The 56,805-nt window shown below is 72.4% G+C and carries 49 protein-coding genes and 1 pseudogene (1 of these 50 only partly in view); 10 read left to right on the top strand and 40 right to left on the bottom strand.

All coding sequences use genetic code 11. The annotated features are described in order from the left end of the window. The 9 genes from IE273_RS35900 to IE273_RS35860 form a co-directional block, all read right to left on the bottom strand. Window positions 1-78, bottom strand: the start of a protein-coding gene (locus tag IE273_RS35900) for a VOC family protein (protein WP_189819313.1). It extends 348 nt beyond the left edge of the window; only the first 78 of its 426 coding nucleotides appear in the window; the start codon lies at window positions 76-78; its stop codon lies off the left edge, out of view. Window positions 79-91: 13 nt separating this feature from the next. Then, the gene (cimA, locus tag IE273_RS35895; protein ID WP_189819312.1) at window positions 92-1,702 is read right to left on the bottom strand and encodes a citramalate synthase; all 1,611 of its coding nucleotides are present in this window, start codon (window positions 1,700-1,702) and stop codon (window positions 92-94) included. 284 nt (window positions 1,703-1,986) lie between these two features. After that, window positions 1,987-3,288: an MFS transporter gene (locus IE273_RS35890; RefSeq protein WP_189819311.1), complete on the bottom strand. Its 1,302-nt coding sequence runs from the start codon at window positions 3,286-3,288 to the stop codon at window positions 1,987-1,989. A gap of 60 nt (window positions 3,289-3,348) precedes the next feature. Further along, window positions 3,349-3,957, bottom strand: a complete 609-nt coding sequence (locus IE273_RS35885) for a TetR/AcrR family transcriptional regulator (protein WP_189819310.1) — start codon at window positions 3,955-3,957, stop codon at window positions 3,349-3,351. 18 nt (window positions 3,958-3,975) lie between these two features. Next, on the bottom strand, window positions 3,976-5,016 hold the full coding sequence (locus IE273_RS35880; RefSeq protein WP_189819309.1) for an agmatine deiminase family protein: 1,041 nt from the start codon (window positions 5,014-5,016) through the stop codon (window positions 3,976-3,978). 11 nt (window positions 5,017-5,027) lie between these two features. Further along, complete coding sequence (locus IE273_RS35875; RefSeq protein WP_189819308.1) at window positions 5,028-6,770, bottom strand: urease subunit alpha; 1,743 nt, start codon at window positions 6,768-6,770, stop codon at window positions 5,028-5,030. After that, window positions 6,767-7,489 (bottom strand): urease subunit gamma, encoded by a 723-nt coding sequence (ureA, locus tag IE273_RS35870; RefSeq protein WP_189819307.1) that lies wholly within the window; start codon window positions 7,487-7,489, stop codon window positions 6,767-6,769. The genes IE273_RS35875 and ureA overlap by 4 nt, the downstream gene beginning before the upstream one ends. 217 nt (window positions 7,490-7,706) lie before the next feature. Further along, window positions 7,707-8,795 carry a branched-chain amino acid aminotransferase gene (locus IE273_RS35865; RefSeq protein ID WP_189819306.1) on the bottom strand — a complete coding sequence of 363 codons (1,089 nt, stop codon included), beginning with the start codon at window positions 8,793-8,795 and terminating at the stop codon, window positions 7,707-7,709. 241 nt (window positions 8,796-9,036) lie between these two features. Beyond that, window positions 9,037-10,080: a 3-isopropylmalate dehydrogenase gene (locus IE273_RS35860; protein ID WP_189819305.1), complete on the bottom strand. Its 1,044-nt coding sequence runs from the start codon at window positions 10,078-10,080 to the stop codon at window positions 9,037-9,039. A 143-nt stretch (window positions 10,081-10,223) separates the two neighbouring features. Between IE273_RS35860 and IE273_RS35855 the strand changes: the two genes are divergently transcribed. Next, window positions 10,224-11,771, top strand: a complete 1,548-nt coding sequence (locus tag IE273_RS35855; RefSeq protein ID WP_189819304.1) for a purple acid phosphatase family protein — start codon at window positions 10,224-10,226, stop codon at window positions 11,769-11,771. A gap of 49 nt (window positions 11,772-11,820) precedes the next feature. Here IE273_RS35855 and IE273_RS44795 read toward each other — a convergent pair whose 3' ends face one another. The 4 genes from IE273_RS44795 to IE273_RS35840 all read right to left on the bottom strand — a co-directional run bounded on the left by IE273_RS44795 (window position 11,821) and on the right by IE273_RS35840 (window position 15,500). Beyond that, window positions 11,821-11,952, bottom strand: coding sequence for a hypothetical protein (locus IE273_RS44795; RefSeq protein WP_015493350.1), 132 nt, complete (start codon window positions 11,950-11,952; stop codon window positions 11,821-11,823). A 305-nt stretch (window positions 11,953-12,257) separates the two neighbouring features. Further along, window positions 12,258-12,779 (bottom strand): GNAT family N-acetyltransferase, encoded by a 522-nt coding sequence (locus IE273_RS35850; protein ID WP_189819303.1) that lies wholly within the window; start codon window positions 12,777-12,779, stop codon window positions 12,258-12,260. 114 nt (window positions 12,780-12,893) lie between these two features. Beyond that, window positions 12,894-14,534 carry an L-glutamate gamma-semialdehyde dehydrogenase gene (pruA, locus tag IE273_RS35845; protein WP_189819302.1) on the bottom strand — a complete coding sequence of 547 codons (1,641 nt, stop codon included), beginning with the start codon at window positions 14,532-14,534 and terminating at the stop codon, window positions 12,894-12,896. A 39-nt stretch (window positions 14,535-14,573) separates the two neighbouring features. Further along, the gene (locus IE273_RS35840) at window positions 14,574-15,500 is read right to left on the bottom strand and encodes a proline dehydrogenase family protein (RefSeq protein ID WP_189819301.1); all 927 of its coding nucleotides are present in this window, start codon (window positions 15,498-15,500) and stop codon (window positions 14,574-14,576) included. 165 nt (window positions 15,501-15,665) lie between these two features. Between IE273_RS35840 and IE273_RS35835 the strand changes: the two genes are divergently transcribed. Beyond that, entirely contained in the window at window positions 15,666-16,955 is a 1,290-nt protein-coding gene (locus tag IE273_RS35835) for a PucR family transcriptional regulator (RefSeq protein ID WP_373309447.1), read from the top strand. Between the two features lie 13 nt (window positions 16,956-16,968). On the opposite strand, the gene IE273_RS35830 is transcribed toward IE273_RS35835, so the two are convergent. Next, window positions 16,969-17,553, bottom strand: a complete 585-nt coding sequence (locus IE273_RS35830; protein ID WP_189819299.1) for a TetR/AcrR family transcriptional regulator — start codon at window positions 17,551-17,553, stop codon at window positions 16,969-16,971. Window positions 17,554-17,650: 97 nt separating this feature from the next. Here IE273_RS35830 and IE273_RS35825 point away from each other — a divergent pair, with 97 nt between their 5' ends. Beyond that, on the top strand, window positions 17,651-19,186 hold the full coding sequence (locus IE273_RS35825) for an MFS transporter (protein ID WP_189819298.1): 1,536 nt from the start codon (window positions 17,651-17,653) through the stop codon (window positions 19,184-19,186). 66 nt (window positions 19,187-19,252) lie between these two features. Here IE273_RS35825 and serA read toward each other — a convergent pair whose 3' ends face one another. The 6 genes from serA to IE273_RS35795 form a co-directional block, all read right to left on the bottom strand. After that, complete coding sequence (gene serA, locus IE273_RS35820; protein ID WP_189819297.1) at window positions 19,253-20,842, bottom strand: phosphoglycerate dehydrogenase; 1,590 nt, start codon at window positions 20,840-20,842, stop codon at window positions 19,253-19,255. A 225-nt stretch (window positions 20,843-21,067) separates the two neighbouring features. Next, window positions 21,068-22,066 (bottom strand): ketol-acid reductoisomerase, encoded by a 999-nt coding sequence (gene ilvC / locus IE273_RS35815; RefSeq protein WP_189819296.1) that lies wholly within the window; start codon window positions 22,064-22,066, stop codon window positions 21,068-21,070. A 118-nt stretch (window positions 22,067-22,184) separates the two neighbouring features. Further along, a complete protein-coding gene (gene ilvN / locus IE273_RS35810; protein ID WP_014675169.1) occupies window positions 22,185-22,709 on the bottom strand; it encodes an acetolactate synthase small subunit in 525 nt (174 codons plus the stop codon). Window positions 22,710-22,729: 20 nt separating this feature from the next. Further along, entirely contained in the window at window positions 22,730-24,580 is a 1,851-nt protein-coding gene (locus tag IE273_RS35805; RefSeq protein WP_189819295.1) for an acetolactate synthase large subunit, read from the bottom strand. A 243-nt stretch (window positions 24,581-24,823) separates the two neighbouring features. Beyond that, window positions 24,824-27,841, bottom strand: a complete 3,018-nt coding sequence (locus tag IE273_RS35800) for a putative bifunctional diguanylate cyclase/phosphodiesterase (RefSeq protein ID WP_189819294.1) — start codon at window positions 27,839-27,841, stop codon at window positions 24,824-24,826. A gap of 386 nt (window positions 27,842-28,227) precedes the next feature. Then, entirely contained in the window at window positions 28,228-29,205 is a 978-nt protein-coding gene (locus IE273_RS35795) for a 2-hydroxyacid dehydrogenase (protein ID WP_229887874.1), read from the bottom strand. Window positions 29,206-29,280: 75 nt separating this feature from the next. Between IE273_RS35795 and IE273_RS35790 the strand changes: the two genes are divergently transcribed. Both IE273_RS35790 and IE273_RS35785 read left to right on the top strand, forming a co-directional pair. Next, on the top strand, window positions 29,281-30,279 hold the full coding sequence (locus IE273_RS35790; protein ID WP_189819293.1) for an aldo/keto reductase: 999 nt from the start codon (window positions 29,281-29,283) through the stop codon (window positions 30,277-30,279). A gap of 175 nt (window positions 30,280-30,454) precedes the next feature. Beyond that, window positions 30,455-31,621 carry a PQQ-dependent sugar dehydrogenase gene (locus IE273_RS35785; RefSeq protein WP_229887872.1) on the top strand — a complete coding sequence of 389 codons (1,167 nt, stop codon included), beginning with the start codon at window positions 30,455-30,457 and terminating at the stop codon, window positions 31,619-31,621. A gap of 30 nt (window positions 31,622-31,651) precedes the next feature. Here IE273_RS35785 and IE273_RS35780 read toward each other — a convergent pair whose 3' ends face one another. The 7 genes from IE273_RS35780 to IE273_RS35750 form a co-directional block, all read right to left on the bottom strand. Further along, entirely contained in the window at window positions 31,652-31,858 is a 207-nt protein-coding gene (locus tag IE273_RS35780; RefSeq protein WP_189819292.1) for a DUF6191 domain-containing protein, read from the bottom strand. 37 nt (window positions 31,859-31,895) lie between these two features. Further along, window positions 31,896-34,934, bottom strand: coding sequence for a helix-turn-helix transcriptional regulator (locus IE273_RS35775; protein WP_189819326.1), 3,039 nt, complete (start codon window positions 34,932-34,934; stop codon window positions 31,896-31,898). 95 nt (window positions 34,935-35,029) lie between these two features. Next, on the bottom strand, window positions 35,030-35,221 hold the full coding sequence (locus IE273_RS35770) for a hypothetical protein (RefSeq protein WP_189819291.1): 192 nt from the start codon (window positions 35,219-35,221) through the stop codon (window positions 35,030-35,032). Window positions 35,222-35,427: 206 nt separating this feature from the next. Next, window positions 35,428-36,027: a hypothetical protein gene (locus IE273_RS35765; protein ID WP_189819290.1), complete on the bottom strand. Its 600-nt coding sequence runs from the start codon at window positions 36,025-36,027 to the stop codon at window positions 35,428-35,430. 35 nt (window positions 36,028-36,062) lie between these two features. Beyond that, the gene (locus tag IE273_RS35760) at window positions 36,063-36,635 is read right to left on the bottom strand and encodes a GNAT family N-acetyltransferase (protein ID WP_189819289.1); all 573 of its coding nucleotides are present in this window, start codon (window positions 36,633-36,635) and stop codon (window positions 36,063-36,065) included. Continuing rightward, entirely contained in the window at window positions 36,613-38,844 is a 2,232-nt protein-coding gene (locus IE273_RS35755; protein ID WP_189819288.1) for an MMPL family transporter, read from the bottom strand. Before IE273_RS35755 ends, IE273_RS35760 begins: the two co-directional genes overlap by 23 nt. 108 nt (window positions 38,845-38,952) lie before the next feature. After that, entirely contained in the window at window positions 38,953-39,270 is a 318-nt protein-coding gene (locus IE273_RS35750) for a hypothetical protein (protein WP_189819287.1), read from the bottom strand. Between IE273_RS35750 and IE273_RS35745 the strand changes: the two are divergent. Beyond that, window positions 39,269-39,726 (top strand): annotated as a pseudogene (locus IE273_RS35745) (SAM-dependent methyltransferase); the annotation flags it as partial. The gene IE273_RS35750 and the pseudogene IE273_RS35745 sit on opposite strands and share 2 nt — an antisense overlap. A gap of 61 nt (window positions 39,727-39,787) precedes the next feature. Here IE273_RS35745 and gatB read toward each other — a convergent pair. The 6 genes from gatB to IE273_RS35715 form a co-directional block, all read right to left on the bottom strand. Beyond that, window positions 39,788-41,302, bottom strand: coding sequence for an Asp-tRNA(Asn)/Glu-tRNA(Gln) amidotransferase subunit GatB (gatB, locus tag IE273_RS35740; protein ID WP_189819286.1), 1,515 nt, complete (start codon window positions 41,300-41,302; stop codon window positions 39,788-39,790). 16 nt (window positions 41,303-41,318) lie between these two features. Next, on the bottom strand, window positions 41,319-41,558 hold the full coding sequence (locus tag IE273_RS35735) for a hypothetical protein (RefSeq protein WP_014675152.1): 240 nt from the start codon (window positions 41,556-41,558) through the stop codon (window positions 41,319-41,321). Continuing rightward, window positions 41,555-43,057: an Asp-tRNA(Asn)/Glu-tRNA(Gln) amidotransferase subunit GatA gene (gene gatA, locus IE273_RS35730; RefSeq protein ID WP_189819285.1), complete on the bottom strand. Its 1,503-nt coding sequence runs from the start codon at window positions 43,055-43,057 to the stop codon at window positions 41,555-41,557. The genes IE273_RS35735 and gatA overlap by 4 nt, the downstream gene beginning before the upstream one ends. A 5-nt stretch (window positions 43,058-43,062) precedes the next feature. Then, complete coding sequence (gatC, locus tag IE273_RS35725; RefSeq protein ID WP_004925108.1) at window positions 43,063-43,359, bottom strand: Asp-tRNA(Asn)/Glu-tRNA(Gln) amidotransferase subunit GatC; 297 nt, start codon at window positions 43,357-43,359, stop codon at window positions 43,063-43,065. A 93-nt stretch (window positions 43,360-43,452) separates the two neighbouring features. Next, on the bottom strand, window positions 43,453-43,947 hold the full coding sequence (locus tag IE273_RS35720) for a cupin domain-containing protein (protein ID WP_189819284.1): 495 nt from the start codon (window positions 43,945-43,947) through the stop codon (window positions 43,453-43,455). A gap of 91 nt (window positions 43,948-44,038) precedes the next feature. Then, on the bottom strand, window positions 44,039-44,410 hold the full coding sequence (locus IE273_RS35715; protein ID WP_014675149.1) for a DUF4267 domain-containing protein: 372 nt from the start codon (window positions 44,408-44,410) through the stop codon (window positions 44,039-44,041). A gap of 96 nt (window positions 44,411-44,506) precedes the next feature. Here IE273_RS35715 and IE273_RS35710 point away from each other — a divergent pair, with 96 nt between their 5' ends. Then, entirely contained in the window at window positions 44,507-45,085 is a 579-nt protein-coding gene (locus tag IE273_RS35710) for a TetR/AcrR family transcriptional regulator (protein WP_189819283.1), read from the top strand. Window positions 45,086-45,108: 23 nt separating this feature from the next. Here IE273_RS35710 and IE273_RS35705 read toward each other — a convergent pair whose 3' ends face one another. From IE273_RS35705 to IE273_RS35685, 5 genes are all read right to left on the bottom strand, one after another. Further along, window positions 45,109-47,331, bottom strand: a complete 2,223-nt coding sequence (locus tag IE273_RS35705; RefSeq protein ID WP_189819282.1) for a putative bifunctional diguanylate cyclase/phosphodiesterase — start codon at window positions 47,329-47,331, stop codon at window positions 45,109-45,111. 259 nt (window positions 47,332-47,590) lie between these two features. After that, window positions 47,591-49,786 (bottom strand): NAD-dependent DNA ligase LigA, encoded by a 2,196-nt coding sequence (gene ligA / locus IE273_RS35700; protein WP_189819281.1) that lies wholly within the window; start codon window positions 49,784-49,786, stop codon window positions 47,591-47,593. A 15-nt stretch (window positions 49,787-49,801) separates the two neighbouring features. After that, window positions 49,802-50,809, bottom strand: a complete 1,008-nt coding sequence (locus IE273_RS35695) for a methionine synthase (protein ID WP_189819280.1) — start codon at window positions 50,807-50,809, stop codon at window positions 49,802-49,804. Between the two features lie 31 nt (window positions 50,810-50,840). Beyond that, window positions 50,841-51,539 carry an SDR family oxidoreductase gene (locus IE273_RS35690; protein WP_189819279.1) on the bottom strand — a complete coding sequence of 233 codons (699 nt, stop codon included), beginning with the start codon at window positions 51,537-51,539 and terminating at the stop codon, window positions 50,841-50,843. Between the two features lie 40 nt (window positions 51,540-51,579). Continuing rightward, a complete protein-coding gene (locus tag IE273_RS35685; RefSeq protein WP_189819278.1) occupies window positions 51,580-52,110 on the bottom strand; it encodes an LOG family protein in 531 nt (176 codons plus the stop codon). 66 nt (window positions 52,111-52,176) lie between these two features. Between IE273_RS35685 and IE273_RS35680 the strand changes: the two genes are divergently transcribed. Next, entirely contained in the window at window positions 52,177-52,500 is a 324-nt protein-coding gene (locus IE273_RS35680; protein ID WP_189819277.1) for a DUF427 domain-containing protein, read from the top strand. 63 nt (window positions 52,501-52,563) lie between these two features. Continuing rightward, the gene (locus IE273_RS35675) at window positions 52,564-53,346 is read left to right on the top strand and encodes an alpha/beta fold hydrolase (RefSeq protein WP_189819276.1); all 783 of its coding nucleotides are present in this window, start codon (window positions 52,564-52,566) and stop codon (window positions 53,344-53,346) included. Window positions 53,347-53,372: 26 nt separating this feature from the next. On the opposite strand, the gene mnmA is transcribed toward IE273_RS35675, so the two are convergent. Further along, the gene (mnmA, locus tag IE273_RS35670) at window positions 53,373-54,503 is read right to left on the bottom strand and encodes a tRNA 2-thiouridine(34) synthase MnmA (RefSeq protein WP_189819275.1); all 1,131 of its coding nucleotides are present in this window, start codon (window positions 54,501-54,503) and stop codon (window positions 53,373-53,375) included. A gap of 106 nt (window positions 54,504-54,609) precedes the next feature. On the opposite strand from mnmA, the gene IE273_RS35665 reads away from it, so the two are divergent. Continuing rightward, window positions 54,610-55,296: an N-acetylmuramoyl-L-alanine amidase gene (locus IE273_RS35665; protein ID WP_189819274.1), complete on the top strand. Its 687-nt coding sequence runs from the start codon at window positions 54,610-54,612 to the stop codon at window positions 55,294-55,296. Here IE273_RS35665 and IE273_RS35660 read toward each other — a convergent pair. Continuing rightward, complete coding sequence (locus IE273_RS35660) at window positions 55,289-56,458, bottom strand: cysteine desulfurase family protein (protein ID WP_189819273.1); 1,170 nt, start codon at window positions 56,456-56,458, stop codon at window positions 55,289-55,291. The two genes, IE273_RS35665 and IE273_RS35660, sit on opposite strands and share 8 nt — an antisense overlap. Window positions 56,459-56,805 lie beyond the last annotated feature (347 nt).

Raw genomic sequence — 56,805 nt, 5'->3', positions numbered from 1 at the left:
GGCCCGGTCCAGGTCCCGGGCGGGCAGCCGGGTCGCGACCCGGGCCCGGGACAGCACGTCGTGGGTGTCTGAGGTCATGCCTCCACTGTGGCTACTCCGCCGGTTCCACGCCCGCGCGGAGGAGGCCGTACGTGTACGCGTCCTCCAGGGCCTGCCAGGAGGCGGCGATGACGTTCTCGGCCACGCCGACCGTGGCCCACTCGCCGGAGCCGTCCGAGGTGGAGATCAGCACGCGGGTGGTGGACTGGGTGCCGTGCTTGCCCTCCAGGATGCGGACCTTGTAGTCGACCAGGTCCAGCTTGGCGAGCTGCGGGTAGATCTTCTCCAGGGCCACGCGCAGGGCGCGGTCCAGGGCGTTGACCGGGCCGTTGCCCTCGGCGGTGGCGACGATCCGCTCGCTCTTGGCCCACAGCTTGACCGTGGCCTCGTTGGCGTGGGTGCCGTCGGGCCGGTCCTCGACGATGGCCCGCCAGGACTCGACGTCGAAGTACTTCAGCGGCCTGCCCTCGGCCTCGGCGCGCAGCAGCAGCTCGAACGAGGCGTCCGCCGCCTCGTACGTGTAGCCCTTGAGCTCCCGCTCCTTCACCCGCTCGACCACCCGGCCGACCAGCTCGCGGTCGCCGCTCAGGTCGATGCCCAGCTCCTTGCCCTTCAGCTCGACCGAGGCGCGGCCCGCCATGTCGGAGACGAGCATGCGCATGGTGTTGCCGACCCGCTCGGGGTCGATGTGCTGGTACAGGTCCGGGTCGACCTTGATGGCGGAGGCGTGCAGGCCGGCCTTGTGCGCGAAGGCGGAGACGCCCACGTACGGCTGGTGGGTCGACGGCGTCAGGTTGACGACCTCGGCGATGGCGTGGGAGATGCGGGTCATCTCGCGCAGCCGGCCCTCGGGCAGCACCTTCTTGCCGTACTTCAGTTCCAGGGCGGCGGCCACCGGGAACAGGTTGGCGTTGCCGACGCGCTCGCCGTAGCCGTTGGCCGTGCACTGCACGTGGGTGGCGCCCGCGTCGACGGCGGCCAGGGTGTTGGCGACCGCGCAGCCGGTGTCGTCCTGGGCGTGGATGCCGAGCCGGGCGCCGGTGTCGGCGAGGACGGTGGAGACGACCGCGTGGACCTGGGCGGGGAGCATGCCGCCGTTGGTGTCGCAGAGGACGACGACGTCGGCGCCGGCCTGGGAGGCGGTGCGCACGACCGCCTTGGCGTACTCCGGGTTGGCGCGGTAGCCGTCGAAGAAGTGCTCGCAGTCCACGAAGACCCGGCGGCCCTGCTCGCGCAGGTACGACACGGTGTCGCGGACCATCTCCAGGTTCTCCTCCAGGGTGGTGCGCAGCGCCAGCTCCACGTGCCGGTCGTGCGACTTGGCGACCAGGGTGATCACCGGGGCGCCCGAGCTCAGCAGAGCCTTGACCTGCGGGTCCTCGGCGGCTGTGGTGCCGGCGCGGCGGGTGGCGCCGAAGGCGACGAGCTGGGCGTGCTGGAAGTCGATCTCCGCTTGCGCGCGGGCGAAGAACTCCGTGTCGCGGGGGTTCGCACCGGGCCAGCCGCCCTCGATGAAGCCCACGCCGAAGTCGTCCAGGTGCCGGGCGATGGCGAGCTTGTCCGCGACGGTGAGGTTGATGCCCTCGCGCTGCGCGCCGTCGCGCAGCGTGGTGTCGAAGACGTGGAACGAGTCGTCGAGCTCGCTGGTTGCCGTCTCGGTCATGTCTCAAGGCTCCTGTGGGAAATCTTCGGTCTTTACCGGAATGACCGGCTCCACCGTTCCTCCATGGTCCCTCGCGCTCCGTCACCGGCTGAAGGTGGGCCGGAAAACGAAAAAACCCCTCGCGGGTGCGAGAGGTCTGCGCGCGGGTCGAGGACGACGGTGGCCACCCGCACCTGGTCGTACGAGGTGGTCACTGCGGACCGGCGCGCCTGCTGCCGATAATCATGGCGAACGAGAGCACGGGGGCAGTCTGGCACAGCCCGGCCCCCGACTCACCGACCGTCTCAGGATGCGGGCGTCAGCGTGGAATCCTCGCCGGCCCGCACCCGGGTCAGATCCAGGTCCTTGGTCTCCCGCATGGTGACGTACACCACGAGGGACACGGCGGCGCAGCCGGCCACGTACCAGTAGAAGCCGGACTCGATGCCGCCCTTCTTGAACCACAGGGCGACGTACTCGGCGGTGCCGCCGAAGAGGGCGTTGGCGATGGCGTACGGCAGGGCGACGCCGAGCGCGCGGACGCCGGTCGGGAAGAGCTCGGCCTTCACACAGGCGTTGATGGAGGTGTAGCCGGTGACCACGACCAGCGCGAGCAGGGCGAGGCCGAGGGCGGGCCAGTAGCCGTCCGCGTGCCCCAGCAGCGTCATGATCGGAACCGTGAGGAAGGTGGAGCCGACGGCGAACGTGATCAGCAGCGGGCGGCGGCCGATGCGGTCGGAGAGGGCGCCCGCGAGCGGCTGGAGGCAGGCGAAGACGATCAGCGCGGTGAACGAGACGAGCGTGGCGGTCTGCTTGGACAGCCCCGCGGAGTTGGACAGGTACTTCGTCAGGTAGGTGGTGTACGTGTAGTACGCCACCGTGCCGCCCATGGTGAGGGCGATCACCAGGAACGCCTCCCGCTTGTGCCGCCCCAGCGCGCGCAGGGTGCCGCGCTCCTCGGAGTGCGAGGTGTCCTCCTCGTACACCTCGGTCTCCAGCATGTTCCGGCGCAGGTAGAAGACGACGGCCGCGCCCAGCGCGCCGACGACGAACGGGATGCGCCAGCCGTAGCTGTGCAGGGCGGCGTCGGACATGGTGCGCTGGAGGACGATCTGGAGGCCGAGGCCGACGATCTGTCCGGCGGTCATGGACACGTACTGGAAGCTGGACGCGAAGCCGCGCCTCCTGGGATCGGAGGCCTCGGTCAGATAGGTGGCGCTGGCCGCGTACTCGCCGCCCACCGACAGGCCCTGGAGCAGGCGGGCGACGAGCAGCACGAGGGCTCCGCCGTAGCCGGCGACCCCGTAGGTGGGGGCGACGGCGATGAGGATCGCCGAGGCCGACATGAGCGTGACGGTCAGGGTCAGCGCCGCCTTGCGGCCCTTGCGGTCACCGACCCTGCCCAGCAGCCAGCCGCCGACGGGGCGCATGAAGAAGCCGACGGCGAAGATGCCGGCGGTGTTCATCAGCTGGGCGGTGGGGTTGCCGCTCGGGAAGAACGCGCCGGCGAAGTAGGTGGCGAAGCTCGCGTAGACGAACCAGTCGAACCACTCGACCATGTTGCCCGCCGAGCCGACCCAGATCTTCTTCCAGTGTTGTCGTCCCATGGGCCGTTACCTGCCCGGTGGCAAAGGAAACGATTCCGATGCGGCGTCGGAGTTGCGCCGCTAGGGGGTTAGGGCGAGCCCCTCCTCGACGAACTCCCCCACGTGCGTGAGGACTTGCTCCCGGTCGGTGCCCCGCAGCCCGATGGCGACGTGGATCGAGAACCCGTCCAGCAGCGCGCGCAGCCTCGTCGCGAAGCGGTCCGCGTCCACCCGCCGGAACTCCCCCCGCGAGATCCCCTCGGCGATCAGCGCGACCAGGTCGCGGTGCCACGCGCCCTCGATCGCCGCCTGCCGGGACCGCGCGTCCTCGTCGGCGTTCTGCGACCGGTTCCAGACCTCCAGCCACAGCGTCCAGTGCGGGTCGCGGTGGCCGTCGGGCACGTACAGGTCGACGTACGCGGACAGCCGCTCCCGGGCGCTCCCGGGACGGGCCAGCAGACGGCCCCGCTCCGCGCCGAGCCGGCCCTCGCTCCACTCCAGCGTCCGCAGCAGCAGCTCGTCCTTGGAGCGGAAGTAGTACAGCAGGTGGCCGCTGCTCATGCCGACCTCGCGGCCCAGCCCCGCCATGGTGAGCTTCTCCAGACCGCGCTCGGCGATCATGTCCATCGCGGCGGCGAGGACCTCCTCGCGCGGCGGCGCGTTCCTGCGCGCCCGGCCCGCACCGGTCATCTCCTGCTCCCGTGTGTGTCAGACCTTCGGCTGCTGTTGCGTGATGCAGTGGATACCGCCCCCGCCCGCGAAGATCGTACGCGCGTCCACCAGCGTCACCGTCCGCTCCGGGAACAGGCGCCGGAAGATCCCGGCGGCGATCTCGTCGCGCGGGTCGTCGAACCCGCACAGCACCACGCCGCCGTTGCAGAGGTAGTGGTTGATGTAGGAGTAGTCGGCCCAGTGCCCGTCGGCCTCCAGGGCGGTCGGCGCGGGCACCTCCACGACCTCCAGGCGGCGGCCCCGGGCGTCGGTCGCCGACTTCAGCAGGCCGATGACCTCCTGGGTGACCTCGTGGTCGGGGTGTGCCGGGTCCGGCTGGTGGTGGGCGACCACGACACCCGGCCGGGCGAACGCGGCGACGATGTCGACATGGCCGAGGGTGCCGAAGCCGTGAGGAGGGTAGTCGCCGGTCAGGCCGCGCGGCAGCCATATCGCCTTGCTGGTGCCGAGGTGGGCGTGGACCTCCGCCTCGACCTCCTCCTTGGTCCAGTGCGGGTTGCGCTCGGGACCGAGCTGCACGGTCTCGGTGAGCAGCACGGTGCCCTCGCCGTCGACGTGGATCGCGCCGCCCTCGTTGACCAGCTTCGAGGCGTACGTCTTGGCGCCCGCGAGGTCGGACACGTACGCGCCGATCCGCGAGTCGTGCTCCCAGCGGGCCCAGTCCTGGGCGCCCCAGCCGTTGAACGTCCAGTCCACGGCGGCCAGTCGGCCCCGGCCGTCGGTGAGGAAGGTGGGGCCGATGTCCCGCATCCACGCGTCGTCCAGGTCCCGCTCGACCGTGTCGACACCGGGGCCGAGCAGCGTCCGGGCCTCCTGAGACTGCCCGGGGCCGCACACGACCGTCACCGGTTCGAAGCGGCGGACGGCGCGGGCCACGGACGCCCAGGCGGTCCGGGCGGCGGCCAGCTCGTCCGGGTCGTCGAAGGTCGGGTTGGGGCTCGGCCAGGCCATCCAGGTGCGCTCGTGGGGGGACCACTCGGCGGGCATGCGGAAGCCGTCGGCGGCGGGGGTGCTCATGGCGCGGGTCCTTAGAGGAAGTAGAGGCGGTTGAGGGAGACGGAGTCGGCCGGTTCCGAGCGGATCGGGTCGCCGTCGAGGGTGACCAGGCCGGTGCGCCGGTCGACGTCCACCGCTCCGGTACGGGAGTTCAGGCGCAGGTCGGCGGGGCCGATGCCCCGGGTGCCGCGCACCGCGACCCTTCTGCGCCGGGTCGGCATCCGGTCGTTGCCCTGGTCGACGGCGGCGCGGGCGACGAACGCCACCGAGAGGTCGGCGGCCGTGGCGCCGTACGCCCCGAACTGCGGGCCCAGGACGAGGGGTTCGCAGGTGTCGGTGGCCGCGTTGGGGTCGCCGACCACGCCGTACGCCGGGAAGCCGGCCTTGAGGACGAGCTGCGGTTTGGCCCCGAAGTACTCCGGGCGCCACAGCACGATGTCGGCGAGCTTGCCCACCTCGATCGAGCCGACCTCGTGGGAGAGCCCGTGCGCGATGGCCGGGTTGATGGTCAGCTTGGCCAGGTAGCGCAGGACGCGCGCGTTGTCGTCGCCTTCGCGGTCGCCGGCCTCCCCGTCATGGGGAAGCAGGGGCCCCAGCTCGGCCTTCATCTTGCCGGCCATGGCGAAGGTGCGGCGGACCGTCTCACCGGCCCGGCCCATGCCCTGGGCGTCGGAGGAGGTGATGCCGATCGCGCCCAGGTCGTGGAGCACGTCCTCGGCGCCCATCGTGCCGGCCCGGATCCGGTCGCGGGCCATGGCCGCGTCGCCGGGCAGGTCGGTCTTCAGGTCGTGGACGGAGACGATCATGCCGTAGTGCTCGGCGACCGCGTCCCGGCCGAAGGGCAGGGTGGGGTTGGTGGAGGAGCCGATGACGTTCGGGACGCCGGCCATCTTCAGCACGTTGGGTACGTGTCCGCCGCCGCAGCCCTCGATGTGGAAGGCGTGGATCGTGCGGCCCTCCAGCACCCGCAGGGTGTCCTCGACCGACAGGCACTCGTTCAACCCGTCGCTGTGCAGGGCGACTTGGACGTCGTGCTCCTCGGCGACCCGGAGCGCGGTGTCCAGGGCGCGGGTGTGGGCGCCCATGTCCTCGTGCACCTTGAAGCCGCTCGCCCCTCCTTCGGCCAGGGCCTCGACGAGCGGCGCCGCGTGGGAGGACGAACCCCGGCCCAGGAAGCCGATGTTGACCGGCCAGGCGTCGAAGGCGCTGAAGGCGTGCCGCAGTGCCCAGGGCGAGTTGACGCCGACGCCCCACACTGGGCCGAACTCCTGCCCGATGATCGTGGTGACGCCGGAGGCGAGGGACGCCTCCATGATGCGCGGCGACAGCAGGTGCACATGGGTGTCGACGGCGCCGGCGGTGGCGATCAGCCCCTCTCCGGAGACGATCGAGGTGCCGGTGCCGACGACGACGTCCACACCGTCCAGGGTGTCCGGGTTGCCGGCCCGGCCGATGGCGCGGATACGGCCCTCGCGGATGCCGATGGACACCTTCCTGATCCCCTGCACCGCGTCGATCACGACGACGTTGCTGATCACGACGTCACAGGTGTCCCGGACGGCGGCGGCCTTCAGGTGCAGTCCGTCGCGGGCGGTCTTGCCGAAGCCGGCCAGGAACTCGTCGCCGTACCGCTGGGAGTCGGACTCGACGCGGACGGTGAGCCCGGAGTCGCCGAGGCGGACGCGGTCGCCGGCGCGGGGGCCGTGGGTGGCGGCGTAGGCGTGCGGGTCGACGTGGATCGACCGGCTCACCTCTCGTCCCTTCGAGCGGCTCATCGCTCCTCGCCTCCTTCCGGTGTCGCTCCCAGGTATCCGCAGGCGGCGGCCCTGCGGAGGGCTTCCTCCTTCGCGCCCGGCGCGTCCAGCGGCCCGTCGACCAGTCCGGCGAAGCCGATCGCGATCCGCTCGCCGCCGACCGGCACGAGCCCGACCTCCTCGCTCTCCCCCGGCCCGAAGCGGACCGAGGATCCGGCGGGTACGGCGAGCCGCATGCCGTAGGCCCGCTCGCGGTCGAAGTCGAGGCGGGGGTTGGCCTCGAAGAAGTGGAAGTGGGAGGTGACGGAGACCGGCACGCTCGCGGTGTTGGTGACGCGGAGCCGGACGACGGGCCCGGGGTCGGCGTGCTCGGGGCCGGGGAGCAGCGCGCCCGGGGCGTCCGCGCCCAGACCTCCCCCTGCTTCGCGGGGGGACCCCCAGCCGATGGGGTCGGAGACGACCGCGAGCCGGGAGCCGTCGTCGAAGACGGCCTCGACCATCACCTCGGCGACGACGTCGGCGACACCGGGCAGGACGTCCTCGGGACCGAGCACCGACCGGGCCGCCTCGACGGCCTCGGCGAGCCGCTTGCCGTCACGGGCGGCCTCGCAGACGGTGTCCGCGATCAGCGCGGTGGCCTCGGGCACGTTCAGCTTCAGGCCGCGCGCCCGGCGGGCACGGGCCAGCTCGGCGGCCCCGAAGAGCAGCAGCCGGTCACGTTCCGTGGGGGTGAGTCGCACGATCGGGCACCTCCTTCCTTCCCCAGGTTTAGAGCAGCACTCTAAAGGCAGTGTGCGCTGGAGGGAAGGACTGACAGATCTGGCCCGAGTTTTGTCACATTGAACGTCGCTCCAAGTCAACCAGATGACAAACAAGCGAGGGGGCGCCGGGGCCCGCGCGACCAGCCCCCACTGGTTTCACGGACCCCGACGCCCCCTCGGGGCGGTTGGCCGGGCCTCAGCCGACCCGGTGCATCCAGCCGTGCTTGTCCTCGGTCAGGCCCCGCTGGATGCCCAGCAGCGCCTCGCGCAGACGCCCGGTGACCGGTCCGGGCGTGCCGTCGCCGTGGGACCACTGGTCGGTCTTGGTCTTGACGTGACCGATCGGCGTGACCACGGCGGCGGTACCGCACGCGAACACCTCGGTCAGCGCACCGGACGCGGCGTCCTCGCGCCACTGCTGGAGGGTGACCACCCCCTCCTCGGCGGTGTAGCCGAGGTCGCGGGCGACCTGGAGGAGGGAGTCACGGGTGATGCCCTCCAGGATGGAGCCGGTGAGCGACGGGGTGACGATCCGGTCGCCGTAGACGAACGCGACGTTCATGCTGCCGCTCTCCTCGACCTTGGTGCGGGTGACCGCGTCGAGGTAGACGACCTGGTCGCAGCCGTGCGCGGCGGCCTCGGCCTGCGGCAGCAGGGACGCGGCGTAGTTGCCGCCGGTCTTGGCGTCGCCGGTACCGCCCGGGACGGCGCGGACGTGGTCCTCGGAGACCCAGATGGTGACCGGCTTCACACCGCCGGCGAAGTACGCGCCGGACGGGGAGGCGATCAGCATGAACAGGTACTCGTTCGCCGGGTGCACGCCGAGCGCGGCCTCCGTGGCGAACATGAACGGCCGCAGGTAGAGGGATGCCTCGCCGCCGTGCGGCGGGACCCAGTCGGCGTCCTGGGTGAGCAGCGCGTCCAGCGCGGCGATGAACAGTTCCTCGGGCAGCTCGGCCATGGCCATGCGGTGGGCGGAGTTGCGGAAGCGGCGGGCGTTGGCCTCGGGACGGAACAGCGCGACCGAGCCGTCGGGCTGGCGGTAGGCCTTCAGGCCCTCGAAGATCTCCTGGCCGTAGTGCAGGACGTGCGTGGACGGGTCCAGGGAGATCGGCCCGTACGGAACGAGCTGACCGTCGTGCCAGCCGCGGCCCTCGGTCCACTTGATCGTCACCATGTGGTCGGTGAAGTGGCGGCCGAAGCCGGGGTTGGCCAGGATCGCCTCCCGTTCCGCGGCGGCGAGCGGGCTGGCGGAGGGCTTGAGCTCGATCGTGGGCGTCGTCATGAGTGATTGTCCTTCACCGGTTGTAGTGACGGGCCGCGCTCACGCCTGTGCTCCCGGTCGTCGGTGCTAGGACGTCCGAGCTTTCCGTCATACCGCGGCTCCGCGTTCGATTATCGCGCGGACGGCGGTAGGGGACGGAATCGGGGTGAAGCGGTCCAGGGGTTGATGGTGGCACCCGGCGAGGCACGGCAAAAGCCGCCGGGTGCGGTCGCGACCCGGCGGCTCGGTGTAGCGCGGCGGGTCAGCCGGCTACGCGTACGGCGAGCGCGTCACCGATCGCGGAGGTGGAGCGGGCCGGTTGTCCGGCGCGCTCGGTGAGGTCGGCGGCGACCGCCGCGTCGATCCGGTCGGCCTCGGCGTCGTAGCCGAGGTGGCGCAGCAGCAGGGCGACGGACAGGACGGTGGCGGTGGGGTCGGCCTTGCCCTGGCCGGCGATGTCCGGGGCCGAGCCGTGGACCGGCTCGAACATGGACGGGAACTCGCGGGTGGGGTTGATGTTGCCGGAGGCGGCCACGCCGATGCCGCCGGAGACGGCCGCGGCGAGGTCGGTGATGATGTCGCCGAAGAGGTTGTCGGTGACGATGACGTCGAACCGGCCCGGGTCGGTGACCAGGTAGATGGTCGCGGCGTCGACGTGGATGTAGTCCGTGGTGACCTCGGGGAACTCCTCGGCCACCTTGGTGAAGATGTTCGTCCACAGGTGCCCGGCGAAGGTCAGCACGTTGTTCTTGTGGACCAGCGTGAGCTTCTTGCGCGGGCGGGCCTGGGCGCGCGCGAAGGCGTCGCGGACGACGCGCTCGACACCGAAGGCGGTGTTGACGGACACCTCGGTGGCGACCTCGTGCGCGGTGCCCTTGCGGATGGTGCCGCCGTTGCCGGTGTACGGCCCCTCGGTGCCCTCGCGGACGACGACGAAGTCGATCTCCGGCTGGCCGGCGAGCGGGGTGGCGACACCCGGGAGCAGCTTCGACGGGCGCAGGTTGACGTGGTGGTCGAAGGCGAAGCGGAGCTTGAGCAGGAAGCCGCGCTCCAGGACGCCGGACGGCACCGACGGGTCGCCGATGGCGCCCAGCAGGATGGCGTCGTGCTGCTTGAGGGAGTCGAGGTCGGCGTCGGTGAGGGTCTCACCGGTGGCGTGGTAGCGCTTGGCGCCGAAGTCGTACTCCTTGGTCTCCAGCTTCACATCCTGCGGCAGGACGGCGGAGAGGACCTTGAGACCCTCGGCCACGACCTCCTGGCCGATGCCGTCACCGGGGATCACTGCGAGATTGATGCTGCGAGACATGCGGGCACCTTACTCCGCGTCCCAGGTGATGACACGTACCGTCCGCCATACGGACACCCGGACGGGTTGCCGGTGTCCGCCCGTCGGTCGACGTTCACCCGTGTGCGGCAAGGATGTCGGACACCGGGGGAACGGTCCGGGACATGGACACTCCCGACGTCGGCATCCCCCGCCCGCTCGCCGAGCGGCTGAGCATGGCCGAGCAGTACGAGTACCTGCGCAGCCGCCTGGTGCGCCGCCGCACGCTGGTGACGGCGGGTGCGGTGGCGAGCGGCCTGCTGACCGGGTGCGGCACCGCGTTCGCGGGGCGGCCGGGCCCGGCCACCTCGCGGGCACCCGGCTCGGCGGTGGCCCCGTTCGGCCGGCACCTCGCCTTCGGCGCCGACCCCCGGACGCGGATGCGGATCTCCTGGCAGGTGCCGCTGGCGGTGAAGCGGCCGTACGTGCGGATCGGCACGCGCCCCGACGCCCTCGGGCACCGGGTCCCGGCCGAGATCCGCCCGCTGCGCACGCCCGGGGTGGAGGGCGTGCGGCCCGCGCTGGAGCAGTACTACGTGCACGCGTCCGTGGACGGCCTCGCGCCCGGCACGACGTACTACTACGGCGTGGGCCACGACGGCTGGGAACCCGCGGCCCCCGCCCACCGCGCGGCCATCGCCTCCTTCCGCACGGCGCCCGCGCGTGCGGAACGCTTCGTGTTCACGGCCTTCGGCGACCAGGGCGTGGGCCGGGCGGCGCACACCAACGACGATCTGATGCTGCGCCAGAAGCCCGCCTTCCACCTGCACGCCGGTGACATCTGCTACGCGGACGTCAGCGGAACGGGCCGGACGACGGACGGCTACGACCCCGCCTCCTGGGACCTGTTCCTGAAGCAGAACGAGCGGGTCGCGCGGTCCGTGCCGTGGATGGTGACCACCGGCAACCACGACATGGAGGCCTGGTACTCGCCGGACGGCTACGGCGGCCAGCTGGCCCGCTTCTGTCTGCCGGAGACCGGCTTCGACCCGCACGGCACACCGGGCGCCTACGCGTTCACCTACGGCAACGCCGGCTTCGTCGCGCTGGACGCCAACGACGTGTCGTACGAGATCCCCGCCAACCTCGGGCACAGCGGCGGCCGGCAGACGGCGTGGCTGGACCGGACGCTGGGGCGGCTGCGCGCGGCCGACGGGATCGACTTCGTGGTCGTCTTCTTCCACCACTGCGCCTACTCCACCTCGCGGCACGCCTCGGACGGGGGCGTCCGGCGGGAATGGCTGCCGCTGTTCGGGAAGCACCGGGTGGACCTGGTGATCAACGGCCACAACCACGTGTACGAGCGCACGGACGCGATCAAGGACGGCGAGGCCGGCCGGGCGGTGCCCGTCGGCGGGTCCACCGACCCCGGCCGGGACGGCACCGTGTACGTCACGGCGGGCGGTGGCGGCCGGGACCTGTACGGCTTCCCGTCGGGCGTGGCGGACAGCTACGAGGGACACCTCACCCGGCACCGGGCGGTGGAGACCTTCGCGTGGACGAAGGGCAGGGACCGGGTGCCGGAGACGGTGGAGTGGTCGCGGGTGCGCTACACCGGCTTCTCGCTGCTCTCGGTGGAGGTGCGGGCCGGCGCGGCGCCACGGCTCGCGGTGTCGGCGCTGGCCCAGGACGGGCGGCGGATCGACCACTTCGAGGTGCGGCGCGGCGGATGAGGGCCGCGCCGCACCCCGACGGGGTGCGGCTCCCGGCCGGTGGCCCGGCTCAGTGGCCGGTCTCGCCGCCGTTGTCCCGGCGGTCCAGGGCGCGCTGGAGGGCGGCGGCGGCGTTCTTGCGGTCGGACTCGCTCGTGCGGGACACGTGGCGGACTCGGCGGCGGACGGTCGTCTCGGCCATGGCGATCGACTCCTTCGACATACGGGGAGCACGGCAAGGAAGGGGGTGACGAGACGCCGGAAGGGGCGGGGAGCACCGGCCGCAGGGGTTGCCTGCACGGGGCCCGGCTCACGACCGCCATTCGCTGGATCGAGCGAGACGTTCGGCTCCTACAAAACTAAGGGAGTGACCCGCTTCTGTCTGCCCAATTACTCGGACTTCCTACTATCTGAGACGGCGGACTGGATCACACCGCTCTGAGCTGGGCTTCCGTGCGTTCGGGGGAGCCTTTGGGGATCCTGGCCCGCGCGGCCTGACCGCCGGCGTCAGAGGACGTCGCCGTCCCGCCAGTCGAAGACCAGCTCCCCGTCCGCGTCGAGCGCGCCCCGCACGTACACGCCGCCTTCCTCCTCGGGCAGCCGGACGATCCCGTCCGGCGAGAGGGCGTGCACCTGCCCGGCCCACCGCTGCCAGCCCCGGGCGGTGTACAGCGCGGCCCCCGCCTCGCTCGCGGAGAGCGCGCCGAGGTCGTAGGCCCGGTCGACCACCCGCTCCACCTCGGCCATCACCCGCCCGCCGAGCCCGGTGCGCCGTACGTCGGCCCGCACGGCGACGGCCTCGACGTACCCGGTGCGCAGCCAGCGCCCCCGGTGCCGCACCCGCCGCATCACGACGGCCCCGTGCGCGGCGAGCCCGGCCCCGTCATGGACGAGCACGTGCGTCCCGCCCAGCCCGTGCTCCCAGTCCGCGTCGGAGAGGTCCCCGTCGAAGGCGTCGTCCAACAGGGCGCGTACAGCGCGGAGTTCGGCCGGGTCCAGGTCGGCGGTGTGGGCGAGCCGCAGGGTCATGACGCCAGTATCGCGCGCCGGGAGCCTTCCGGGGGACGGCCGGCGGGCGCATGGGAACGGCCCGGGAAGCCCGCTCGTGTCGGGCTTCCCGGGCCGTGCTCGGGAGGGGGCTGGTCAGCCCATGTGCGGGTAGGTGTAGTCGGTCGGCGCGACCAGGGTCTCCTTGATGGCGCGGGTCAGCGTCCAGCGCAGGAGGTTCTGGGGGGCACCGGCCTTGTCGTTGGTGCCGGAGGCGCGCCCGCCGCCGAAGGGCTGCTGGCCGACGACGGCACCGGTCGACTTGTCGTTGATGTAGAAGTTGCCCGCCGCGAAGCGGAGCTTCTCCATCGTGTACGCCGCCGCCGCGCGGTCGTTGGCGATGACCGAGCCGGTGAGGGCGTAGTCCGACACCGACTCCATCTGGGTCAGCATCTCGTCGTACTTCTCGGCCGAGCTGTCGTCGTACACGTGCACCGCGAGGATCGGGCCGAAGTACTCGGTGGTGAACACCTCGTTCTCCGGGTCGGTGCACTCGATGACGGTCGGGCGGACGAAGTAGCCGACCGAGTCGTCGTAGCTGCCGCCCGCGACGATCGTGCAGGACGGGTCGGCCTTGGCGCGGTCGATCGCGGCCTTGTTCTTGGCGAAGGCACGCTCGTCGATCAGGGCGCCGATGAAGTTCGACAGGTCGGTGACGTCACCCATGGTGAGGTAGTCGACCTCTGCGGCGAACTCCTCCTTGAAACCGCTGTTCCAGATGGACGCCGGGATGTAGGCGCGGGAGGTCGCGCTGCACTTCTGGCCCTGGTACTCGAAGGCACCGCGGGTCAGGGCGGTCTTCAGCACGGCGCGGTCGGCGCTCGGGTGGGCGACGAGGAAGTCCTTGCCGCCGGTCTCGCCGACCAGGCGCGGGTAGGAGCGGTACTTCTCGATGTTGTTGCCGACCGTCTTCCACAGGTGCTGGAAGGTCTTGGTCGAGCCGGTGAAGTGGATGCCCGCGAGGTCCCGGTGCTCCAGGGCGACCTTGGAGACCTCGATGCCGTCGCCGGTGACGAGGTTGATGACGCCCTTGGGCAGGCCCGCCTCCTCCAGCAGCCGCATGAGGAGCACGGCCGAGTGGGTCTGCGTCGGGGACGGCTTCCAGACCACCACGTTGCCCATCAGGGCGGGGGCGGTGGGCAGGTTGCCCGCGATGGCCGAGAAGTTGAACGGCGTGATCGCGTAGACGAAGCCCTCCAGCGGGCGGTGGTCCAGGCGGTTCCACACGCCCGGGGAGTTCGCCGGGGGCTGCTCGGCCAGGATCTGGCGGGCGTAGTGGACGTTGAAGCGCCAGAAGTCGACCAGCTCACAGGGGGTGTCGATCTCGGCCTGCTGGGCGGTCTTGGACTGACCCAGCATGGTGGAGGCGGCGATCGTCTCGCGCCACGGGCCGGCCAGCAGCTCGGCGGCGCGCAGGATGATCGCGGCGCGGTCGTCGAAGGACATCGAGCGCCAGGCCGGCGCGGCGGCCAGGGCCGCGTCGATGGCGTCCTTGGCGTCCTGCTGGGTGGCGTGGCGGCCGGTGCCGATGACGGCCTTGTGGTTGTGCGGCTGCACGACCTCGAACGGCTCGCCGCCGCCCAGCCGCTTCTCCCCGCCGATCGTCATCGGCAGCTCGATCGGGTTCTCGGCCAGCTCCTTGAGCTTGGCCTCCAGCCGGGCGCGCTCGGGCGAGCCGGGGGCGTAGCCGTGCACCGGCTCGTTGACGGGGGTGGGGACCTGGGTCACAGCGTCCATGAGATCCGTAACTCCTTGTACGTGAGCGGGTGTTCGGGCTCAGCCCTTGCTGACCATGCTGCGGAGGAAGAACCGGAGGTTGGCCGGCTTCTCCGCCAGGCGGCGCATGAAGTAGCCGTACCAGTCGGTGCCGTAGGCGGTGTAGACGCGCATGCGGTGGCCCTCGGCGGCCAGCCGCAGGTGCTCGTCGCCGCGGATGCCGTACAGCATCTGGAACTCGTACTCGTCGAGCTTACGGCCGGCTTTGTGCGCCAGCTCCTGGGCGATGGCGATCAGACGCGGGTCGTGGGACCCGATCATCGGGTAGCCCTCGCCCTCCATCAGCGTCCTCAGGATGCGCACGTAGGCCTTGTCGATCTCGTGCTTCTGCTGGTAGGCGACCTCGGCCGGCTCCTTGTAGGCGCCCTTGACCAGGCGGACGCGGCTGCCGGACTCCGCGAGACGGCGGGCGTCGGCCTCGGTGCGGAAGAGGTATGCCTGGATGACGCAGCCGGTCTGCGGGAAGTCCTTCCGCAGCTCCTCGTGGATGGCGAACATCGAGTCGAGGGTGGTGTGGTCCTCGGCGTCGAGCGTCACGGTCGTACCGATGGCGGCGGCGGCCTCGACGACCGGGCGGACGTTCGCGAGCGCCAGCTCGTGGCCGCCCTCCAGCGCCTGGCCGAACATGGACAGCTTGACGGACATCTCCACGCGCTCGCCCAGCCCCAGGTCCTTGAGGTGGTCGATCAGCGCCAGGTAGGCGTCCCGCGCGGCGGTGGCCTGCTCGGGCGTGGTGATGTCCTCGCCGACGACGTCCATCGTCAGCTCCAGGCCCTTGGCCGTGAGGTCCTTGATGATCGGGACGATGTCGGCCACGGTCTCGCCGGGGATGAAGCGGTCGACGACCTGCTTGGTCACCGGGGCCGCCGAGATCAGGCGTCGCATCCGGTCGCTGCGCGACGCGGCGAGAATCACGGGACCCAGCACGGGGCACCTCCACAGACAAGCACCAAATACGGCCATCACCCGACGATTCGGGTACGGCACGGGGAACCACCGTGAAACCTAGGGATCTCTCCGATCGTCGGCCATCGACAGCTGTCACGCATCCGTGCCCGGGATCTCAGACAGATGTATGAAGGCGGCCGGGAAATGGGGGAGAATGCCCGAGTGGCGGCTGAATTCAAGGCGGACTACCAGGAGCTGGTGGACGAGATCTCCGAGTTGCTGGGGGTGCCGGCGACCCTGGAGAACCGTGACTTCGAGCTGATCGCCTTCGGTGCCTACGACAGCGAGGACGAGCTCGACCCGACCGCCCTGGACCCGGTGCGCACCCGCTCGATCCTGACCCGGCGCTCCACGGCGACGGTCCGCGCCTGGTTCGAGGGCTTCGGCATCACACGCGCGACCGGTCCGGTCCGCATCCCGCCGAGCCCGGAGGCCGGTGTCTACCGCGGCCGGATCTGCCTGCCGGTACGCCACCGGGGCGTCGTCCTCGGCTATGTCTGGCTGCTGGACAGCGATCCCGGGCCGACCGACGCCCAGCTCGCCTCCGCCCTGCGGGTCGCGGGCCGGATCGGCGCCCTGCTCGCGGACGAGGCGGAGGCCGGGGCGGGGCTGAGCCGGGAGCTGCGGGCCGTGCTCACCGCGGAGGGCGGCTGGCAGCGGGACATGGCGGTGGCCGAGCTGCGCACCGCGCTGGGGCCCCGCGCGGACGGCCCGCACACCCTGGTCTGTGTGGCGCCCTGGCCGTCGGCCGACCCGGACGACGCCCCCGCCGCCCGGACCATCCCGCACGCCACGGCGCTGTGCACCCTGCCGTGGGGCGCCTCGGGGCAGAGCCTCGCGCTGCTGGTACGCCTGCGCACCACCGAGTCCAGCACACCCGCGCTGGCGGCGGCCTCGCGGCTGCTGAAGGAGGCCGACGGGGCCCGTGGGGCGGCGGGCGGCGCGGCGCGCGGGGCGGGGGCCCGGGTGGCGGCGGCGGTCGCGGCGGCATCCACCGCCGGGGCCCGTGCCGCCGGGGTCACCGGCTGTGCGGCCGGGGTCGGCGAACCCCGCACCGGCCTCACCGAGCTGGGCACGGTCTGGCAGGAGGCCTCGGCCGCCGCGCGGGCCGCGCTGGCCGAGCCGCGGTTCGGGCCGGTCGCGCAGTGGGCGCGGATCGGGGCGTACCGGCTGCTGACCGCGCTGCCGCCGGAGGCCGCGCACGACCGGGTGGTCGGCCCGCTCCTCTCCCCCGCCCACCGGGAGCTGGCCCGCACGGCCGAGGTCTACCTCGACTGCGCGGGCCAGGCCGGCCGCACGGCGGCCGAGCTGGGCATCCACCGCCAGACCCTCTACTACCGCCTGTCCCGCGTGGAACAGCTGACCGGCCTGGACCTGGACGACGGGGAGGACCGGCTGCTGCTGCACATGGCGTTGAAGCGGGCGCGACTGTGACGCCCCGGCGCGGTCAGCTCCGCGCGGACTCCCGGATCACCCGGCGCAGCCCCTCGGTGAGCTGCTCGGCGGTGGTCGCCGTACCGGGGTCGAAGAGCCACTGGACCATGAGGCCGTTGAGGAGGGTCTGGTAGAGGCGCCCCTCGCTGTCGATCGTCGCTTCGTCCAGGTCGGACTCCGGGACGCCGTTGAACAGCGGGACGAGTCCCGCGCGGCCTTCCCTCTGGGCCTCGGCCAGCAGCTTGCGCACCTCTTCGAGCCGGTCGTTCTGGAACATCAGCTCGAAGCTGAGCAGCCAGATCGCCCGTGACTCGGGCACGGTGCGGATGATCCCGGCCCACACCTCCTGGAAGCGCTCCAGCGAGCCCGGGGGCTGGGTCATCTCGCCGTCCAGGCCGGGGTCGAAGCGCTCGCCGACACCCTCGATCAGCGAGACGTACGCCTGCACCAGCAGCGCGTCCTTCGAGCCGTAGTGGTAGCCGATGGAGGCGAGGTTGGTGCCCGACTCCTTGACGATGTCGCGCGCGGTGGTGCGCAGGAAGCCCTTCTCCAGCAGGCAGCGCTTGGCGCCTTCGAGCAGATCCTCACGGTGTCCCATGGGCCCACCCTACCCCCCGATCCATACAACCGTCCTAGACGCATGACTTATACATATGTTCTAGACAAGCGTCTAAGACGCTCGTACAGTCCTCGGCATGACGATGAACCCGACGAGCACCACCGACCCCGCCGGCGCCGAGAGCGCACCCGCCCGCGCCGGACGCCGCGAGTGGACCGCGCTCGGCGTGCTGATGCTGCCGCTGCTCCTGGTCTCGATGGACGTCTCGGTCCTGTACTTCGCGACCCCCGCGATCAGCGCCGACCTGCGCCCCAGCGGCACCCAGCAGCTGTGGATCTTCGACGTCTACGGCTTCGTCCTGGCCGGCCTGCTGCTGACGATGGGCTCGCTCGGCGACCGCATCGGCCGCCGCAGGCTCCTCCTCATGGGCGCCGCGGCCTTCGGCGCCGCCTCGCTCCTCGCGGCCTACGCGAACAGCGCGGAGACCCTGATCGCGGCCCGCGCGGTCCTCGGCATCGGCGGCGCCACCCTGATGCCCTCCACGATGGGCCTGCTGCGCACGATGTTCACCGACCCGGCCCAGCGGGCGAAGGCGATCGGCATGTGGTCCGGCGTGATGACCGGCGGCATCGCCCTCGGCTCGGTGATGAGCGGCATCCTGGTCGAGCACTTCTGGTGGGGCTCGGTCTTCCTGGTCAACCTGCCCGCGATGGCGCTGCTGCTCCTCCTCGGCCCGGTGCTGCTGCCCGAGTCGAAGAACCCCGCGCCCGGCCGCTTCGACTGGCTGAGCGTGCCGCTGTCGCTGGCCGCCGTGCTCCCCGTCGTCTACGGCCTGAAGGAGATCCCCTCCGAGGGATGGAACCCGGGGTACGTCGTCTCGCTCACCGTCGGTCTGCTCTTCGCGGCCCTGTTCGTCCGGCGCCAGCGCACCGGCACCTCACCGCTGATCCCGCCGGCCCTGTTCCGGGGCCACGGCTTCACCGCGTCGCTGGTCCTGACCCTCGTCTGCGCGTTCGGGATGTTGGGCTCGGCCATCTTCACCACGCAGTACCTCCAGTCCGTCCTGGGCAAGAGCCCGCTGGAGGCGGCCCTGTGGAGCCTGCTGCCGTCGGTCCTCATCGGGATCGCCGGACCGGTCACCGCCCAGCTCGTCCAGCGGGGCGTCCCCCGGGGACACGTCGTCGCCTGCGGCTTCGCGGTCAGCGCGGCCGGGTACGCCCTGCTCGCCCTCGTCGGCACCGACTCGCTGTGGCTGGTGCTGGCCGCCGCCGGCGTCCTCGCCTGTGGGGCGGTCATGGTGCTGTCCCAGCTGACCGACCTGGCGATGGGCGCGGCGCCGGTGGAGCGGGCGGGCACGGCCTCCTCGCTCCTGGAGACCGGCACCGAGTTCGGCGGCGCGCTCGGCATGGCGGTCCTGGGCTCGATCGGTACGGCGGTCTACCGCCACGCGATGCCGGCCACCGCCCCGGCCGAGGCCCGCGAGACCCTGGGTGGTGCACTGGCCGGCGCGGCCCGGCTGCCGGGCCGGACCGGTCAGACCCTGCTCGCGACGGCACGGGAGGCGTTCACCAGCGGAATGCGGGGCGCGGCCGTCGCCGGCGCGGTGATCCTGGTGCTGGCGGCGGTGGGAGCGGCGGCGACGCTGCGGAGGACCGAGGCCGGGCGGAAGTAGACAGCGGAAAGACGCCGGGCGGGCTGAGGTACCCCTCAGCCCGCCCGGCGTTCCGGCACAGGTGGATCAGACCAGGTTCACCGCGCGGGCGGACGTCGCGCCGATCTCGGAGGCGACCTCGGCCAGCACGGTGGCGCCCACCGTGTCGTCGACGGTCAGCACGGCCAGCGCCTCCCCGCCCACAGCCGCGCGGGCGACCTGCATGCCGGCGATGTTGATGCCCGCCTCACCGAGGATGCGGCCGACGGTGCCGACGACACCCGGGCGGTCCTCGTAGCGCAGCACCACCATGTGGTCGGCGAGCGCGAGGTCGACGTCGTACTCACCGACCGCGACGATCTTCTGGGCGTGCTTCGGGCCGGACAGCGTGCCGGAGACCGACACCTCCTCGCCGGTGCCCAGCGTGCCGCGCACGGTCACCACGTTGCGGTGGTCGCCGGACTCCGAGCTGGTGGTCAGGCGGACCTCCACCCCGCGCTCCTGCGCGAAGAGCGGGGCGTTGACGTAGGACACGGTCTCGTCGACGACGTCCTCGAAGACGCCCTTGAGCGCGGACAGTTCCAGCACCTTCACGTCGTGCTGGGTGATCTCGCCGTAGACCTCGACGTCGAGGCGGACCGCGACCTCACCGGCGAGCGCGGTGAAGATGCGGCCGAGGCGCTCGGCGAGCGGCAGGCCCGGCTTGACGTCCTCGGCGATGACACCGCCCTGGACGTTGACGGCGTCCGGCACCAGCTCACCGGCGAGGGCGAGGCGGACGGACCTGGCGACGGCGATACCGGCCTTCTCCTGCGCCTCGTCCGTCGACGCGCCCAGGTGCGGGGTGCAGACGACCTGGTCCAGCTCGAAGAGCGGGGAGTCGGTGCAGGGCTCCTTGGCGTACACGTCGAGGCCGGCGCCGGCGACCCGGCCCTCCTTCAGCGCCGCGAACAGCGCAGCCTCGTCCACGATGCCGCCGCGCGCGGCGTTGACGACGCGGACGCTGGGCTTGACCTTGCGCAGCGCCTCGTCGCCGATGAGGCCGAGCGTCTCGGGGGTCTTGGGCAGGTGGACGGTGATGAAGTCGGAGACCTCCAGCAGCTCGTCCAGGGAGAGCACCTTGACGCCCATCTGCGCGGCCCGCGCGGGCTGCACGTAGGGGTCGTAGGCGACGACCTTCATGCCGAAGGCGGACATGCGCTGCGCGACGAGGGCACCGATGCGGCCCAGGCCCACGACGCCCAGCGTCTTCTCGGCCAGCTCGACACCCGTGTACTTGCTGCGCTTCCACTCGCCGTTCTTCAGCGCGGCGTTGGCCTGCGGGATGTTGCGGGCGGTGGAGAGGATGAGACCGCAGGCCAGCTCGGCGGCGGTCACGATGTTGGAGGTCGGGGCGTTGACGACCATCACGCCGGCCTTGGTGGCGGCGGAGACGTCGACGTTGTCCAGGCCGACGCCGGCCCGGGCGACGACCTTGAGCTTCTTCGCGGCGGCGATGGCCTCGGCGTCGACCTTGGTGGCCGAACGGATCAGGATCGCGTCCACGTCGACGATGGCCGGCAGCAGCTCGGAGCGGTCCGCTCCGTTGCAGTGCCGGATCTCGAAGTCCGGACCGAGTGCGTCGACGGTGGCAGGCGACAGCTCTTCAGCGATGAGTACGACGGGTTTCGAGCTCACGTGAGTCCTCACATGTGCGATGCGGACGGCCGTCCCGACGGCCGCAGGCGGAGGAGGGGCTAGCCGCGGAAGACGCACGACGCTGTGGGCCTGACGCGTGTTGTGCAGAAGCATAGTGGCGCGGCGGGCGTCCCATTGCGCCTCCGCGGAAGGATCACCCGTCCGGGGCTGGACGGGTTGGACAACAGGGGCCGGAGCAGTCCGCCCCGGCCCCTGTCAGCGGGCTTACGCCTCTTCGTTCACCCAGCTCATCAGCTTGCGCAGCTGCTTGCCAGTGGTCTCCAGCAGGTGCTCGGAGTCCTGCTTCTTGTACTCGTTGTACTTCTTCAGGCCGCCGTGGTACTCGTCCATCCAGTTGCGGGCGAAGGAGCCGTCCTGGATCTCGGCGAGGACCTTCTTCATCTCGGCCTTGGTGGCGTCGGTGATGATGCGCGGACCGGTGACGTAGTCGCCCCACTCGGCGGTCTCGGAGATGGACCAGCGCATCTTCTCCAGGCCGCCCTCGTACATGAGGTCCACGATCAGCTTCAGCTCGTGCAGGCACTCGAAGTAGGCGATCTCCGGCTGGTAACCGGCCTCGGTCAGCGTCTCGAAGCCCGCCTTGACCAGGGCGGCGGTGCCGCCGCAGAGCACGGCCTGCTCACCGAACAGGTCGGTCTCGGTCTCCTCGGTGAAGGTGGTCTTGATGACGCCGGCGCGGGTGCCGCCGATGCCCTTGGCGTACGACAGGGCCAGCGCGAAGCCGTTGCCGGAGGCGTCCTGCTCCACGGCCACGATGCACGGGACGCCGCGGCCCTCCTCGTACTGACGGCGCACCAGGTGGCCGGGGCCCTTCGGGGCGACCATGCAGACGTCCACGCCCGCCGGGGGCTTGATGAAGCCGAAGCGGATGTTGAAGCCGTGGCCGAAGAACAGCGCGTCGCCGTCCTTCAGGTTCGGGGCGATGGACTCCTCGTAGACCTGGCCCTGGATCGGGTCCGGGACGAGGATCATGATGACGTCGGCCTCGGCGGCGGCCTCGGCCGGGGTCACCACGCGCAGGCCCTGCTCCTCGGCCTTGGCCTTGGACTTGGAGCCCTCGTGCAGACCGACACGCACGTCCACACCGGAGTCACGCAGCGACAGCGCGTGGGCGTGGCCCTGGCTGCCGTAGCCGATGACCGCGACCTTGCGGCCCTGGATGATGGACAGGTCGGCGTCGGCGTCGTAGAACAGCTCGGCCACTTTTGGTTCTCTCCTTGTGTGCAGGTGGTGCGTCCCACCGTATGACGGCGGGCGGGAAGGAAGTTCGGGGGTCTCGGCATACGGGCGGCCGTTGATCCAGGGCCGCCCGTTCTCAGTCTTACGCCGTCCGGTCGAGAGCGCGCAGCGAGCGGTCCGTGATCGAACGGGCGCCACGGCCGATCGCGATCGTGCCGGACTGGACCAGCTCCTTGATGCCGTACGGCTCCAGCATCTTGAGCATGGCGGACAGCTTCTCGGTGGAACCGGTGGCCTCGATGGTCACGGCCTCCGGGGAGACGTCGACGGTCTTGGCGCGGAACAGCTGGACGATCTCCACGATCTGCGAGCGGGTCTCGTTGTCGGCGCGGACCTTCACCAGAACGAGTTCACGCTGCACGGCCTGACCGGGCTCCAGCTCCACGATCTTCAGCACGTTGACGAGCTTGTTGAGCTGCTTGGTCACCTGCTCCAGCGGCAGGTCCTCGACGCCCACCACGATGGTGATGCGGGAGATGTCGGGGTGCTCGGTGACGCCGACCGCGAGCGAGTCGATGTTGAATCCGCGCCGGGAGAACAGGGCGGCGATGCGGGCGAGGATGCCCGGCGTGTTCTCCACCAGGACGGAGAGCGTGTGCTTGGACATGTCTTCTTGCTCTTCCTCGCTCAGTCGTCTTCGTTGTCGCCGAAGTCGGGGCGGACGTCCCGGGCGGCCATGATCTCGTCGTTGGAGGTGCCGGCGGCGACCATCGGCCAGACCATCGCGTCCTCGTGGACGATGAAGTCCACGACGACCGGGCGGTCGGTGATGGAGTTGGCCTCCGCGATGACCTTGTCCAGGTCCTCCGGGCGCTCGCAGCGCAGACCCACGCAGCCCATCGCCTCGGACAGCTTCACGAAGTCCGGCACGCGCGTGCCCTTGGCCTCCGGGTTGATGTCGTCGGGGCCGCTGTGCAGCACGGTGTTGGAGTAGCGCTGGTTGTAGAAGAGGGTCTGCCACTGGCGGACCATCCCGAGGGCGCCGTTGTTGATGATGGCGACCTTGATCGGGATGTTGTTCAGGGCGCAGGTGGTCAGCTCCTGATTGGTCATCTGGAAGCAGCCGTCGCCGTCGATCGCCCAGACGGTACGGCCCGGCTGTCCGGCCTTGGCGCCCATCGCGGCCGGGACCGCGTAGCCCATCGTCCCGGCGCCGCCGGAGTTCAGCCAGGTGGCGGGCGTGTCGTACTGGATGAAGTGCGCGGCCCACATCTGGTGCTGGCCGACGCCCGCCGCGAAGATCGTGCCCTCGGGGGCGAGCTGCCCGATGCGCTCGATGACCGCCTGCGGGGAGAGCGAGCCGTCGCCGGGCTGGTCGTAGCCGAGCGGGTAGGTCTCGCGCCACCGGTTCAGGTCGCTCCACCAGGCGGTGTAGTCGCCCTTGTGGCCCTCGCTGTGCTCCTTCTGGACGGCCTGGACCAGGTCGGCGATGACCTCGCGGGCGTCGCCGACGATCGGCACGTCGGCGGCGCGGTTCTTGCCGATCTCGGCCGGGTCGATGTCCGCGTGGACGATCTTGGCGTAGGGGGCGAAGCTGTCCAGCTTGCCGGTGACGCGGTCGTCGAAGCGGGCGCCGAGGGCCACGATCAGGTCGGCCTTCTGGAGCGCGGTGACGGCGGCGACGCTGCCGTGCATGCCGGGCATGCCCAGGTGCTGCGGGTGGCTGTCGGGGAACGCGCCGAGCGCCATCAGGGTGGTGGTGACCGGGGCGCCGGTCAGCTCGGCGAGGACCTTCAGCTCGGCGGTGGCGCGCGCCTTGAGGACGCCGCCGCCGACGTACAGCACGGGCCGGCGGGCGGCGGTGATCAGCTTGGCGGCCTCGCGGATCTGCTTGGCGTGCGGCTTGGTCACCGGGCGGTAGCCGGGCAGGTCCATGACGGGCGGCCAGGAGAAGGTGGTCTTCTTCTGGAGGATGTCCTTGGGGATGTCGACCAGGACGGGTCCGGGGCGGCCGGTGGAGGCGATGTGGAACGCCTGCGCGATCACCCGCGGGATGTCCTCGCCCTTGGTGACCAGGAAGCTGTGCTTGGTGATCGGCATGGTGATGCCGACGATGTCCGCCTCCTGGAAGGCGTCCGTGCCGATCGCGGAGGACACGACCTGCCCGGTGATCGCGACCAGCGGCACGGAGTCCATGTTGGCGTCGGCGATCGGGGTGACCAGGTTGGTGGCGCCGGGGCCCGAGGTGGCCATGCAGACGCCCACCTTGCCGGTGGCCTGCGCGTAACCGGTGGCGGCGTGGCCGGCGCCCTGCTCGTGCCGGACCAGGACGTGCCGCACCCGGGTGGAGTCCATCAGCGGGTCGTACGCCGGCAGGATCGTGCCGCCCGGAATGCCGAATACCGTGTCCGCGCCGACCTCCTCAAGGGAGCGGATGAGGGACTGCGCACCCGTGACGTGCTCGACGGGGGCGGACTGCTGTCCTCCGGAACGGGGCCGCGGCTGCGGATGGTGGGCCCCGGTGGCCTGCTCGGTCATCGGCATTCTCTTCTCGATGCTGAGGGTTTTTGCGAGGTTCGGGCGGATTTCGGGCGCTGCACGAAAGGCACTCGTGCAACAAAAAACCCCTCGTGCCACAAGGCAAGCGAGGGGAGCGCGCCGGTGAGGTCGCTGGGGATTCCGGATCGTCCTCCGGTGGGTCCCAGCTCAGCCGACGCGCTGTCCAAGTACGAGAATTCGGGTGCGCATGGCACTGACCCTCCCCCCGGCACGCACCACGTGTCAAGTGGGTGGGACGGGAGTCTCAGAATGTGAGCGAAGGGCACTGCCGCCTCCGAAGACAGCGGGTACACCCCCTGTGTACACCCTCTCCGGCTCCCTCGCGCTGCCCGCGAACGCGGGTTCGGCCGGGGCGTGCGGCACCGGGTAGTGGCCGGATCCGAGCGCCCGGCGCAGCCGGTACTCCTCCAGCGGACCGGCGAACGCCATGCCCTGCCCGTGGGTGCAGCCCATCGCGCGCAACGCGACCACCTGCTCGGGCAGGTCCACGCCCTCGGCGAGCGACTGGAGCCCCAGATCGCCGGCGATCCGCAGCAGACCACTGGTGATCTTGTGCAGCCGTGCCGACTCGACCACGCCCTCGACCAGGCCGCGGTCGAGCTTGAGGATGTCCACGGGCAGCCTCCTGAGGGCCGTGATGGCCGCGTAGCCGCTGCCGAAGCCGTCCAGCGCGATCCGCACCCCGAGCCGGCTCAGCGCGGTCAGCCGCCGCTCCAGCTCGTCCAGGGAGACACGGGGATCGGTCTCGGACAACTCGATGACCAGCGCCCCGGGCGGCAGCCCGTGCCGGGTCAGCAGCGCCTCCACCGAGCCCAGCGGCATCGAGCGGTCCAGCAGCCGCCGGGCGCTCATCCGGACCGCCACGGGGACGACGACCCCGGTCGCGGCCCGCTCGGCCGCCTGCTCCACGGCCTCCCGCAGGATCCAGCGGTCCAGCTCGGCGGTCTTGTCACCGTCCTCGGTCACCCGCAGGAACTCGGCCGGTGTGAACAGCACCCCCTGCGAGGAGCGCCAGCGCGCCTGCGCGGAGACCGCCGTGATCCGGCCGTTCTGCAAGCACACCACGGGCTGGTGCAGCAGGGCGAACTCGCCGTCGTGCAGCGCGGCGCGCAGCCGCGTGGCCAGCTCCGCCTTGCGGACGACGTCCTGCTGCATCTGCGGCTTGTACAGCTCGACCCGCCCCTTCCCGGCCGACTTCGCGCGGTACATCGCCAGGTCCGCGTTGCGCAGCAGCTCGCCCGCGCCGAGGCCCGGCTCGGCGAAGGCGACGCCGATGGAGGCGTTGACCCGGACGTCGTTGCCGTCGATGGCGTACGGGTGGGAGAGGGTCGTCCTGAGGCGGTCGGCGAGCTCCACGATGTTCCGCTCCCGGGCGGCCCGGTCCCGGGTGCCGTCCCCGACGATCAGGGCCGCGAACTCGTCGCCGCCCAGCCGGGACGCGGTGTCCCCCTGCCGGACCGCGTCCTGGAGTCTGCGGGCGGCCTGGATGAGCAGTTCGTCCCCGGCCTGGTGCCCGATCGTGTCGTTGACGGCCTTGAAGCCGTCCAGGTCGATGAAGAGCACGGCCGTACCCCGCAGGGCGGCGCCCCGGTCGGTGGCCCGCCGGCCGGACAGGGCCTGCTGCACCCGCTTGGTGAACAGCGCGCGGTTGGGCAGGTCGGTCAGCGGGTCGTGCTCGGCGTTGTGCTGCAACTGGGCCTGCAACCGCACTCTCTCGGTCACGTCCCGGCTGTTGAAGATCAGTCCGCCGTGGTGCCGGTTGACGGTCGACTCGACGTTGAGCCAGCCGCCGTCACCGGAGCGGAACCGGCACTCGATGCGCGTGGTCGGCTCCTCCAGCGGGCTGGCGGCGAGGAAACGCCGCACCTCGTGCACCACGCAGCCCAGGTCCTCCGGGTGGATGAGCCCGGCGAGCTCGGTGCCCACCAGCTCCTCCGCCGGTCTGCCGTACACCCCGGCGGCGGCCGGGGAGACGTACCGGAGGATGCCGTTGGGCGCGGCGATCATGATGACGTCGCTGGAGCCCTGCACCAGGGAGCGGAAGTGGTTCTCCTTCTGCGCCAGTTCCTGGGTGAGGGTGATGTTGTCCAGCAGCATGATGCCCTGCCGGATGACGAGCGCCAGCACCACGGCGCCCGCGGTGATCAGCACCACGTGGTCGGGCCTGCGGCCGTTGAGGACGTTGTACAGGATGCCGAGGGTGCACACGGCCGCCGCGAGGTACGGGGTGAGGGCGGCGAGGGAGCCGGTGAGCGGCCGGCCGGACGGGTACCGGGTGTGCTCGCCGCCCGGCGCGGACAGCGGCAGGTGCCGGTCCGTGCTCCGCCGGCCCGGCAGGTGCTCGTGGACCACGCGCGTGTGCCCGTCCGCCGCGCGCGCCTCCCGCGCGTGCCGGCGCCGGGGCGCGGCCCAGGGGGCGTAGGCGAGCAGCAGCGAACCGGCGAACCAGCCCGCGTCCAGCAGCTGCCCGGAGCGGTAGCTGCTGTGCAGCAGCGGCGAGGTGAACAGGGCGTCGCACATCACGGTCAGCGCGAGCGCGCCGATCGCGGTGTTCACCGCCGTGCGGTTGCCCGGGGCGCGGCGGAAGTGCAGGGCGAGCACCATGCTGACGAGCGCGATGTCGAGCAGCGGGTACGCCAGTGACAGCGCGGCGTGCGCCACGCTGGAGCCTTCGATCCGGGCCGCCTGGGCGAGGGCGAGGCTCCAGGAGAGGGTGAGCAGCGAGCCGCCGATCAGCCAGGCGTCCAGCCCCAGGCAGATCCAGCCCGCCTTCGTCACCGGCCGCTTGGCGAGGACCAGCAGGCCGACGATGGCGGGCGGCGCGAAGCAGAGGAAGAACAGGTCGGCGTAGCTCGGGCTGGGCACGGGGCGGTCCAGCACGACCTCGTACCAGCCCCAGACCGCGTTGCCCAGCGCGGCCATGAGCGAGGAGAGGGCGAACAGCAGCCAGGCCGAGCGGAAGCGCACGCGCCGGCTGCGGGCGTACAGGAAGCAGGAGACGGCGGCGATGCCCGCCGCCGCGCTCAGGCCGAAGTCGCCCATGAACACCGCGACTTGGCTCGCGCCCCAGTCGAACGCGGCTCCGACGGCGTAGGCCGCGCAGATCAGGGCGAGGACGAGTTGTTCCATCAGCCGGGTGTTGTCGCCGATGGACGGCCGGCGGGGCGGCGGCGCCTCGTGCGGGTGCGGTGCGCGCGCCGCTCCGTCGAGGGTGGTCGTCACGGAGGGCGGGGCGCTCACCGGGGCCTCCCGGTGAGCGCCGCTCCCGTGTCCCGACGGTCCCGGTTCGCCGGGTGCGCATGCCTGCGTCGGCCGCTGTGCCTGCGCTGCTGGTGGCTGGTGTGGCTGGTGTGGTGGCCGCGCCTGCGCGCGGCCGTGCGCCAGGGTCGCCGTCGGCGGCTCCGCCGCGTCGGATCGTTCGTCCATAGGCCGTGCATCGCCCGTCGCCCCCCTCACGAATCTGAAATGTCCATCCCCGGCGCCGAGTGGTCAGTCGGCGCAGCCCCTGTCGGGACGATACACCAGTATCGTCACTCAGGGACATAGCCTCTCTACGCTCCGTGACGACCAGCGGTGATGCGGGTACGGGCCGCGTCCGAAAGGTTGCGGAGGGTGCCGGAAGCGGCCTAGAGCCCGTTTGCTCCCCTGGTTTCGGGTCCGGTCGTAAGGATCACGTTCCGCAGGGGCTGCCGGTTCACGAACCGGGTCAACTGGTCCACGAGCAGCCTCTCGGCGCGGGGCAGGAAGGCCGAGGAAGGGCCGCCGACATGCGGGCTGATCAGCACTCCGGGCGCCTGCCACAGGGGGTGGCCGGGGGGCAGCGGCTCGGGGTCAGTGACGTCCAGGGCGGCGGTGATCCGGCCCCGCTCCAGCTCGGCGACGAGCGCCTTGGTGTCCACGACGGGCCCGCGCGCGACGTTGACGAGCAGCGCGCCGTCCTTCATCCGGGCGAGGAAGTCCGCGTCGACGAGCCCCCGGGTCTCCTCGGTCAGCGGGGTGCAGAGGATCACGACATCCGCGTGTGGAAGCAGTGGAAGCACTTCGGCGATCGGAAGCACGGGACCGCGCGCGGTTGTGCGACCGGAGCGCGCAACACGCGCCACCCGCGCGACCTCGAAGGGCACGAGCCGGTCCTCGATGGCGGCACCGATGGCCCCGTACCCGACGATCAGCACGCTCTTGTCGGCCAGGGCGGGGTGGAAACCGCCCACCCAGCGCTCCTGTTGCTGGGCGCGGACGAAGCCGGGGATGCCTCGCAGCGCGGCGAGGGTGAGGGTGAGCGCCAGCTCGGCCGTGCTCGTCTCGTGCACCCCGCGCGCGTTGCACAGCCGCACGCCCGGCGGGATCACCGACAGCTGCCCGGTGATGTCGTCGACGCCGGCGGTGAGCGTCTGGATGAGCCGCACGTTCGTCAGATGCTCCAGGGGACCCACCCGGACCGACAGCCGCTTCATGTACGGCACCACGTACACGGCGCACTCCGCCGGGTCGCCGGGGTACGGCTGCGCGCCGTCCTCTCCCCCGTCCCAGAACAGGTACCGGGGCCCCTCGGGCAGCCCCTCGATCTCCTCGGGCGGAATGGGAAGCCACACGTCTGAACTCATGCCAGGAGGCTATGTCAGGCACGTCCGCGCGCAGAGGTTAGGTTGGGGGCCGGGCTAAGGGAGGTTCACGAGCAGGTGGAGCGCAGGACGATCGGCGCGGGGGCGCTCGCGGTGGGGGCCGTCGGACTCGGATGCATGCCGATGAGCTGGGCGTACAGCGGATCGCGGCAGCGGGGTGACGAGTCGGTCAGAGCGGTGCACCGGGCGCTGGACCTGGGCTGTGATCTCCTGGACACCGCGGACATGTACGGCCCGTTCACCAATGAGCTGCTGCTGGGGCGGGTGCTCAAGGAGCGGCGCCGGGACGCCTTCGTGTCCACGAAGGTGGGGCTGCTGGTGGGCGAGCAGCACATCGTGGCCAACGGCCGCCCCGGCTATGTGCGGCGGGCCTGCGACGCCTCGCTGCGGCGGCTCCAGACCGATGTGATCGACCTGTACCAGCTGCACCGTGCCGACCCGGAGATACCCGTCGAGGAGACCTGGGGCGCGATGGCGGACCTGGTGCGGGCCGGGAAGGTGCGGGCCCTCGGTCTGTGCGCGGTGGGGGCGCGCGGCGGGCGCCGCCCGGGCGCCGGGCTGTACGACACGACGCTGCGCCAGTTGCAGCGGGTGCAGCAGGTGTTCCCGGTGACCGCGGTGCAGGCGGAGCTGTCGGTGTGGTCGCCGGAGGCGCTCCGGGAGCTGCTGCCGTGGTGCGAGGCGCGGGGTGTGGGCTTCCTGGCGGCGATGCCGCTGGGCAACGGCTTCCTGACCGGCACGCTGACGCCGGGCGAGGGCTTCGAGCCGGACGACGTACGCGCCCGGCACCCCCGGTTCACCGCCGAGATGATGGCGGCCAACCAACCGATCGTCGCGGGCCTGCGGCGGATAGCCCGCCGGCACGGTGAGGACACGACCCCGGCCCAGGTGGCCCTGGCCTGGGTGCTGGCGCAGGGCCGGCATGTGATCGCGCTGCCGGGCACCAAACGGGAGCGCTGGGCGGCGCAGAACGCGACGGCCGCCGGGCTGCGGCTGACCGAACGGGACCTGGCGGAGGTGTCCGGTCTGCCGGCGGCCCAGGGCTCGTGGGACTGAGGTGCCCGCCACGAGGGTTCTGGTCTGCCCGCCGCCCGAGGGGCACGGGAGCGAGGTTTTCGCGGTTGGTCGTCGGGGATCGGGAACCCGAGGGGGCGCGGCCCGTGTTCAAGAGGAGAGCGTGCCGTCGGGCCCGCCTGTGGAGCGCCACCGGACCGCCGCGGCGAAGGGAACCGTGATCGTGCGACGTAGAGCTGTGCCTGCCGGGCTGGCCGTGGCCGCCCTCCTGCTGACGGCCGGCTGTTCCTCCGGCGGCGGGGACGCCCCGGGCGGTGCGCCGGGCGTGCCGACCTCCGGGGCCACCGCTTCCGGGCACGGCACCGCCTCGGCCGCGCCGGTCCCTCCGGCGAAGGGTTCGGTGAAGGTGCTGCGCACGGTGGCCGAGGGCCTGAAGACACCGTGGGGGCTGGCTCCGCTGCCCGGCGGCGGCCTGCTGGTCTCCTCCCGGGACGAGGGCACGATCAGCCGGATCGACGAGAAGACCGGCCGGACGACCGAGCTGGGCACGGTCTCCGGGGTCTCGCCGGCCGGCGAGGGCGGCCTGCTGGGCATCGCCCTCTCCCCCGACTTCGCCTCGGACCACATGATCTACGCCTACTTCACCTCGGCCTCGGACAACCGCATCGTCCGCGTGCTGTACGACGAGCGGAAGCCGGCCGGTGAGCAACTGGGCGCTCCCGACACGGTGTTCAAGGGCATCCCCAAGGGCCGCATCCACAACGGCGGCCGGATCGCGTTCGGCCCCGACCGCATGCTGTACGCGGGCACCGGCGAGAGCGGGGAGAAGGGCCTGGCGCAGGACAGGAAGTCGCTGGGCGGCAAGATCCTGCGGCTGACCCCGGACGGCGAACCGGCTCCGGGCAACCCGTTCCCCGACTCGCCCGTGTACTCGTACGGCCACCGGAACGTCCAGGGTCTGGCCTGGGACGACAGACAGCGGCTGTTCGCCTCGGAGTTCGGGCAGGACACCTGGGACGAGCTGAACGCGATCAAGCCCGGTGACGACTACGGCTGGCCCCAGGCCGAGGGCAGGTCCTCCGGCACCGGCTTCCACAACCCGGTGGCCCAGTGGCACACCGACGACGCCTCCCCCAGCGGCATCGCCTACGTGAACGGCGTGATCTGGATGGCGGGCCTGAAGGGCGCGCGCCTGTGGCGCGTGCCGTTGGACGGCACATCGGCCTCGGCCGCCCCGCAGGCGTTCCTGACGGGCGTCTACGGCCGCCTGCGTACGGTCGTCCCGGCCGGCGGCGACAGGCTCTGGCTGGTGACGAGCAACACGGACGGCCGCGGCACCCCGAAGAAGGGGGACGACCGGGTGCTGGAGCTGCGGGTGCGGTGAGCGGCGCGCTTTCCTCGACGAGCCGCGCGGCTACTCGTCCTCGGTGAGCGCTTCGGGCTCCGGCTCGGCCGGCACCGTCCGCGGAAGGCGTATCACCGCCTTCCCGGAGGTCAGGTCTATGGGGCCGCGGCCGGGGTCGTTGTCGCCCACGTCCTCGCGGGTCAGTTCCAGCCGGTTCTGCTCGTCCCGGGTGTGCTTGCGGCCGGGCGCGAACAGTTCCTCGAACGCGTTGAACACCGCTCCCCCTCACTGCCGGTTTTCTCCAGCGTAGGTCTCAGCCCGGCGTTTCGGCGGCGAGCGTCCCGGCCGCGAACAGCCCCAGCCGGTGGGCCACCGCCGCCGCCTCGCCCCGGCCCGAGACGCCGAGCTTGCCGAGGATGTTGGAGACGTGGACGCTCGCGGTCTTCGGGGAGATGAACAGTTCCGCCGCTATCTGACGGTTGGTGCGGCCGGCCGCGACCAGGCGCAGGACGTCCCGTTCGCGACTGGTGAGGCCGAGCGCGGCGGCCGGGTCGGCGGGGGCCCGGCGGGCGGCGCCGGTCAGGGTGAGGCGGGCGCGCTGGGCGAGCCGGGCGACGGCGTCGGCGAGGGGGCGCGCGCCGAGGTGGGCGGCGACCGCCCCGGCCAGCCGGAGCAGTTCCACCGCGCGCTCGCGCTCGTCGTCGCCGCCCTCGGCCAGCAGCACCGCGGCGAGGCGGTGGCGGACCCGGGCGAGGGCGTAGGGCCGGTCCAGGCACTCGAAGGCGGTGACGACCGGGGACCAGGTGTCGGCGGTGTCCCGGCCCTCCGCGCGGAGCAGTTCGGCGCGGGTCCACTGGCCGTATGCCTGCCAGAGCGGGACGCCGGTGGTGAGGGTCCGTACGGCCGCCGAGAGGCGGTCGAGGGTCTCGGCGCGGCCGGGCAGGGCGGCGGGCAGGGTGCGGGCGTCGGCCTCGGCGGTGGCGGCGGCCAGCAACAGCGGCCAGCCGTAACGGTGGGTGCCGGGCGGGAAGCCGGCGTCCAGGGCCGGGAGCAGTGCCGCGCGGGCGTCGGTGATCCGGCCCTCGGCGGCGGCGACCCCGAGGACGATGCGGGCCACGGGCAGGGACTGCTGGGGCATCGGGTCATGGGTGCCGTACCAGGCGCGGGCGGCGGCGAGGTGCCGGCCGGCCTCGGCGAGGTCGCCGCGGGCGAGGGCGAGGTGGGCCTGCGACAGGGCGCCAGCGCCACGGGGCATGGCGCCGTGGCCGACCCGGGTGGCGTGCGCGGCGGCCTCGGCGGCCTCCTGCCACTGGCCGAGCGAGTACAGCGCCTCGGACAGGTTGCCCCACATCCACACCCCGGAGTCCAGCAGCCCGTACGCGCGGCAGAACTCGATGCCCTCGCGCAGCAGGGGGACGGCCTCCCGGTCCCGGCCGACGCTCTGCAACACGGACGGCAGGTTCACGTAGGCGCGGGCCGCGACCTGGTGCATGCCCTCCGCGCGGGTGTCCCGCAGCACCTGCCGCATCTCGGCGAGACCGGCCTGGGGCGCACCGGCCTCCGCGGTCAGCCCGCCCAGGGTGAGGCGGGCGTCCAGCTCGGTCTCGCGGGCGCCGACCATGTGGGCGTACTCCACGGCCCGCTCGGCGGCGGCCAGGGCTTCGGGGCCCGGCCGGCGCTGCATGGACCAGCTGGCGGCGACCGCCAGTACCTCCGCGTGCACCTCGGACGGCGGCAGTCCGCGCACCAGGTCCTGGGCGGTGGCCAGTTCCTGCCGGCCGTCGCCGCGCGCCATGGCCTGGACCAGCCGGGAGCGCTGCACCCAGAACCAGGCGGCGCGCAGCGGGTCCGGCTCCTCCTCCAGGAGGCGCAGGGCCCGCTTGGTTATCTTCAGGGCGCGTTCGCGCTCACCGCCGAAACGGCCCGCCACGGCAGCCTCGGCCAGCAGATCGAGGTAGCGCAGCGGTGTGGTGGCCGGGTCGCAGCCGCACGGGGGATAGACCTCGGCGTAGTCGACCGGGCGCAGGGCGGAGCGGATCTCCTCGGGCGCGCTGTCCCACAGCTCCATCGCCCGCTCCAGCAGCCGCAGTTGCTCGGTGTAGGCGTGCCGGCGGCGGGCGACGACGGCGGCGGACAGGACGGCGGGCAGCGCCTTCGCGGGGTCGTGGGCGTGGTACCAGTAGCTGGCCAGGCGCATCACGCGGGCGTCGGCCGGGACCAGCGTCGGGTCGGCCTCCAGGGCCTCGGCGTAGCGGCGGTTGAGCCGGGAGCGTTCGCCGGGCAGCAGATCGTCGGCGACGGCCTCGCGGACCAGGGAGTGCCGGAAGCGGTAGCCGTCGCCGGTCCGGGTGGCGGTGAGGATGTGGGCACCGACGGCGGCCCGCAGCGCCTCGATGAGGTCGTCCTCGGCGAGCCGGGCCACGGCGGCGATCAGCCGGTACTCCACCGTGGAGCCGCCCTCGGCGACGGTCCGGGCGACCTTCTGGGCGCTCTCGGGCAGGGCTTCGACCCGGACGAGGAGCAGGTCGCGCAGGGAGTCGGTGAGGCCGGTGCAGTCGCCCGCCGTGGCGGCGACGGCGAGTTCCTCGATGAAGAAGGCGTTGCCGTCGGAGCGTGCGTAGATCTCGTCCACCTGGGCCGGGTCGGGTTCGACGGCGAGGATGCCCGCGATCTGGCGGCCGGCCTCCTCGCGGGTGAAGCGGGCGAGTTCGATGCGGCGGACGGTGCGCAGCCGGTCCAGTTCGGCGAGCAGCGGGCGCAGCGGGTGGCGGCGGTGGATGTCGTCGGAGCGGTAGGTGGCCAGCACGAGGAGGCGGCCGGCGCGCAGGGTGCGGAAGAGGTAGGCGAGGAGGTGGCGGGTGGAGGCGTCGGCCCAGTGCAGGTCCTCCAGGACGAGGACGACGCTCTGCCCGGCGGCGATCCCTTCCAGCAGCCGGGCGGTGAGTTCGAACAGGCGGGCCGTGCCCTGTTCGTCGTGGCGGCCCGTGCCGGCCTCGCCGAGGTCGGGCAGCAGCCGGGCCAGTTCCTCCTCCTGGCCGGCCGCCGCGGCGGCGAACTCCTCGGGCAGGGCGTCGCGCAGGGCGCGCAGCGCGGCGGAGAAGGGGGCGAACGGCAGCCCGTCCGCGCCGATCTCCACACAGCCGCCGACGGCGACTACGGCGCCGCGCCGGGCGGCGGCGGTGGCGAACTCCTCCACGAGGCGGGTCTTGCCCACGCCCGCCTCGCCGCCGAGCAGCAGCGCCTGCGGCTCGGCCGCGGCGGCACGGGCGAGCGCGTCGTTCAGCGTGTCCAACTCGTCGGTGCGGCCGACGAACACGGGACTGACGGACCTGTTCTCCACGGGCCCGAGCATCGCACGGGACCGGAACGGCCCGGCACCGGTTTTCCACAGCCCCTGTGTGATGGTCGTACCGATGGCCGGCGGTGCCGAACCGGCGGACGGCAGGGTCACGCGGTGCGTGGCAGCCGCTGCCGGCGGGGGCGGCCGGTATGCGACTCGGCGGCCGGGGCACCGTCGCCGACGGGCTCGGCGCGGCGGGCGGCGCGACGGGACCGCACGGCCTCGCGGGCCAGACGGTCCTCCTGGGCCGTGCGACGCAGCTCGGCGGAGCGGAGGCGGTGGAGTTCGAGGGCGTACATGGCGGGTCCTTCGGGAGAGACGGTGTCGTGTGCCGCTTTCCGCGACGCCTCCACCCTCGTCTCCCAGACGGGTCCGCCACATCGGGAGAGTGCCGCATCTTCGGGCGGCCGGCGGGCCGCACGCGCGCGTAAGGGGCCTTAGGGCGGCGGCGAGTCGCTCACGCGCGCCCTAAGGCCCCTCAAGCTTGTGGGTCCCCGGCGCCCTCTCAGCCGGTCGAGGGCAGGCCGAGCAGGGCGTCGGAGTACTTCAGGACGGCGAGCAGCAGTCCGATGACGCCGAGCGAGACGCCCGCCCAGGCGACCGACTTGATCCACGCGGCCTGCGGGCGGCCGGGCGTGCCGAACGCGGGACGGGCCAGCACGACCACGCCGGTGATGAGCGCGGCCAGCGCGAACAGGCCGGCCCACAGGGCGGTGGTGTGCCAGGCGTCGCCGTATACCTCCTTGATCTGCGTGGCGACGCTCGCGGTGGAGGACGTCCGGAGCTGGCCGACGAGCTGTTCGCGCGCGGACGCGACGGTGCCGATCCAGCCGCCGCTGAGCGAGACCAGGCCCAGCGCCGCCGAGACGACGGCGCCGGCCCCCTGGCCGACCCCGGAGGGCGCCTTGCCACCGGCGGCTTCCGTCGCATCGCCCGCCTCGCCGCCGTCGGCTTCCGCGGCCTCCTCGGGGACCTGCTCCCCGGCGGCCTGCTCCTCGGCTGTCTGCTCCTCGGCAAGACCGGCCGTCGTCGTCTCGTCGTCCTTGCGCGCCTCGGTGCCGGCCTCAGTGCCGCCCGTCGCGCCTTCCGCTGTCTTCGTTGCCATACCTGGCACCGTACGGACGCTGTCTGAGAGGTCTCTTAATGATCGTCGTGCGCGGTACGCGCGCGTGCCGCACGCCACTCGGGCGCGAGCACCGACCAGATCTCGGTGCTGGTGCGCACACCCCGGCGCCGGTAGTTCTCGCGGAGCACGCCCTCACGCGTCATGCCGAGCCGCCGGGCCACGTTGATGCTCGGCTCGTTGGCCGAGGACACCTGCCACTCCACCCGGTGCATGCCGCGCTCCCCGAAGGCCCAGTCGAGCAGCACCCGCATCCCGCGCGTGACCAGCCCGCGCCCGGCCGCGGCCGGCTCCAGCCAGCAGCCGGCCTCGCAGACCCCGCCCGGGGTGTCCCAGACGCGGAACAGCAGGCCGCCGACGAGCGTGCCGTCCAGCCAGATGCCGTGCAGGCCGCCGGCGTCGGCGGCGCGCTTGTCGGCGTACGCCTTCAGCCAGCCACGGGCGCCGTCGAGGTCGGAGACCACGTCCGCCAGACCGACGTGCCGGCCGATGAACTCCCGCCCGCGGTCGATGTTGGCGAGCAGGTCCTGCGCGTGCCAGACCTCCAGTGGCCGCAGTTCGGCGTCGTCACCGAGCGATATCGCGTACATCCTGCCGTTCTTCCTTCCGTGGTTCGTGCGCCGGGACCCGGCCGAGCCCGTCCCGCCCCGGGCGGCGCCCGGACGGCTCGATGCCGAGGCGCGGCAGGCGGCGCTCCAGCCAGCCGGGCAGCCACCAGTTGGCGGCGCCGAGCAGATGCATCAGGGCGGGCACGAGCAGCGTACGCAGGACGAAGGCGTCGATGGCCACGGCGGAGGCGAGCGCGATGCCGAACAGGGCGATGACGCGGTCGCCGCTGAGCACGAAGGCGAGGAAGACCGAGATCATGATGACCGCGGCGGAGTTGATCACCCGGGTGGTCTCGGCGAGGCCCACGCGGACGGCGCGCCGGTTGTCGCCGGTGTCCAGCCACTCCTCGTACATCCGGCTGACCAGGAAGACCTGGTAGTCCATGGAGAGCCCGAAGAGCACCGAGACCATGATCACGGGCAGGAAGGGCTCGATGGGGCCCGCGCGGCCGAGGCCGAGCGGTTCGCTGCCCCAGCCCCACTGGAAGACGGCGACGACGACGCCGAACGCGGCGGCGACGGCGGCGACGTTCATGGCGGCGGCCTTCAGGGGGATGCCCAGCGAGCGGAAGGCGACGAGCAGCAGGAGGCAGCCGAACCCGACGACCGCGCCGACGAACAGCGGCAGTTTGCCGACGATCACTCCCGCGAAGTCGTCGTAGCCCGCGGTGACGCCGCCCACCTGTACGGCGAGCGAGGTGCCGCGCTCCGCGCGCGGGAGCACGCCGGTGCGCAGCCGGTCCACGAGAGCGCTGGTGTCCCGGGACTGCGGCGCGGACTCGGGCACGACGGTGAGGTACGCGGTGTCCCCGCCGGTGGCGTAGGTGACCGGGGTGACGGAGGCGACGCCCGGGGTGGCGCGCAGGGTGGTGTCGAGGTTGTCGAGGGCGAGTTTGCCGTCGCCGCCGTCCACGCGTGTGACGAGTGTCAGCGGCCCGTTCACGCCGGGTCCGAAGCCCGCCGCGAGCAGGTCGTAGGCCTGGCGGGTGGTGGAGGTGCGGGGGTCGTTGCCCTGGTCGGAGGTGCCGAGGCGGAGGGAGAGGGCCGGCAGGGCGAGCACGGCGACGACCACGAGGGCGAGCGAACCGAGCAGCCGGGGGTGGCGTTCGACCAGCGCCGACCAGCGGGCGGCGAGGCCGGTGGGCAGTTCCGGGCGCGGCCCGTGCTCGGCGAGCCGGCGCCGTTCGCGCCGGCTGAGGGCGTGCGGGCCGAGGTACGACAGCAGGGCGGGCAGCAGCGTCACGGAGGCCGCGACGGTGAGCGCGACCGTCAGACAGGCGGCCACGGCGACCCCGTCGAGGAAGCCCAGCCGCAGTATCAGCATCCCCAGCAGGGCGATGCACACCGTCGCACCCGCGAAGACGACCGCGCGCCCGGTGGTGGCCACGGCGTGCGCGGCGGCCTCCGGGACGCTCAGGCCGCGCTTCAGGCCGCGCCGGTGTCTCGTCACGATGAACAGCGCGTAGTCGATGCCCACGCCGAGACCGATCAGCATGCCGAGCATGGGCGCGAAGTCGGCGACCGTCATGAGGTGTCCGAGCAGCCCGATGCCGGCGTACGCGGTGCCGACGCCGACCAGCGCGGTGGCGATCGGCAGCAGGGAGGCGGCGAGCGAACCGAAGGCGAGGAACAGCACGACGGCGGCGACGAGCACCCCGACCGCCTCGGCGGTGTGCCCGCGCGCGGACTCGGTGAGCCCGATGGCGGTGCCGCCCAGCTCCACCCGGAGTCCCTCGTCCGCCGCGGCCTTGGCGGTGCGCACGACGGCCCGCGCCTCGGCCCCGGCGATGTCGCCGGCCTGCCGTGCGAAGGTGACGGTGGCGTAGGCCGTGTGGCCGTCGGCGCTGATCCGGTGGGCGCCCTGGCCGCCGTAGGGGCCGGACACCGAGGCCACGCCGGGCAGTGCGGCGATCCGGCGCAGGGTGCCCGCCATGGTCCGCTCGACGTCGGCCGCGCGGACCGTGCCGGTGACGGTGTGCCAGACGACGGTGTCGCTGTCCCCGCCCAGCCCCGGGAAGCCCTCCTTGAGCAGCCGGGTCGCGCGGCCGGACTCGGTGCCGGGGACCTCGTAGTCGTTCGAGTACGCCGAACCGGCCAGGGCGGCGCCCGCGGTGACCCCGCCGAAGGCGAGGAGCCACAGCAGGACGGCGATCAGGCGGTGCCTGACACACCACCGCGCGAGGTCTGCCACCGACGTGCTCCCGGAAGACGATGTGTGCATCCTTCGCCGGGAACAAACGTCAATAAACCGGACACTCCACAAAGAACGCGTCGGGAGGGCAGCCGAACTGAAGGCATGTCAGTCGAACTGGTCACCGAACGCCATGACCATCGTCCCCGCGATGAGCAGCCACAGGGCTCTGCGGGTACGGCCCTTGGAGCCGAGCAGCGCCGCGAGCGCGCAGACGGCGGAGCCGAGGGCGTAGGCCGCGGGCACGCGGGCGGGCGCTGACCCGGTGAGCCGCAGCAGGGAGGCGGCGAGTCCCGCGAGGCACAGGAGCGCTCCGGTTCCGGCCGCGGTCCACCGGGCCCGCCGGGCCCGCCGGGCGTCCTCGACGTACCCCTCCGGCTCCTCGGTTATCGGGGGCTCGATGTCGGAATCGGTGCGTCCACTCATGGCGGGCGAGCGTACCGTTCCCGGCCGGGAAATCCTGGTGCGGGGCGGTGCCCGCGGCTGCACCGAGAATCAGCCGGGCCCGCACGCGCCGTGGCTGCTGGAATGGCCGGCGCCCGCGCTCCGCCTCGACCGGCTGCCGCCCGGCGCCCGGGTGCTCGACCTCGGCTGCGGACGGGCCATGACCTCCGTCTTCCCGGCCAGGGAGTACGGCCTCCAGGTCACCGCGGCCGACCTGTGGGTGAAGCCGGACGAGAACGCCGTACGCCTCGCCGAGGCGGATGTGACCGGCCGTCGGTGCGGGAGGAGATCGCCGGGGCCGAGCCGCCGGAGCACCTCACGGCCCACTGGGACCCCGGGCTGTGGGCGAGCGAGTTCATGGCCGGCCCGGCACGCGACCCGGTGGAGCTGCTGACCGCCGACCAGGGGCGCCTGCTGGGGTCCGCCCGGGTCGTGGGAACGCCGTACCTGGCCGTACGGCCCCGGAGGAACGCCCTCCGGGGCCGTACACCGCCTGCTGTCAGCCCTCGCTGACGCCCAGCTTCTCCAGGATCAGCTCCTTGACGCGGGCCGCGTCGGCCTGGCCGCGGGTGGCCTTCATGACCGCGCCGACCAGGGCGCCGGCCGCGGCCACCTTGCCGCCGCGGATCTTGTCCGCGATGGCCGGGTTGCCGGCGATGGCCTCGTCGACGGCCGTGCCGAGCGCGGAGTCGTCGGAGACGACCTTCAGACCGCGCTTGTCGACGACCTCGTCCGGGGTGCCCTCGCCGGCGAGGACGCCCTCGATGACCTGGCGGGCCAGCTTGTCGTTCAGGTCACCCTTCGCGACCAGCTCGGTGACCCGGGCCACCTGCTGCGGCGTGATCGCCAGCTCCTCCAGCGCCTTGCCGGACTCGTTGGCGCTGCGCGCCAGTTCGCCCATCCACCACTTGCGGGCGGAGGCCGCGTCGGCACCGGCGTCGATGGTGGCGACGATCGGGTCCAGCGCGCCGGCGTTGAGGATCGCCTGCATGTCGGTCGCGGAGATGCCCCACTCCGCCAGCAGCCGGGTGCGCCGGGCCAGCGGCAGCTCGGGCAGCGCCGCGCGGATCTCCTCGACCCACTCGCGCGAGGGCGCGACCGGCACCAGGTCGGGCTCCGGGAAGTACCGGTAGTCCTCGGCCTCCTCCTTCACGCGGCCCGAGGTCGTGGACCCGGTGTCCTCGTGGAAGTGGCGGGTCTCCTGGACGATCGTGCCGCCGCCGGAGAGGACGGCCGCGTGCCGCTGGATCTCGAAGCGGGCCGCACGCTCCACCGAGCGCAGGGAGTTGACGTTCTTCGTCTCCGAGCGCGTGCCGAACTTGTCGGCGCCCTTGGGCATCAGCGACAGGTTGACGTCGCAGCGCATCTGGCCCATCTCCATGCGGGCCTCGGACACGCCGAGCGCGCGGATCAGCTCGCGCAGCTCGCGGACGTACGCCTTCGCCACCTCGGGGGCGCGCTCGCCGGCGCCCACGATCGGCTTGGTGACGATCTCGATCAGCGGGATGCCGGCGCGGTTGTAGTCCAGCAGGGAGTGGGACGCGCCGTGGATACGGCCGGTGGCGCCGCCGACGTGCGTCGACTTGCCGGTGTCCTCCTCCATGTGGGCGCGCTCGATCTCCACGCGGAAGACCTCGCCGTCCTCCAGCTGCACGTCGAGGTAGCCGTTGAAGGCGATCGGCTCGTCGTACTGGGAGGTCTGGAAGTTCTTCGGCATGTCCGGATAGAAGTAGTTCTTCCGGGCGAAGCGGCACCACTCGGCGATCTCGCAGTTCAGCGCGAGACCGATCCTGATCGCGGACTCGACGCCGGTCGCGTTGACGACCGGGAGCGCGCCGGGCAGGCCGAGGCAGACCGGGCAGGTCTGGCTGTTCGGGTCGGCGCCGAGCGTCGTCGAGCAGCCGCAGAACATCTTGGTCTTGGTGCCGAGTTCGACATGGACCTCAAGGCCCATGACGGGGTCGTACGACGCCAGCGCGTCCTCGTACGACACCAGGTCGGTCGTGGTGGTCACGGTGAAAACTTCCCTCTCAGCCCAGCAGGACGTCGTCGTCGCCCAGCCGCTTCAGCTCGCGGTAGAGGATGGCGAGGCCGGTGACGATGCCGGCGGCGGTGACGACGGCGTCGACGAGCCGCAGCGTGTCGTTCTCGGCGCGGGCCTTCTTGATCTGCTTGGCGGCGCCGACCGCGCCGAACGCGGTGGCGGCCATGGACAGGTACGTACCGGACTTGGACTTCTTGAAGCCCTTGGCCTTGGTCAGTGCGCTCACAGCGACGGTGCCTCCTCCAGCAGCGGGTGACCCCACTTTTCCACGAAGGCGGCCTCGACGGCGGCGCCCACCTTGTACAGCCTGTCGTCCTTCATCACCGGGGCGATGATCTGGAGGCCGACCGGGAGGTTGTCCTCCGGGGCGAGCCCGCAGGGCAGGGACATGGCCGCGTTGCCCGCCAGGTTGGTCGGGATGGTGCACAGGTCCGCGAGGTACATCGCCATCGGGTCGTCGGCGCGCTCGCCGATCGCGAAGGCGGTGGTCGGGGTCGTCGGGGAGACGATCACGTCGACCTGCTCGAAGGCCTTGTCGAAGTCCTGCTTGATCAGCGTGCGGACCTTCTGGGCGCTGCCGTAGTACGCGTCGTAGTAACCGCTCGACAGGGCGTACGTGCCGAGCATGATGCGGCGCTTCACCTCGGGGCCGAAGCCCGCCTCACGGGTGAGGGAGGTGACCTCCTCGGCGGAGTGCGTGCCGTCGTCGCCGGTCCGCAGGCCGTAGCGCAGGCCGTCGAAGCGGGCGAGGTTGGAGGAGCACTCGGAGGGGGCGATCAGGTAGTACGCCGACAGGGCGAGGTCGAAGGACGGGCAGTCCAGCTCGACGATCTCGGCGCCCAGCTCCTTGAGCAGCGCGACCGACTCGTCGAAGCGCTGGATGACACCCGCCTGGTAGCCCTCGCCGCGGAACTGCTTGACCACGCCGACGCGCATGCCCGCGACGCTGCCGTTGCGCGCGGCCTCGACCACCGGCGGGACCGGGGCGTCGATGGAGGTGGAGTCCAGCGGGTCGTGCCCGGCGATGACCTCGTGCAGCAGCGCCGCGTCGAGCACCGTGCGGGCGCAGGGGCCGCCCTGGTCGAGCGAGCTGGAGAACGCGACCATGCCGTAGCGGGAGACCGCGCCGTACGTCGGCTTCACACCGACCGTGCCGGTGACGGCGGCCGGCTGGCGGATGGAACCGCCGGTGTCGGTGCCGATGGCGAGGGGCGCCATGTGCGCGGCCAGCGCGGCGGAGGAGCCGCCGCCGGAACCGCCGGGGATCCGGGTGAGGTCCCACGGGTTGCCGGTCGGGCCGAAGGCACTGTTCTCCGTCGACGACCCCATGGCGAACTCGTCCATGTTGGTCTTGCCGAGGATGACGACGTCGGCGGCCTTGAGCCGCTTGGTGAGCGTCGCGTCGTACGGCGGGATCCAGCCCTCCAGGATCTTCGAGCCGACGGTCGTGGGCACGCCCTCGGTGGTGAAGATGTCCTTGAGCGCGAGCGGGACGCCGGCCAGCGGGCCGAGCTTCTCGCCGCGCTCCCGCTTCTCGTCCACGGCACGGGCCTGGGCGAGGGCGCCCTCGCGGTCGACGTGGAGGAAGGCGTGCACCTTCTCGTCGACCGCCTCGATCCGGGCGAGGTGGGCCTCCGTGACCTCGACGGCCGTCAGCTCGCCGGAGGCGATCTTCGCGGCGGTCTCGGCCGCGGTGAGCCTGATGATGCTGTTCTTGTCCGTCATGGCGGTCACTCCTCCCCCAGGATCTGCGGCACCTTGAAACGCTGCTGCTCCTGTGCCGGGGCGCCGGAGAGCGCCTGCTCGGGGGTGAGCGAGGGACGGACCTCGTCCGGCCGCATGACGTTCGTCAGCGGCAGCGGGTGGGAGGTCGGCGGTACGTCTTGGTCGGCGACCTCGCTGACGCGGGCGACCGCGCCGATGATGTCGTCCAGCTGTCCCGCGAAGTGGTCGAGTTCTTCGGGCTTCAGCTCCAGACGCGCCAGCCGGGCGAGGTGGGCGACCTCCTCGCGCGTGATGCCAGGCATGCAGCGATCCTCTGGGGTGAGTGTGTGTGGTTTGGGCCCAATCCTATGGGGCGGGGCGGCGTGACCGTGAAACGGTTTCCCCCCGCCCCGGCCTCAGCGGCGCCGCCCGTCCCAGACGTCGCTCCTCAGGAAGTGGTTGTCGTACAGCTCCTGGACCTCCAGCAGGCTCTCCGGGGTGACCTCGCCGAGGCGGATGCGCTGGAGGTGGCGGAAGTACTCGAAGCGCTCGACGCCCGGGGTGATGACGATGAGCAGGTCCGCGGTGCTGCCGGGGGCGGCGGCGAAGGCGTGGGGCCTGTCCGGCGGCACGATGATCAGGTCGCCGCGCCCGGCGGTGACGACGTCGTCGCCGGACAGCACCTCGGCCTCGCCGTCGAGCAGGTAGAACATCTCGGCCGAGTTGTGGTGCACATGCGGACGGGCCCCGTCGGCACCCTCGGCGAGCGTGACGCGCACGGTGGACAGCGCGCCGCCGCTGGCGCTGCTGTCGGCCAGCAGCTTGACGGCGACGGGCGCGCCGCCGACGACCTCGGCCTCGGCGTCCCGGACGAGCACGGTGTCGTCGAACTCGGGCACGAACAGTGACATGACACATCCCCCTTGTGTGGTGATCGGACCGTTGGATGGCGGTCGGACCGCCGTGTGGTCGGACCGCCGTGTGGTCGGACCGCTGTGTGGATCAGACCGCGAAGAGCAGTCCGGCACTGATCAGTACAACGACCGCGGTGGCGAAGTGGATCCCGAAGGCGACGGCTTTCGGGCCGCCGTTGCGCAGGACTATCAGCGTGTCGACGAGCGGGACGAGCGCGACGCAGACCATGAACCAGGCCTCGGCGCGGGCCCCGGCGAAGGCGAGCAGGGCGAGGCCCACCAGCCCGAGGGTGCCGTCCCTGAGTCCCTTGACCGACAGGTAGGCGCGGGCGTCGCCGTGCGGGTCGGCGGGGACTCCGTAGCCGGCCGCCGCGGGGCCGGGCTGGAACCAGAACCGGTAGGCGAGGAACACGCAGAACAGGTCGAGCAGGACGGCCAGGGTGTACGCGGTGACGGTCATGTGCTGTTCTCCCCCATTGGTTGCTAGCAGCGCTAGGTGTGAGAGCGAAGCTAGCAGAGCATCGACAGATTGGCTAGCGTTGCTAGAATCGTGGCCATGTCGATCCAGACGCGCCGGGAGCGCGAACGAGCGGAACGGGAGCGGCTGATCGTCACGGCCGCTCGGGAGCTGGCGGAGGCCGAGGGCTGGGACGCGGTGACCACGCGCCGGCTGGCCGCCGAGATCGAGTACAGCCAGCCGGTCCTCTACAGCCACTTCAAGGGCAAGGACGCGATCATGGCGGCGGTCGCGGTGCAGGGGTGCGCCGACCTGGCGACGGAGCTACGGCGGGCCCGTACGGCGGCGCGGGGCACGCGGGGGGCACTGGCGGCGGTGGCGGAGACGTACACGTCCTTCGGCAGGCGCCGGCCCGCCCTCTACGACGCGATGTTCACCCACCTGGTGGACCTGCCGTTCGCCACGGAGCAGGCGCCGGCCCCGCTGTGGGACGCCTTCACCGAACTGCGCCTCGTGGTGGAGCCGATCGCGGCCGAGGGCGATGACCTCGGGCTGCTGACGGAGACGTTCTGGGCGGGGCTGCACGGGCTGGTGACGCTGATGCGGAGCGGCAGGCTGCCGGAGCACGCGCACGAGGCGCGCCTGGCCCTGCTCGTCGGCCACTTCGCGGGGCGCTAGCCGGCCGCGGACCGGCCGGTGGGCTACTCCGTCGCGGGCAACGCGGCGCGCGGGCGCTGCCAGCCACGGGAGCCCCGCGCCAGCAGCCACGCCGTGGTCTCCTCGGGCGGCATCGCCGCGGCGACCAGCCACCCCTGCACCGCGTCACATCCCAGGTCCCGCAGCCGCTCCCACGTCTCGTCGTCCTCGACCCCCTCGGCGACGACCAGCAGACCCAGCGAATGCGCGAGATCCACCGTGCAGCGCACGATCTCCGCGTCCTGGGTGTCGACGGCCAGCCGGGCCACGAAGGAGCGGTCGATCTTCAGCTCACTGACGGGGAGCCGCCGTAGGTGCACCAGCGACGAGTACCCGGTGCCGAAGTCGTCGAGGGACATCTTCACGCCGTGTCCGGTGAGCCCGGCGAGGGTGTCGGCGGCCCGCTGCGGGTCCTCCAGCAGCACGTGTTCCGTGATCTCCAGCTGGAGCGCTCCGGCGGGGACGCCGTGCCGGGCGAGGCGCGCGGCGACCGATCCGGCGAATCCGGGGGTGTGCACATCGCGCGGGGAGACGTTGACGGCGACCGGCACCCGCAGGCCCTGTGCACGCCACCGGGCGACCTGGCCGAGCGCGGTCTCCAGGACGTACTCGGTGAGGTGGGGCATCAGCCCCGAGGACTCGGCTATCGCTATGAACTCGTCCGGCGGCACCTTCCCGCGCTCGGGGTGCACCCAGCGGACCAGGGCCTCCAGGCCGGCGACCTGTCCGTCGAAGCGGACCTTGGGCTGGTAGTGGAGCTGCACCTCGTGCGCGTCCAGTGCCCGGCGCAGGTCGCCCAGCAGGCCGAGGCGGTCCGGGGTGTTGGAGTCCCGCTTGGACTCGTACACCTCGACGCCCGTACGGTCCCTCTTCGCCTGGTACATCGCGACGTCGGCGCGGCGCAGGAGCCCTTCGGCGTCGAGCGCGTGGTCGGGGAAGACGGCGACGCCGGCGCTGGCCTCCAGGACGAGGGTGAGTCCGTCCAGGTCGAGCGGGGAGCTGAGGGCGGAGACGAGGCCGCGGGCGACCCGGGTGGCCGACGTGGTGGAGTCGGCTACGGGCAGTAAGACGGCGAACTCGTCACCGCCGAGCCGGGCGGCCTCGGCGCCGCGCGGCAGGGCGAGCCGCAGCCGGTCGGCGATCTGGAGCAGCAGCCGGTCACCGGCCAGATGACCGAGGGTGTCGTTCACCGACCGGAAGCGATCGAGGTCGATGAGCATGAGCGCGGCGCGTGCCCCGATGCGGTCGGCGTCGTCCAGGGCGGTCCAGATGCGCTCCAGCAGCCACTGCCGGTTGGGCAGCCCGGTCAGCGGGTCGCGCAGCTGCTCCTCGGCGCGGGCGCGGGCCATCCACAGCGTGGAGTCCAGGGCGATGAGCGGGATGGCGAACAGCGGGAGGAGGATCGGCCGGGCGACGGCGACCACGCACAGCAGAGGCGCGATGCCGAGCAGGGCGACGGCGACCAGGCCCTGCCGGACCAGGGCGGTGCGGGCGACAGTGGGCATCCCGCCGCCGCGGGGGGCGTTCAGGTACCACAGCAGGCCGCGGCTGACGGCGAGGTAGGCGACCGCGACCAGCACGATCTCGGGTGCCGTGGCGACGCTCCAGCTGTCGGGCCGCCAGGGCTCCTCGACGCTCGGGACGTTGCCGAACGCGCCGAGCAGCAGGGCGCCGACACCGATGCCGAGGATGTCCACCGCGCCGTGCAGCACCCCTTGCCGCCAGCAGTTGCGGCGGGCGATGCCGACCAGGACGACGACGGTGAGGCTGACCAGGCCGGCGGGCACCCAGCCGTACAGCAGCAGGACGGCGAGGGTGAGGGCGGCGCCCGATCCGGTGCCGCCCCACCAGCGGGCGCGGCCCAGCATCACGAGGTGGCCGACGATGACGCCGGTGAGCAGGGCCAGCGACCAGCCGACCGTGCCGCCGGGGAAGAGGGCGTGGTGGCCGGCGTAGGCGCGGTAGAAGCCGGCGCCCAGGACGCACCCGGCGGCGGCCACGACGGCCGCGGGCAAGGCGGTCCCGGACAGGTGCCGTTCGGTGTCGGCGCCGGCCAGGCCGGGGGCGGGCGCGACGGCGGACAGGGGCGCGCGGGCCTCGCCGGCGGGGCGTGGCCGCACGGCCGTGCGCGCGTCGGCCCGTCCGGTCCACCGGTTCCCCCGCCACACGCCCGCGCGGCGGCGCAGGCGCAGCCATGAGTCCGGGGCGGCGCTCTCGGTCGGTTCCATTCCCGTCCCTCTCACAGCCGGCGGTGCCCACGCCACGCGGCCCGATGCCCGACAACCATCAGCAGCTCCGCGTCGAAGAAACCTTCTCCGCGCCTCTGGAGGGCACGGAGGTGCCCCAGCCGTAGCTGGGCACGGCAGGCGCACACCTCAACAGTAGGCCGCGGAAGGCTTCCACGGGCAGCGGTCTCCGACGGTTGCCCGAATGCGCCCGGGCCACCCGTATGCATCTGATATGCGCCGATCGGGTGGCCTTCAACCGCTACTCCCCGGTCGGAAGCGCGACTTCGGCCGCCGCTTCGGGGCCCTGCTCCAAGAGGACGCCGAAACCGTCCTCGTTCAGCACGGGAACCTTCAGTTGCATGGCCTTGTCGTACTTCGATCCGGGGTTGTCACCCACAACGACGAATGCGGTCTTCTTCGACACCGAACCGGTCACCTTCGCGCCCTGGCGCTGCAACGCCTCCTTCGCGCCGTCCCGGGTGTAGTTCTCCAGCGTGCCGGTGACGACGACCGTGAGCCCCTCCAGCGGACGCGGCCCCTCCTCCTCGCCGGACGACTCGTCCTCCAGGGAGACGCCCGCGGCCTTCCACTTGCGGACGATCTCGCGGTGCCAGTCCTCGGCGAACCACTCCTTGAGCGCGGCGGCGATGATGGGACCGACGCCGTCGGTGGCCGCCAGCTCCTCCTCGGTCGCCTGTTCGATGCGGTCGATGGACCGGAACTCGCGCGCGAGGGCCTGCGCGGCCACCGGTCCCACGTGCCGGATCGACAGCCCGTTCAGGAAGCGGGCCAGCGGACGGGACTTGGCCGCCTCGATGTTCGCCAGCAGGGCGAGGGTGTTCTTCTTCGGCTCGCCCTTCTGGTTGGCGAAGACCGTGACGACCTTCTCCTCGCCGGTCTTCGGGTCGCGCTTGGGCAGACCGCTGTCCTGATCGAGGACATAGGCCTTGATGGGCAGCAGTTTCTCCACCGTCAGGTCGAACAGGTCGCCCTCGTCGACCAGCGGCGGGTCGGCGGGCTCCAGCGGGCGCGTGAGCGCGGCGGCGGCCACCGCGCCGAAGTGCTCGATGTCCAGGCACTCCCGGCCGGCGAGATAGGACACCCGCTCCCGCAACTGGGCGGGGCAGGTACGGGCGTTGGGACAGCGGAGGTCGATGTCGCCCTCCTTCATGGGCCGCAGCGGCGTCCCGCACTCGGGGCACTCGCTCGGCATCACGAACTCCCGCTCGCTGCCGTCCCGCAGGTCGACCACCGGGCCGAGGATCTCCGGGATGACGTCACCGGCCTTGCGCAGCACCACGGTGTCGCCGATGAGCACGCCCTTGGCCTTGACGACCTCCTGGTTGTGCAGGGTGGCGAACTCCACCTCGCTGCCCGCGACCGTGACCGGCTCGACCTGCGCGTACGGCGTGACCCGGCCCGTGCGGCCGACGCCCACCTTGATGTCGACGAGCTTGGTGTTGACCTCCTCCGGCGCGTACTTGTAGGCGATCGCCCAGCGGGGCGCCCGCGCGGTGGAGCCGAGCCGGCCCTGGAGGCGGATCTCGTCCAGCTTGACCACGACACCGTCGATCTCGTGCTCGACGGAGTGGCGGTTCTCGCCGTAGTACGCGATGAACTCCCGTACGCCGGCGAGGTCGTCGACCACGCGGTTGTGCGGGGAGGTGGGCAGGCCCCAGGTCTTCAGCAGGTCGTACGCCTGCGAGAGCCGGGTCATGCCCGTGAAGCCCGCCAGGGCGCCGATGCCGTGGACGACCATGTGCAGCGGGCGGGTCGCGGTGACCCGCGGGTCCTTCTGGCGCAGCGAACCGGCGGCGGCGTTGCGGGGGTTGGCGAAGGGCTTGTCGCCGGCCGCGACCAGGCGTTCGTTCAGTTCGAGGAACTTCTCCATCGGGAAGTAGACCTCGCCGCGGATCTCCACCAGGTCGGGCACCTTGTCGCCCGCCAGGCGGTCCGGGATCTCCGCGATCGTCCGGACGTTCGGCGTGATGTCCTCACCGGTGCGGCCGTCGCCGCGGGTGGCCGCGCGCGTGAGGCGGCCCTTCTCGTAGGTGAGGTTGACCGCGAGGCCGTCCACCTTCAGCTCGCACAGGAAGTGGTACGTCTGGTCGCCCAGCTCCCTGGCGACACGGTCGGCCCAGGCGGCCAGCTCGTCGTCGTTGAACGTGTTGTCGAGCGAGAGCATCCGCTCGCGGTGCTCGACCGCCGTGAACTCCGTCTCGTACGACCCCGAGACCTTCTGGGTCGGCGAGTCGGGGGTGCGCAGCTCCGGGTACCGCTCCTCCAGGGCCTCCAGGGACTTGAGGAGCCGGTCGAACTCCGCGTCGCTGATGACGGGAGCGTCCTTCACGTAGTACCGGAAGCGGTGCTCCTCGACCTGCTCCGCCAGCTGCGCGTGCTTGTCGCGGGCCTCGGCGGGCACCGCCGTCGTCTCCGCCTGCTTGTCGCCGGCCACCGTGTTGTCCTCCCGTTACTCAGGGTTGTCCGCGAGGGATCTCGCCGCCCGGACGCAGTGGGCGAGCGCCTGGCGCGCGTACGCGGGGGAAGCGCCCGCCAGCCCGCACGCCGGGGTCACCGTGACGGCCTCCGCGAGCAGCCCCGGGTGCAGCCCCAGCCTGCGCCACAACGTCCTGACACCCATGACGCTACCGGCAGGGTCTGACAACGGGCCGTCCGTGCCCGGCACGACACCGGTGAACAGCCGCGTGCCGCCCTCCACGGCCTCGCCGACCGCCTCGTCGTCACGCTCGGTGAGGAGCGCGAAGTCGAAGGAGACGGCCGCCGCACCGGCCCGCCGCAGCAGGGCGAACGGCACGTCCGGGGCGCAGGAGTGCACCACCACCGGCCCGCCGGCGTGCGCGCCGACGACGTCGCGGAGCGTGGCCTCCACGACCTGCCGGTCCACAGCCCGGTGGGTGCGGTAGCCGCTCGCCGTACGGACCTGTCCGCGCAGGACGGCCGTGAGGGAGGGCTCGTCGAGCTGGAGGACGATCCGGGCGCCCGGGACGCGGCGCCGCACCTCGGCGAGGTGCAGCCGCAGCCCCTCGGCGAGCGAGGCGGCGAGGTCCCGGCAGGCGCCGGGGTCCGACAGGGCGGCCTCGCCGTTCTTCAGCTCCAGGGCGGCGGCCAGTGTCCACGGCCCGACGGCCTGCACCTTCAGGTCGCCCTCGTAGCCCTGGGTGAACTCCTCCAGGGCGTCCAGGTCCTCGACGAGCCAGGACCTGGCCCGCCTGGTGTCCCGGCCCGGCCGGTCCCCGAGCCGCCACCCGCTGGGCTCCACGCGGGCGTACAGCTCGACCAGCATCCCGGCGGTCCGGCCGATCATGTCGGCGCCGGGCCCGCGCGCGGGCAGCTCCGGGAGGAACGGGAAGTCCTCGAAGGATCCGGTGGCGGTCTTGGCGGCTTCCCTCGCGTCCCCGCCGGGCAGGGAACCGACGCCGGTGGCCCCCGGGAAGCTGAACTGGCTGTTTTCGCTCACCAGGGAAGCCTACGGAACCCCCCGGCCGAGGTCAGCGCCCCGGACGTACCGTCAGGTCGTTGATCTCCGCGTCCCTCGGCAGGTCCAGGGCGGCCAGGATCGTCGTGGCGACCGACTCGGGGTCGATCCACCTCGACGGGTCGTACTCCTTGCCCTCCTGCTGGTGCACCTTGGCCTGCATGGGGCTCGCGGTGCGGCCCGGGTAGACCGAGGTGACGCGGACGCCGTTCGCGTGCTCCTCCTGGCGCAGGGAGTCGGCGAGGGCCTTCAGACCGTGCTTGGAGGCGGCGTACGCCGACCAGCCGGCACTGGCGGAGAGGCCGGCGCCGGAGTTGACGAAGATCACATGGCCGCGGGTCGCGCGCAGCTGCGGCAGGAAGTGCCGGGTCAGCTCGGCGGGGGCGATCAGGTTGACGTTGAGCTGGTGGCGCCAGGACTTCGGGGTCAGGTCGCCGACCTCGCCGAGGTCGACGACTCCGGCGATGTGCAGCAGGGAGTCGACCCGGTCCGGGAGCGTCTGGTGGGAGAACGCCCAGGACAGCTTGTCCGGGTCCGCCAGGTCGCCGACGAGGGTGCGCGCGCCGGGGAACTCGGCCGCCAGTTCCTTCGCGCGGCCCGCGTCGCGCGCGTGCAGCACGATCTCGTCCCCGCGCGCGTGCAGCCGGCGGGCCACGGCCGCGCCGATGCCGGAGCCCGCCCCGGTGATCACATGAGTAGCCATGACCGCCATGCTCGCATCACCGGACGCGGGGCCCCGCGGCGGTGGCCGCTCATGTCGCGGCCTCCAGGTACGCCAGGGCCCCGACCGGCTCGTCGGCGAAGAAGACCAGGTCGGCCAGCGGACGGGGCAGGAAGCCCTCGGCCTCCATGCGGCGGAACTGCTCGCGCAGGCCGTCGTAGAAGCCCGCCGTGTTCAGCAGCACGACCGGCTTCTCGGTGCGGCCGTGCTTCTTCAGCTCCAGGATCTCGGTGGCCTCGTCCAGCGTGCCGGTGCCGCCCACCATGATCACCACGGCGTCGGCCTTCTCCAGCAGCAGCTTCTTGCGTTCGGCGAGGTCGGCCGCGATGATCATCTCGTCGGCGCCGGGCCGCGCCTTGTTCGCCAGGAACTCCACGGAGACGCCCAGCAGCCTGCCGCCCGCCTCCTGCACGCCGTCGGCGACCACCTTCATCAGACCGACGTCGGAACCGCCCCAGACGAGCGTGTGGCCGGCCTTGCCGAGCAGTTCCGCGAACTCGCGCGCGGGGCGCGTGTAGCGCTCGTCGAGGTCGGCGGCGGACAGGAAGACGCAGATGTTCATGGCCTCTACCGTACGGTCCCCGCGCCGGGCGGGAAGAAGCGCGGCCCGTCCCGGCGCTGAACCGGTATGACCCAAGGACACACGATCACGATCCAGAAGAGCGAGCGGCACGTGCGCGTGGTGCGCGGCGACCAGGTGCTCGCGGAGTCCGACCGGCCCCTGGAACTGCGCGAGACGGGCTGCCCGGTCAGGTACTACATCCCCGCCGAGGACGTCCGGCTCGATCTGCTGACGCCGTCCGACACGCACACCGTGTGCCCCTTCAAGGGCACGGCGTCCTACTGGTCGCTGCCGGACGCACCGGACCTCGTCTGGGCGTATCCGGACCCCGACGACGGGGTGGCGGAGATCAAGGACCACTACTGCTTCTACGACACCGAGGTCGTATGACCACCCCCGGCACCGCCGTGTCGTGACCGATGACTGCCGCGCCGTGCGGCAGTCTGCACGGCCATGGACAAGAAGACGACTTCCCGCGACGGCACCTCCCTCGCGTACGGAGTGATCGGCCAGGGGCCCACGGTGATCCTGGTGAGCGGCGCGATGTCCACCGGCGGCACCGTGGCGCCCCTGGCCCGGCGCCTCGCGGACCGCTGCACGGCCGTCGTCTACGACCGCCGGGGCCGCGGCACGAGCGGCGACACCACGCCGTACGACGTCGACCGCGAGATCGAGGACCTGGCCGCGCTGATCGACGCGGTGGGCGGCGAGGCGGCGCTCTTCGGGGTCTCCTCGGGCGGCGCGCTGGTCCTGCGCGCCACGGCGAGCGGGCTGCCCGTCGCCCGGGCGGCGGTCTACGAGGTGCCGTACGCCGACCACCTGGCGGGCGGTGCCGCGCGTGAGGCCACCTACAAGGAGCAGCTGGGCAAGGCGCTCGGCGAGGAACGGCTCGGGGACGCGGTGGAGCTGTTCCTGCGCCTGACGGGCCTCGGCGAGGAGATGATCCAGCGCGCCCGGGAGTCGCCGATGTGGGCCGGCATGGAGGCCGTCGCCCCCAGCCTCGCCCACGACGACGCGGTCATGGGCGACGGTCTGCTCCCCCGGGACCGGCTCGCCGCGATCGGTGTGCCCGTGCTCGCGGTCGCGGGTGGCGCGAGCCCGGAGTGGATGCGGGAGGCGTCCCGGGAGATCGCCGAGACGGTGCCCCAGGGCACGTACCGGGTCCTGGAGGGCCAGACCCACGCGGTGGAACCGGACGTGCTGGGACCGGTGCTGATGGAGTTCTTCGTGAGCTAGGCCGGCCTCGCGGGGCGGGGGCCGGTTCAGACCGCCGCGGCCGTCGCGCGCGTGGTCGACGCGATCGTCGCCGAGCCCACCACGCGCGTGCCGTCGTACAGCACGATCGCCTGGCCGGGGGCGACGCCGCGGACCGGCTCGGTGAACGTCACGCGCAGGGCGCCGTCGACCGGTTCGGCGATCACCTCGGTCTCGCCGCCGTGGGCGCGCAGCTGGGCGGTGTAGGTGCCGGGGCCGGCGGGGGCGGTGCCGCACCAGCGGGGCTTGATCGCGGTGAGGGCGGTGACGTCCAGGGCGTCGGCCGGGCCGACGGTGACGGTGTTGGTGACCGGGGAGATGTCCAGGACGTAGCGCGGCTTGCCGTCCGGGGCCGGGGTGCCGATCCGCAGGCCCTTGCGCTGGCCGATGGTGAAGCCGTACGCGCCCTCGTGCGTGCCCAGCTTGGCGCCGGACTCGTCCACGATGTCGCCCTCGGCCTTGCCGAGCCGCTTGGCCAGGAAGCCCTGGGTGTCGCCGTCGGCGATGAAGCAGATGTCGTGCGAGTCGGGCTTCTTGGCCACGGCCAGGCCCCGGCGCTCGGCCTCCGCGCGGATCTCCTCCTTGGTGGTGACCGTGTCGCCGAGCGGGAACATCGCGTGCGCGAGCTGCCTCTCGTCCAGCACACCGAGGACGTAGGACTGGTCCTTCGCCATGTCGGAGGCGCGGTGCAGTTCGCGGGAGCCGTCCGGGTTCAGGATCACCTTGGCGTAGTGGCCGGTGCAGACGGCGTCGAAGCCGAGGGCCAGCGCCTTGTCCAGCAGCGCGGCGAACTTGATCTTCTCGTTGCAGCGCAGGCACGGGTTCGGGGTGCGGCCGGCCTCGTACTCGGCGACGAAGTCCTCGACGACGTCCTCGCGGAAGCGGTCGGCGAGGTCCCAGACGTAGAACGGGATGCCGATGACGTCGGCCGCGCGGCGGGCGTCGCGCGAGTCCTCGATGGTGCAACAGCCCCGCGCGCCGGTGCGGAACGACTGCGGGTTCGCGGAGAGCGCGAGGTGGACGCCGGTGACGTCGTGGCCTGCTTCCGCGGCGCGCGCGGCGGCGACGGCGGAGTCGACCCCGCCGGACATGGCGGCGAGGACGCGGAGGGGGCGGGTGCGCTGCGGGGTGTCAGTCATAGCCCTTCCAGGGTACGGGGCGCGGGAACCGCGTCGGCCTGATATCCGTTGACGATCGCAGAGGGTGACGGCGGGGCCGGCGACACCGGCGGCGACGGGGGCGGACATGGGCACGGCGAAGGACGACACGGACCGGCGGCTGGGGCGGCGGGCCCTGCTGGTCGGCGGGGCGGCGGCGGCCGTGGGCACGGCCGTGCTGGCCCGGGAGGAGCTGTCCCGGCTGTGGTGGCGGATGCCCGGGGTGGACAAGTCGCGGGTGGCGGGCGCGGTGGACTTCCGGGGCGCGCGCTGGGTGGGTGCCTCGGCGGCGAACTACCGGCTCGCGGACCGGCCGTCCGACTACCGGGTGGACCGGGTGGTCATCCATGTCACCCAGGGCGGCTACGCGTCCGCGGTGAAGGTCTTCCGGGACCCCGGGCACGGGGCGGCGGCGCACTACATCGTGCGCAAGGACGGGCGGGTCACCCAGTTGGTCCGGGAGCTGGACGTGGCCTTCCACGCGGGCAACCGGGAGTACAACGAACGCAGCGTCGGCATAGAGCACGAGGGCTTCGTGGAGGACGCCTCGTCCTTCACGGACGAGATGTACGCGGCCTCGGCGCGGCTGACCGCGGCGATATGCGGGCGGTACGGCATACCCGTGGACCGTGAGCACATCATCGGGCACGTCGAGGTGCCGGGGACGGACCACACCGATCCGGGGCGGTTCTGGGACTGGGACCGGTACCTACGCCTGGTCCGCGCCGAGCGGGAGAAGGCCGGGACGGCCGCGTCACCCCGCGCGGCTACGTGAGCCCGGCCGCGCGGGCGCGTTCCACCGCCGGGCCGATCGCCTTGGCCACGGCCTCGACGTCCGCCTCCGTGGAGGTGTGGCCGAGGGAGAAGCGCAGGGTGCCGCGGGCCAGGTCCGGGTCGGTGCCGGTGGCGAGGAGGACATGGCTGGGCTGGGCGACGCCCGCGGTACAGGCGGAGCCGGTGGAGCACTCGATGCCCTGGGCGTCCAGCAGGAGCAGCAGGGAGTCGCCCTCGCAGCCGGGGAACGTGAAGTGGGCGTTGGCCGGGAGCCGTCCCTCGGGCGCCGGGTCGCCGCCGAGGACCGCGTCCGGTACGGCGCGGCGCACGGCGTCGACCAGTTGATCCCGCAGGGCGCCGATCTCGCGCGTGAACCACTCGCGCTGTTCGGCGGCGAGCCGGCCGGCGACGGCGAAGGAGGCGATGGCCGGGACGTCCAGCGTGCCGGAGCGCACATGCCGCTCCTGGCCGCCGCCGTGCAGGACGGGTACGGGGGTGTGCTCGCGGCCGAGGATCAGCGCGCCGATGCCGTACGGGCCGCCGATCTTGTGCCCGGAGACGGTCATGGCGGCCAGGCCCGAAGCCTCGAAGTCGACCGGGACCTGGCCGAAGGCCTGGACCGCGTCGGCGTGCAGCGGGATGCCGAACTCGGCGGTGACGTCGGCCAGTTCCCGGATCGGCATGACCGTGCCGATCTCGTTGTTGGCCCACATCACGGTGGCCAGGGCGACGTCGGCGGGGTTGCGGGCGACGGCCTCGCGCAGTGCCTCGGGGTGGACGCGGCCGTGGGCGTCGACGGGGAGGTACTCGACGGTGGCGTGCTCGTGCTCGCCGAGCCAGTGCACGGCGTCCAGTACGGCGTGGTGCTCGACGGGGCTGGCCAGGATGCGGGTGCGGGCCGGGTCGGCGTCACGGCGGGACCAGTACAGGCCCTTGACGGCGAGGTTGTCGGCCTCGGTGCCGCCGGAGGTGAAGACGACCTCGCTGGGGCGGGCGCCGAGGGCTTCCGCGAGGGTTTCGCGGGATTCCTCGACCGTGCGGCGTGCCTGGCGGCCGGATGCGTGGAGGGAGGAGGCGTTGCCCGTGATGCTCAACTGGGCGGTGAATGCCTCCGCCGCCTCCGGGAGCATCGGGGTGGTCGCGGCGTGGTCGAGGTAAGCCATGGTGAGGCGATTCTACGGCTCCCCTGCGGTCGGCTTCGGCCGCGAGGGCGTGCCGTTGGCCCCGCGCGTTGCGCTGGCCGCGCCTGGGCGCCTTGCGTTGGCTGGGCCTGGGCACCCTGCGTTGGTCGCGCTGGGCGCCTTGCGTTGGCTGCACCTGGGCTTGGTGGCCGCGCACCCGGCGCTGTCGGCCGTGCCCACCCGTTCCGCCCTGCGGAACGATTGCCCACCGCGGGCAGGGCGGATACGGCGGGTGCGACGGTGCGGCCGGTCCGGCGGGCGTGCGGGTGCGGCGCGGCGACGGTGCGGCCGGTCGGCGGGTGCGGCGGGGCGGCGGGGCGGCGGGGCGG

It is taken from the genome of Streptomyces olivaceoviridis (genome assembly GCF_014650115.1).
Taxonomy (GTDB): domain Bacteria; phylum Actinomycetota; class Actinomycetes; order Streptomycetales; family Streptomycetaceae; genus Streptomyces; species Streptomyces olivaceoviridis.
This window is presented reverse-complemented; position numbering and strand designations above follow the sequence as displayed.

Excerpts from the sequence above, each read along its gene's own strand:
- IE273_RS35760 (WP_189819289.1), bottom strand. The coding sequence starts at position 36,635 with ATGTACGCGATATCGCTCGGTGACGACGCCGAACTGCGGCCACTGGAG.
- IE273_RS35830 (WP_189819299.1), bottom strand. The coding sequence starts at position 17,553 with ATGGGACACCGTGAGGATCTGCTCGAAGGCGCCAAGCGCTGCCTGCTG.
- cimA (WP_189819312.1), bottom strand. The coding sequence starts at position 1,702 with ATGACCGAGACGGCAACCAGCGAGCTCGACGACTCGTTCCACGTCTTC.
- IE273_RS35855 (WP_189819304.1), top strand. The coding sequence starts at position 10,224 with ATGGACACTCCCGACGTCGGCATCCCCCGCCCGCTCGCCGAGCGGCTG.
- IE273_RS35675 (WP_189819276.1), top strand. The coding sequence starts at position 52,564 with ATGGACAAGAAGACGACTTCCCGCGACGGCACCTCCCTCGCGTACGGA.
- pruA (WP_189819302.1), bottom strand. The coding sequence starts at position 14,534 with ATGGACGCTGTGACCCAGGTCCCCACCCCCGTCAACGAGCCGGTGCAC.
- ilvN (WP_014675169.1), bottom strand. The coding sequence starts at position 22,709 with ATGTCCAAGCACACGCTCTCCGTCCTGGTGGAGAACACGCCGGGCATC.
- IE273_RS35885 (WP_189819310.1), bottom strand. The coding sequence starts at position 3,957 with ATGACCGGTGCGGGCCGGGCGCGCAGGAACGCGCCGCCGCGCGAGGAG.
- IE273_RS35685 (WP_189819278.1), bottom strand. The coding sequence starts at position 52,110 with ATGAACATCTGCGTCTTCCTGTCCGCCGCCGACCTCGACGAGCGCTAC.
- IE273_RS35850 (WP_189819303.1), bottom strand. The coding sequence starts at position 12,779 with ATGACCCTGCGGCTCGCCCACACCGCCGACCTGGACCCGGCCGAACTC.
- IE273_RS35750 (WP_189819287.1), bottom strand. The coding sequence starts at position 39,270 with ATGAGTGGACGCACCGATTCCGACATCGAGCCCCCGATAACCGAGGAG.
- IE273_RS35865 (WP_189819306.1), bottom strand. The coding sequence starts at position 8,795 with ATGACGACGCCCACGATCGAGCTCAAGCCCTCCGCCAGCCCGCTCGCC.
- IE273_RS35880 (WP_189819309.1), bottom strand. The coding sequence starts at position 5,016 with ATGAGCACCCCCGCCGCCGACGGCTTCCGCATGCCCGCCGAGTGGTCC.
- IE273_RS35805 (WP_189819295.1), bottom strand. The coding sequence starts at position 24,580 with ATGACCGAGCAGGCCACCGGGGCCCACCATCCGCAGCCGCGGCCCCGT.
- IE273_RS35720 (WP_189819284.1), bottom strand. The coding sequence starts at position 43,947 with ATGTCACTGTTCGTGCCCGAGTTCGACGACACCGTGCTCGTCCGGGAC.
- IE273_RS35825 (WP_189819298.1), top strand. The coding sequence starts at position 17,651 with ATGACGATGAACCCGACGAGCACCACCGACCCCGCCGGCGCCGAGAGC.
- gatA (WP_189819285.1), bottom strand. The coding sequence starts at position 43,057 with ATGACGGACAAGAACAGCATCATCAGGCTCACCGCGGCCGAGACCGCC.
- IE273_RS35860 (WP_189819305.1), bottom strand. The coding sequence starts at position 10,080 with ATGTCTCGCAGCATCAATCTCGCAGTGATCCCCGGTGACGGCATCGGC.
- IE273_RS35875 (WP_189819308.1), bottom strand. The coding sequence starts at position 6,770 with ATGAGCCGCTCGAAGGGACGAGAGGTGAGCCGGTCGATCCACGTCGAC.
- IE273_RS35715 (WP_014675149.1), bottom strand. The coding sequence starts at position 44,410 with ATGACCGTCACCGCGTACACCCTGGCCGTCCTGCTCGACCTGTTCTGC.
- IE273_RS35680 (WP_189819277.1), top strand. The coding sequence starts at position 52,177 with ATGACCCAAGGACACACGATCACGATCCAGAAGAGCGAGCGGCACGTG.
- IE273_RS35690 (WP_189819279.1), bottom strand. The coding sequence starts at position 51,539 with ATGGCGGTCATGGCTACTCATGTGATCACCGGGGCGGGCTCCGGCATC.
- mnmA (WP_189819275.1), bottom strand. The coding sequence starts at position 54,503 with ATGACTGACACCCCGCAGCGCACCCGCCCCCTCCGCGTCCTCGCCGCC.
- IE273_RS35765 (WP_189819290.1), bottom strand. The coding sequence starts at position 36,027 with ATGGCAACGAAGACAGCGGAAGGCGCGACGGGCGGCACTGAGGCCGGC.
- IE273_RS35660 (WP_189819273.1), bottom strand. The coding sequence starts at position 56,458 with ATGGCTTACCTCGACCACGCCGCGACCACCCCGATGCTCCCGGAGGCG.
- IE273_RS35770 (WP_189819291.1), bottom strand. The coding sequence starts at position 35,221 with ATGTACGCCCTCGAACTCCACCGCCTCCGCTCCGCCGAGCTGCGTCGC.
- IE273_RS35665 (WP_189819274.1), top strand. The coding sequence starts at position 54,610 with ATGGGCACGGCGAAGGACGACACGGACCGGCGGCTGGGGCGGCGGGCC.
- IE273_RS35710 (WP_189819283.1), top strand. The coding sequence starts at position 44,507 with ATGTCGATCCAGACGCGCCGGGAGCGCGAACGAGCGGAACGGGAGCGG.
- IE273_RS35705 (WP_189819282.1), bottom strand. The coding sequence starts at position 47,331 with ATGGAACCGACCGAGAGCGCCGCCCCGGACTCATGGCTGCGCCTGCGC.
- IE273_RS35775 (WP_189819326.1), bottom strand. The coding sequence starts at position 34,934 with ATGCTCGGGCCCGTGGAGAACAGGTCCGTCAGTCCCGTGTTCGTCGGC.
- IE273_RS35835 (WP_373309447.1), top strand. The coding sequence starts at position 15,666 with ATGGGGGAGAATGCCCGAGTGGCGGCTGAATTCAAGGCGGACTACCAG.
- gatC (WP_004925108.1), bottom strand. The coding sequence starts at position 43,359 with ATGCCTGGCATCACGCGCGAGGAGGTCGCCCACCTCGCCCGGCTGGCG.
- IE273_RS44795 (WP_015493350.1), bottom strand. The coding sequence starts at position 11,952 with ATGGCCGAGACGACCGTCCGCCGCCGAGTCCGCCACGTGTCCCGCACG.
- IE273_RS35795 (WP_229887874.1), bottom strand. The coding sequence starts at position 29,205 with ATGAGTTCAGACGTGTGGCTTCCCATTCCGCCCGAGGAGATCGAGGGG.
- IE273_RS35890 (WP_189819311.1), bottom strand. The coding sequence starts at position 3,288 with ATGGGACGACAACACTGGAAGAAGATCTGGGTCGGCTCGGCGGGCAAC.